The sequence below is a fragment of the Phreatobacter sp. genome (assembly GCF_051860605.1).
Lineage (GTDB): Bacteria > Pseudomonadota > Alphaproteobacteria > Rhizobiales > Phreatobacteraceae > Phreatobacter.
Map to the genome: position 1 here is coordinate 55495 of NZ_JBHYDR010000001.1, position 56696 is coordinate 112190.

49 protein-coding genes and 1 riboswitch (2 of these 50 only partly in view) are annotated in these 56696 nt (G+C 68.6%); of the genes, 18 read left to right on the plus strand and 31 right to left on the minus strand.

Features of this window, described 5'->3' with window-relative positions; genetic code table 11:
* The 6 genes from ACTIFS_RS00265 to ACTIFS_RS00290 form a co-directional block, all read left to right on the plus strand.
* Positions 1-917, plus strand: the 3' portion of a protein-coding gene (locus ACTIFS_RS00265) for an acyl-CoA dehydrogenase family protein (protein WP_439572023.1). The gene continues 220 nt to the left of window position 1, outside the view; the window shows 917 of its 1137 coding nt (coding positions 221-1137); its start codon lies off the left edge, out of view; its stop codon occupies positions 915-917.
* Positions 918-979: 62 nt separating this feature from the next.
* On the plus strand, positions 980-1675 hold the full coding sequence (tsaB, locus tag ACTIFS_RS00270; RefSeq protein ID WP_439572024.1) for a tRNA (adenosine(37)-N6)-threonylcarbamoyltransferase complex dimerization subunit type 1 TsaB: 696 nt from the start codon (positions 980-982) through the stop codon (positions 1673-1675).
* Positions 1672-2175 (plus strand): ribosomal protein S18-alanine N-acetyltransferase, encoded by a 504-nt coding sequence (gene rimI, locus ACTIFS_RS00275; RefSeq protein ID WP_439572025.1) that lies wholly within the window; start codon positions 1672-1674, stop codon positions 2173-2175. Before tsaB ends, rimI begins: the two co-directional genes overlap by 4 nt.
* A 316-nt stretch (positions 2176-2491) precedes the next feature.
* Positions 2492-4915 carry a PAS-domain containing protein gene (locus ACTIFS_RS00280; RefSeq protein WP_439572026.1) on the plus strand — a complete coding sequence of 808 codons (2424 nt, stop codon included), beginning with the start codon at positions 2492-2494 and terminating at the stop codon, positions 4913-4915.
* Positions 4912-6456 carry a tRNA (adenosine(37)-N6)-threonylcarbamoyltransferase complex ATPase subunit type 1 TsaE gene (tsaE, locus tag ACTIFS_RS00285; RefSeq protein WP_439572027.1) on the plus strand — a complete coding sequence of 515 codons (1545 nt, stop codon included), beginning with the start codon at positions 4912-4914 and terminating at the stop codon, positions 6454-6456. Before ACTIFS_RS00280 ends, tsaE begins: the two co-directional genes overlap by 4 nt.
* The gene (locus ACTIFS_RS00290; RefSeq protein ID WP_439572028.1) at positions 6453-7229 is read left to right on the plus strand and encodes a nucleotidyltransferase family protein; all 777 of its coding nucleotides are present in this window, start codon (positions 6453-6455) and stop codon (positions 7227-7229) included. The genes tsaE and ACTIFS_RS00290 overlap by 4 nt, the downstream gene beginning before the upstream one ends.
* Positions 7230-7235: 6 nt before the next feature.
* Here ACTIFS_RS00290 and ACTIFS_RS00295 read toward each other — a convergent pair whose 3' ends face one another.
* Positions 7236-8687, minus strand: coding sequence for an MFS transporter (locus ACTIFS_RS00295; protein ID WP_439572029.1), 1452 nt, complete (start codon positions 8685-8687; stop codon positions 7236-7238).
* A gap of 37 nt (positions 8688-8724) precedes the next feature.
* The gene (locus ACTIFS_RS00300) at positions 8725-10509 is read right to left on the minus strand and encodes a glycoside hydrolase family 15 protein (protein ID WP_439572030.1); all 1785 of its coding nucleotides are present in this window, start codon (positions 10507-10509) and stop codon (positions 8725-8727) included.
* Between the two features lie 441 nt (positions 10510-10950).
* On the opposite strand from ACTIFS_RS00300, the gene ACTIFS_RS00305 reads away from it, so the two are divergent.
* The 3 genes from ACTIFS_RS00305 to ACTIFS_RS00315 are packed head-to-tail and all read left to right on the plus strand — an operon-like array spanning position 10951 to position 14820.
* On the plus strand, positions 10951-12267 hold the full coding sequence (locus ACTIFS_RS00305) for an aspartate aminotransferase family protein (RefSeq protein ID WP_439572031.1): 1317 nt from the start codon (positions 10951-10953) through the stop codon (positions 12265-12267).
* Positions 12268-12297: 30 nt separating this feature from the next.
* Positions 12298-13905 (plus strand): aldehyde dehydrogenase family protein, encoded by a 1608-nt coding sequence (locus tag ACTIFS_RS00310; protein WP_439572032.1) that lies wholly within the window; start codon positions 12298-12300, stop codon positions 13903-13905.
* A gap of 57 nt (positions 13906-13962) precedes the next feature.
* Entirely contained in the window at positions 13963-14820 is an 858-nt protein-coding gene (locus ACTIFS_RS00315) for a universal stress protein (protein ID WP_439572033.1), read from the plus strand.
* A gap of 3 nt (positions 14821-14823) precedes the next feature.
* Here the strand turns inward: ACTIFS_RS00315 and ACTIFS_RS00320 are convergent, their stop codons facing one another.
* From ACTIFS_RS00320 to ACTIFS_RS00375, 12 genes are all read right to left on the minus strand, one after another.
* Positions 14824-15678 carry a universal stress protein gene (locus ACTIFS_RS00320; protein ID WP_439572034.1) on the minus strand — a complete coding sequence of 285 codons (855 nt, stop codon included), beginning with the start codon at positions 15676-15678 and terminating at the stop codon, positions 14824-14826.
* A gap of 116 nt (positions 15679-15794) precedes the next feature.
* Positions 15795-17426, minus strand: coding sequence for an AMP-binding protein (locus tag ACTIFS_RS00325; protein WP_439572035.1), 1632 nt, complete (start codon positions 17424-17426; stop codon positions 15795-15797).
* Positions 17427-17454: 28 nt separating this feature from the next.
* Positions 17455-18246, minus strand: a complete 792-nt coding sequence (locus ACTIFS_RS00330; RefSeq protein WP_439572036.1) for an ABC transporter ATP-binding protein — start codon at positions 18244-18246, stop codon at positions 17455-17457.
* A gap of 77 nt (positions 18247-18323) precedes the next feature.
* Complete coding sequence (locus ACTIFS_RS00335) at positions 18324-19589, minus strand: ABC transporter substrate-binding protein (protein WP_439572037.1); 1266 nt, start codon at positions 19587-19589, stop codon at positions 18324-18326.
* 33 nt (positions 19590-19622) lie between these two features.
* On the minus strand, positions 19623-20696 hold the full coding sequence (locus ACTIFS_RS00340) for a branched-chain amino acid ABC transporter permease (protein ID WP_439572038.1): 1074 nt from the start codon (positions 20694-20696) through the stop codon (positions 19623-19625).
* Between the two features lie 10 nt (positions 20697-20706).
* Positions 20707-21594 carry a branched-chain amino acid ABC transporter permease gene (locus tag ACTIFS_RS00345; RefSeq protein WP_439572039.1) on the minus strand — a complete coding sequence of 296 codons (888 nt, stop codon included), beginning with the start codon at positions 21592-21594 and terminating at the stop codon, positions 20707-20709.
* A complete protein-coding gene (locus ACTIFS_RS00350; RefSeq protein WP_439572040.1) occupies positions 21594-23546 on the minus strand; it encodes an AMP-dependent synthetase/ligase in 1953 nt (650 codons plus the stop codon). Before ACTIFS_RS00350 ends, ACTIFS_RS00345 begins: the two co-directional genes overlap by 1 nt.
* Positions 23543-24379 carry an ABC transporter ATP-binding protein gene (locus ACTIFS_RS00355; RefSeq protein WP_439572041.1) on the minus strand — a complete coding sequence of 279 codons (837 nt, stop codon included), beginning with the start codon at positions 24377-24379 and terminating at the stop codon, positions 23543-23545. Before ACTIFS_RS00355 ends, ACTIFS_RS00350 begins: the two co-directional genes overlap by 4 nt.
* 7 nt (positions 24380-24386) lie before the next feature.
* Complete coding sequence (locus ACTIFS_RS00360) at positions 24387-25994, minus strand: acyl-CoA carboxylase subunit beta (protein ID WP_439572042.1); 1608 nt, start codon at positions 25992-25994, stop codon at positions 24387-24389.
* Position 25995: 1 nt separating this feature from the next.
* Complete coding sequence (locus ACTIFS_RS00365; protein ID WP_439572043.1) at positions 25996-26493, minus strand: acetyl-CoA carboxylase biotin carboxyl carrier protein subunit; 498 nt, start codon at positions 26491-26493, stop codon at positions 25996-25998.
* On the minus strand, positions 26493-27974 hold the full coding sequence (locus ACTIFS_RS00370) for an acetyl-CoA carboxylase biotin carboxylase subunit (RefSeq protein WP_439572044.1): 1482 nt from the start codon (positions 27972-27974) through the stop codon (positions 26493-26495). The genes ACTIFS_RS00365 and ACTIFS_RS00370 overlap by 1 nt, the downstream gene beginning before the upstream one ends.
* Entirely contained in the window at positions 27971-28585 is a 615-nt protein-coding gene (locus ACTIFS_RS00375; RefSeq protein WP_439572045.1) for a TetR/AcrR family transcriptional regulator, read from the minus strand. The genes ACTIFS_RS00370 and ACTIFS_RS00375 overlap by 4 nt, the downstream gene beginning before the upstream one ends.
* A 168-nt stretch (positions 28586-28753) precedes the next feature.
* Between ACTIFS_RS00375 and ACTIFS_RS00380 the strand changes: the two genes are divergently transcribed.
* The gene (locus ACTIFS_RS00380; RefSeq protein WP_439572046.1) at positions 28754-29959 is read left to right on the plus strand and encodes an acyl-CoA dehydrogenase family protein; all 1206 of its coding nucleotides are present in this window, start codon (positions 28754-28756) and stop codon (positions 29957-29959) included.
* A 12-nt stretch (positions 29960-29971) separates the two neighbouring features.
* On the opposite strand, the gene pobA is transcribed toward ACTIFS_RS00380, so the two are convergent.
* Positions 29972-31144, minus strand: a complete 1173-nt coding sequence (gene pobA / locus ACTIFS_RS00385) for a 4-hydroxybenzoate 3-monooxygenase (protein ID WP_439572047.1) — start codon at positions 31142-31144, stop codon at positions 29972-29974.
* Between the two features lie 141 nt (positions 31145-31285).
* On the opposite strand from pobA, the gene ACTIFS_RS00390 reads away from it, so the two are divergent.
* Complete coding sequence (locus tag ACTIFS_RS00390; RefSeq protein WP_439572048.1) at positions 31286-32212, plus strand: helix-turn-helix domain-containing protein; 927 nt, start codon at positions 31286-31288, stop codon at positions 32210-32212.
* An 18-nt stretch (positions 32213-32230) separates the two neighbouring features.
* Here ACTIFS_RS00390 and badI read toward each other — a convergent pair whose 3' ends face one another.
* Positions 32231-33022, minus strand: a complete 792-nt coding sequence (badI, locus tag ACTIFS_RS00395; RefSeq protein ID WP_439572049.1) for a 2-ketocyclohexanecarboxyl-CoA hydrolase — start codon at positions 33020-33022, stop codon at positions 32231-32233.
* Between the two features lie 30 nt (positions 33023-33052).
* Positions 33053-33820, minus strand: a complete 768-nt coding sequence (locus ACTIFS_RS00400) for an SDR family NAD(P)-dependent oxidoreductase (RefSeq protein ID WP_439572050.1) — start codon at positions 33818-33820, stop codon at positions 33053-33055.
* Between the two features lie 90 nt (positions 33821-33910).
* On the opposite strand from ACTIFS_RS00400, the gene ACTIFS_RS00405 reads away from it, so the two are divergent.
* A complete protein-coding gene (locus tag ACTIFS_RS00405; RefSeq protein WP_439572051.1) occupies positions 33911-34429 on the plus strand; it encodes a MarR family winged helix-turn-helix transcriptional regulator in 519 nt (172 codons plus the stop codon).
* Positions 34430-34715: 286 nt separating this feature from the next.
* On the opposite strand, the gene ACTIFS_RS00410 is transcribed toward ACTIFS_RS00405, so the two are convergent.
* The 5 genes from ACTIFS_RS00410 to ACTIFS_RS00430 form a co-directional block, all read right to left on the minus strand.
* Entirely contained in the window at positions 34716-35951 is a 1236-nt protein-coding gene (locus tag ACTIFS_RS00410; RefSeq protein ID WP_439572052.1) for an ABC transporter substrate-binding protein, read from the minus strand.
* A gap of 39 nt (positions 35952-35990) precedes the next feature.
* On the minus strand, positions 35991-37595 hold the full coding sequence (locus tag ACTIFS_RS00415; protein WP_439572053.1) for an AMP-binding protein: 1605 nt from the start codon (positions 37593-37595) through the stop codon (positions 35991-35993).
* A 62-nt stretch (positions 37596-37657) separates the two neighbouring features.
* Positions 37658-38800 carry an acyl-CoA dehydrogenase family protein gene (locus ACTIFS_RS00420; RefSeq protein WP_439572054.1) on the minus strand — a complete coding sequence of 381 codons (1143 nt, stop codon included), beginning with the start codon at positions 38798-38800 and terminating at the stop codon, positions 37658-37660.
* 221 nt (positions 38801-39021) lie between these two features.
* Complete coding sequence (locus ACTIFS_RS00425; RefSeq protein ID WP_439572055.1) at positions 39022-39657, minus strand: Crp/Fnr family transcriptional regulator; 636 nt, start codon at positions 39655-39657, stop codon at positions 39022-39024.
* Between the two features lie 404 nt (positions 39658-40061).
* Positions 40062-40715: a TetR family transcriptional regulator gene (locus tag ACTIFS_RS00430; protein ID WP_439572056.1), complete on the minus strand. Its 654-nt coding sequence runs from the start codon at positions 40713-40715 to the stop codon at positions 40062-40064.
* Between the two features lie 194 nt (positions 40716-40909).
* Here ACTIFS_RS00430 and ACTIFS_RS00435 point away from each other — a divergent pair, with 194 nt between their 5' ends.
* Positions 40910-41686, plus strand: a complete 777-nt coding sequence (locus ACTIFS_RS00435; protein WP_439572057.1) for a cyclase family protein — start codon at positions 40910-40912, stop codon at positions 41684-41686.
* A gap of 59 nt (positions 41687-41745) precedes the next feature.
* Here ACTIFS_RS00435 and ACTIFS_RS00440 read toward each other — a convergent pair whose 3' ends face one another.
* On the minus strand, positions 41746-42735 hold the full coding sequence (locus tag ACTIFS_RS00440) for a fumarylacetoacetate hydrolase family protein (protein WP_439572058.1): 990 nt from the start codon (positions 42733-42735) through the stop codon (positions 41746-41748).
* Positions 42736-42820: 85 nt separating this feature from the next.
* Between ACTIFS_RS00440 and ACTIFS_RS00445 the strand changes: the two genes are divergently transcribed.
* The 5 genes from ACTIFS_RS00445 to ACTIFS_RS00465 are packed head-to-tail and all read left to right on the plus strand — an operon-like array spanning position 42821 to position 46758.
* Positions 42821-43753 carry an ABC transporter substrate-binding protein gene (locus ACTIFS_RS00445; RefSeq protein ID WP_439572059.1) on the plus strand — a complete coding sequence of 311 codons (933 nt, stop codon included), beginning with the start codon at positions 42821-42823 and terminating at the stop codon, positions 43751-43753.
* A gap of 14 nt (positions 43754-43767) precedes the next feature.
* Positions 43768-44436, plus strand: coding sequence for a GntR family transcriptional regulator (locus tag ACTIFS_RS00450; protein WP_439572060.1), 669 nt, complete (start codon positions 43768-43770; stop codon positions 44434-44436).
* Positions 44433-45233, plus strand: a complete 801-nt coding sequence (locus tag ACTIFS_RS00455; protein WP_439572061.1) for an ABC transporter ATP-binding protein — start codon at positions 44433-44435, stop codon at positions 45231-45233. Before ACTIFS_RS00450 ends, ACTIFS_RS00455 begins: the two co-directional genes overlap by 4 nt.
* The gene (locus ACTIFS_RS00460) at positions 45230-45994 is read left to right on the plus strand and encodes an ABC transporter permease (RefSeq protein WP_439572062.1); all 765 of its coding nucleotides are present in this window, start codon (positions 45230-45232) and stop codon (positions 45992-45994) included. Before ACTIFS_RS00455 ends, ACTIFS_RS00460 begins: the two co-directional genes overlap by 4 nt.
* 5 nt (positions 45995-45999) lie before the next feature.
* On the plus strand, positions 46000-46758 hold the full coding sequence (locus tag ACTIFS_RS00465; protein WP_439572063.1) for an ABC transporter permease: 759 nt from the start codon (positions 46000-46002) through the stop codon (positions 46756-46758).
* Between the two features lie 10 nt (positions 46759-46768).
* Here ACTIFS_RS00465 and ACTIFS_RS00470 read toward each other — a convergent pair whose 3' ends face one another.
* The 8 genes from ACTIFS_RS00470 to cobN all read right to left on the minus strand — a co-directional run.
* Positions 46769-48403 carry a putative bifunctional diguanylate cyclase/phosphodiesterase gene (locus tag ACTIFS_RS00470; protein WP_439572064.1) on the minus strand — a complete coding sequence of 545 codons (1635 nt, stop codon included), beginning with the start codon at positions 48401-48403 and terminating at the stop codon, positions 46769-46771.
* A 7-nt stretch (positions 48404-48410) separates the two neighbouring features.
* Positions 48411-50141: an ATP-binding protein gene (locus ACTIFS_RS00475; protein ID WP_439572065.1), complete on the minus strand. Its 1731-nt coding sequence runs from the start codon at positions 50139-50141 to the stop codon at positions 48411-48413.
* A 162-nt stretch (positions 50142-50303) separates the two neighbouring features.
* A complete protein-coding gene (locus ACTIFS_RS00480) occupies positions 50304-51287 on the minus strand; it encodes an LLM class flavin-dependent oxidoreductase (protein WP_439572066.1) in 984 nt (327 codons plus the stop codon).
* Positions 51287-52039, minus strand: coding sequence for an ABC transporter ATP-binding protein (locus ACTIFS_RS00485; RefSeq protein WP_439572067.1), 753 nt, complete (start codon positions 52037-52039; stop codon positions 51287-51289). The genes ACTIFS_RS00480 and ACTIFS_RS00485 overlap by 1 nt, the downstream gene beginning before the upstream one ends.
* Positions 52036-53046, minus strand: a complete 1011-nt coding sequence (locus ACTIFS_RS00490) for a FecCD family ABC transporter permease (protein ID WP_439572068.1) — start codon at positions 53044-53046, stop codon at positions 52036-52038. Before ACTIFS_RS00490 ends, ACTIFS_RS00485 begins: the two co-directional genes overlap by 4 nt.
* Before the next feature lie 10 nt (positions 53047-53056).
* Positions 53057-53995: an ABC transporter substrate-binding protein gene (locus tag ACTIFS_RS00495; protein ID WP_439572069.1), complete on the minus strand. Its 939-nt coding sequence runs from the start codon at positions 53993-53995 to the stop codon at positions 53057-53059.
* Positions 53982-56171, minus strand: coding sequence for a TonB-dependent receptor (locus tag ACTIFS_RS00500; protein ID WP_439572070.1), 2190 nt, complete (start codon positions 56169-56171; stop codon positions 53982-53984). The genes ACTIFS_RS00495 and ACTIFS_RS00500 overlap by 14 nt, the downstream gene beginning before the upstream one ends.
* A 32-nt stretch (positions 56172-56203) precedes the next feature.
* A riboswitch (cobalamin riboswitch) is annotated at positions 56204-56403 on the minus strand.
* Between the two features lie 57 nt (positions 56404-56460).
* Positions 56461-56696, minus strand: partial view of a cobaltochelatase subunit CobN gene (gene cobN, locus ACTIFS_RS00505; protein WP_439572071.1) — the 3' portion only. 3490 nt of this gene lie beyond the right edge of the window; the window shows 236 of its 3726 coding nt (coding positions 3491-3726); its start codon lies off the right edge, out of view — the gene reads right to left on this strand; it ends in the stop codon at positions 56461-56463.

Genomic DNA, 56696 nt, shown 5'->3' on the forward strand with positions numbered 1-56696 from the left:
CGCAGGAGCTTGCCCGCCACGGCGCGGGCGGCATCAATGCCAGCCTCAAGAGCCATGCCATCGGCGCGCCGCCCATCGTCGCGGCGGGCTCGGACGAACTGAAGGCGCGGGTCCTGCCCGGCATTCTGGCCGGCGAGAAGATCTCCGCACTGGCCATCACCGAGCCGGGCGGCGGCTCGGATGTCGCCAGTCTGAGGACCACGGCCCGGCGCGACGGCGACCATTATGTCGTCAAGGGCGAGAAGACCTTCATCACCTCCGGCATGCGCGCGGACTATTACACGGTGGCCGTGCGGACCGGCGGAGAGGGAGCCGGCGGGGTGAGCCTGCTGCTGATCGAGCGCGAGCGCGAGGGCTTTGCCCGCACGCCGCTCAAGAAGATGGGCTGGTGGGCGTCCGACACCGCAACGCTGCATTTCGACAATGTGCGCGTGCCGGTGGCCAATCTGATCGGACCGGAAGGCCATGGCTTCCGGATCATCATGCGCAACTTCAACCACGAGCGGCTGACCATGGCGGCCGGCTGCATCGCGGCGGCGCGCGTGTGCCTCGACGAGGCGACCGCCTATGCCAAGGAGCGCGTCACCTTCGGCAAGCCGCTGACCCAGCATCAGGTCATCCGCCACAAGCTGGTCGACATGGCGCAGAAGGTGGCGGTCAGCCAGGCCTGGCTGGAAATGCTCGCCTGGCGGCTGGAGCAGGGCGAGAACCCGGTCGCCGAGATCTGCATGCTGAAGAACCAGTCGACCCAGACGCTGGCCTTCTGCGCCTCGGAGGGCGTGCAGATCTTCGGCGGGGCCGGCTTCATGCGCGGCGCCAAGGTGGAACGCATCTACCGCGAGGTGAAGGTCAATGCCATCGGCGGCGGCACCGAGGAGATCATGAAGGACCTGGCCAGCCGCCAGCTCGGCTTCTGAGACCGGGCCTGCCATCCAAGGTCGCGCTTCCCGCGCGGCGCGCGGGCGTGTAGCACCAAGGCATGCTCGTGCTCGCCCTCGACACGGCCCTTGCGGCTGCAAGCGTCGCTGTCCTCGATACCGACCGTGACCTGATCCTCGCCGAGGCCAGCGAGCCGATGGAGCGCGGCCATGCCGAGCGCCTGCTGCCGCTGGTCGCGGAGGTCTGCGGCCGCGCGGGCGTCGCACCCTCGGCCTGCCGGCGTTTCGTCGCGGCGACGGGTCCCGGCAGCTTTACCGGCATCCGGGTGGCGGTTTCGGCCGCCCGCGGCCTGGCGCTGGCGACGGGGGGCGAGGCGGTCGGCATCCCGACGCTGGTCGCCCTGGCGACGCCCCACCTGCGGACCCCCGAGGCGGCCGCCGTGCTGGCCGCCATCGATGCGCGCCACGGCCATGTCTATGCGAGCCTGACGGATGCGGACGGCGCGGAACGCATGGCGCCGCGCTACCTGCCGGCCGGCGAGGCCGCGAGGCACGCCGTTGCCGCCGGTCCGTGCCGGCTGGTCGGCTCCGGTGCCGATGCCGTGTTCGGCGCCTGGCCGGAGGCGGTCTCGGCCCCGGTGGTGGTCGACGCGGCACCGTGGCTGTCGATCGCCGTTCTGGCGCGTCTCGGCGCGGCAGCCGATCCGGCCACTTCGCCCTGCCGGCCGCTCTACCTGAAGGCGGTGGATGCCAAGCCCTCCGCCTACCGCCCCATCGGCGCGGGACCGCTCCCATGATCCCCCTGCAAGCGCTCTGGCCATGGTGGTGGACCGCCACCGACCCTGTGGTCGAACCCGCCCGCCTTGCCGACGCGGAGGAGATGGCTGCCATCCACGCCCGCTCGTTCCACCGCGGCTGGGAGGCCACCGACATCGCGGCGATGATCGCCGAACGCGCGGTGATCGCCCATGCCATCCGCCGCAGGCAGGGGGCGGACGCCGCCGGCTTCGTGCTGAGCCGCGTGGCGGCGGACGAGGCGGAGATCCTCACCATCGCCATCGCGCCGACGCTGCGCGGACGCGGCTTCGCGGCGCGGCTGCTTTCGGCCCATGTCCCCGATCTGGTGAGGGCGGGCGTGAAAAGCCTGTTCCTGGAGGTGGAGGCGGGCAACATGCCCGCGGTCAGGCTCTACGAGCGCCAGGACTTCCAGCCCGTCGGCCGGCGCAAGGGCTATTACCGCACGGATTCCGGTACGGCCGATGCGATCATCATGCGGCGCGATCTGCCCGCGATCTGACAACGCCAGCACCCCTTCCCCGCGACCCTGCCCGCGACCCTGCCCGCGACTTCCGATGCCGGCGCAATTTGCCGGACCGTTCCCGTTTTAGACTCTTATTTCGGGAGTCCGCCCAAGGGTAGAGTGGCAGTGATTCGCTGCGTCAGGGGCGGCGCGGCGCTCCCGCTCCGGCGGCGTGGTGCAACCCTCGGATGGTAAGGGACGGGCGATGCCGGACCTCGGGCAGGTCGACGATGCATCAGGTTGCAGCTTGCGGAGGCTCAGGCGGTTCAAGACGCGATCCCTGATCCCGACCGTCGGTAGCCTCGCGCTTCTGATGTCCTCGACCGCCCTGGCGGGTGCTGCCGAGGCCGGCGCCGAGCCGGTCAGCCTGATGGCAGCCATCCGCCCGCATGAATGGGCGATCCTCGGTCTCAATGTCGGCGTCGTCGTCTTCGCCGTGGTGACCTCGATCAGCCTGCTGCGCACCCGCACGCGCACCCTGCGGGCCGAAAAGAAGGCCCGCGACGAGATCAACGGCCTGAAGCTCGCCCTCGACCGCGCCAACGAGTTGCTCACCCTCGACGACCATGTCGTCGTCGTCTGGGGCGGCGAGCGGGACGAGCCGGAGATCACCGGCGATGCCACGCTGATCACCGACCTGCCCGCGCCGAGGCGCGTGCTGGCCTTCGGATCCTGGCTGCCGCCGGTCCCGGCGACGCAGCTGGAGGAAGCCGTCAGCCGGCTGCGCGGCGAGGGAACGCCGTTCCGCTTCGACCTGGTGGCCGCGGACGGACGGCCGATCGAGGCCGAGGGACGGCCGATCGGCGGGCGGGCGGTGCTGCGGCTGCGGGTCGTGACGGGCGTGAGGGAGGAACTCGGCCGGCTGCGCGAGACCCACGCGGCGGTGCTGCGCGACACGGACACCTTCCGCTCGTTCCTGACCTCGCTGCCGATGCCGGTCTGGACCCGCGACCGCGAGGGCCGCCTGACCTGGGCGAACGATGCCTACGCGGCCGCCACCGACAGGTCCGGCGGTGCGGAGGCGGTGGCCGCAGGCTGCGAACTCATCGAACCGGCCGACCGGAGCGAGGCCGCCCGCCGCCGTCAGGCGCGCGAACCCTTCGTGCGGCGCACGGCGGCCATCGCGGCCGGGCATCGCCGGGTGTTCGACGTGATCGAACGGCCGGCCGGCACAGGCTTTGCCGGCATGGCCGTGGACGTGACCGAACTGGACAATGCCCGTTCGGAACTGGCCGTGGAGATGGAGACGCACAAGCGCACGCTCGACCAGCTCCAGACCGCCGTCGCGATCTTCGATGCCAATCGCCGGCTGGTCTTCAACAACGAGGCCTATCGCCAGCTCTGGGACCTCGACCCGGCCTTCCTGCACCAGTCGCCGACCGACGGCGACATTCTCGACCGCCTGCGCGAGCGCGACCAGTTGCCGGCCCAGTCGAACTACCGCGAATGGAAGAAGACCTTCCACACGGTCTACGAGGCCCTGGACACCGAGCCGCGGATTCACGAATGGCCGCTGTCGGGCAAGCGCTTCCTGCGCGTCATCCAGAACCCCGATCCGGCCGGCGGGGTGACCTATGTCTTCGAGGACCTGACCCAGCGGCTGGCGCTGGAAACCCAGGTGAAGGCGCTCGACCGCGTGCAGCGCGAGACGATCGACCACCTGGAGGAAGCCGTCGCCGTGTTCGGGCCGGACGGCCGGCTGTCGCTGTTCAACCGCGCCTTCGGCACGCTCTGGGAGATCGCGCCGGCGCTGCTGGAAAGCCGGCCGCGCATCGACCAGATCGCGGACCTGTGCCTGCCCTATGTGCGCGATGGCAGCGTCTGGTCGGACATCCGCTCGGCGGTGACGGCGCTGGCCTACGAGCGGCGCCAGCACAATTTCCGGATGGAGCGCACCGACGGCTCGGTGCTGGACACGGCCGCGGCGCCGCTGCCGGGCGGGGCGACACTGGTCACGTTCAGGAACGTCACCGACATGGTGATGGTCGAGCGCGCGCTGACCGAGCGCAACGAGGCGCTGGAAGCTGCCGCGCGCATGCGCAACGACTTCGTCCACCACGTCTCCTACCAGCTCAGGACGCCGCTCACGACCATCATCGGCTTCTCGCAGGTGCTCGACGATCCGTCGGTCGGCCCGCTCAACGACCGGCAGCGCGAATATCTCGGCTATATCGCGGCGTCGTCGGCATCGCTCCTGTCGATCATCAACGACGTGCTGGACCTTGCCACCATCGATGCCGGGGTGATGGAGCTCGAACTGTCGGACGTGGACATCAAGGCAACGATCCTGGCGGTGGCCGAGGCGATCGGCGATCGGCTGGCCGAACACCGGATCCGGCTGGAAACCCGGATCGTGCCCGAGATCGGCTCGTTCCGGGCCGACGCCCAGCGCGTGCGCCAGATGCTGTTCAACCTCCTGACCAATGCCATCGGCTTTTCCGAGCCCGGCGGCCTCATCGTTCTGGATGCCACGCGGACCGAGGAAGACATCGTGTTCAGGATCCGCGACCAGGGCGCGGGAATTGCGCCCGAGATGGTCGGCCGCATTTTTGACAGGTTCGAAACGCGAACGACCGGAAGCCGCCATCGCGGCGCCGGATTGGGGCTGTCCATCGTCCAGTCCTTCGTCAACCTTCACAAGGGACGGATCCATGTCGATTCCTCGCCAGGCAAGGGCACGCAGGTGACCGTCGCCCTGCCCGCCAACCTCGACGACCTCTCCAAGGCGGCGGAATGAACGGCGCGCCCCGTCCTTCGGCCGAAGCCGAGCCCGCCGAGCCGTTCCGCCATTCCATCCTGCTCGCCAACGAGCAGGCGACGCGCGACCTGGCCATGGACCTTGCCGTGGGCGTGGCGGCCAACGACATCGTCACGCTGGCCGGCGACCTCGGCGCGGGAAAGTCCACGCTCGCCCGCGCGCTGATCCGGGCCATTGCCGAGGATGACAAGCTGGAGGTGCCGAGCCCGACCTTCGCGCTGATCCAGCCCTATCCGCTCGGGCGCATTCCCGTCGTCCATGCCGATCTCTACCGGATCAGTTCACCCGACGAACTCGCCGAACTCGGCTGGGACGAGGCGGCCGAGAACGCCCTGCTGCTGGTCGAATGGCCGGACCGGCTCGGCGGTGCCCTGTCGGGCGACCGGCTGGAGATCGAGCTGTCGCTGGTCCCGGCCCGGGGGCCTGCCGCCCGCGAGGCGGTTCTGACCGGCCATGGCGCGTGGTCTGCACGGCTTGCCCGCCTGGTTGCGCTGAGGCGCTTTCTCGACAATGCCGGCTGGGGCGGCTCGATCCGCCGCCACCTGCAGGGGGATGCGTCGACGCGCAGCTACGAGCGGCTGCTCGACGGGCAGCGGCGCGCCGTGCTGATGAACGCGCCGCGCAAGCCGGACGGGCCCGTGGTGCGCAACGGCCTGCCCTACAGCCGCATCGCCCATCTCGCCGAGGACATGGTGCCCTTCGTCGCCATGGCGGAGGCCCTGCGCGATATCGGGCTGTCGTCACCCGAGATCGAGGCCATCGACCTCGACCAGGGGTTCCTGATCATCGAGGATCTCGGCCCGGAGGGGGTCGTTGCCGACGGCGCGCCGATCGCCGAACGCTACGCAGCCGCCATCGACGTCCTGGCGCTGATCCACTCACGGCCGCGGCCGGCGACGCTTGCCACCCCGAAAGGCCCCTATGCACTGCCGGTCTATGACCGCGAGGCGCTGTCCATCGAGGTCGAACTGCTGATCGACTGGTACATGCCGCGCAAGGGGCCGCGACTGCCGGCGAGCGAACGGCACGTCTTTCTCCAGCACTGGACGGCCCTGTTCGCGGAAGTCGAGGCGGCGGGGCAGACCTGGGTGCTGCGCGACTTCCATTCGCCGAACCTGATCTGGCTGGCCGGGCGGGAGGGCGTGGAGCGCGTCGGCCTGATCGACTTCCAGGATGCCGTCATGGGGCCGGCCGCCTATGACGTCGTCTCGCTCCTGCAGGATGCCCGCGTCAGCGTGCCGGAAGACCTGGAACTGCAGCTCCTGTCCCGCTACGCCACCGCGCGCCGGGCGGCCGACCCGGCCTTCGACACCGCCGCCTTCGCCCGGCTCTACGCCATCATGGGCGCGCAGCGGGCCACCAAGATCCTCGGCATCTTCGCGCGCCTCGACCAGCGCGACGGCAAGCCGCAATATCTCGCCCATCTGCCGCGCATCCATGGCTATCTGCGGCGCTGCCTGTCCCACCCCGCGCTCGCCCAGGTCCGCCGCTGGGTGGACGATCGCGTGCCGCCGCCATGACGGAGGCCGGCGCGGCAGGGGGCCATGCGGCCGGCATCCATGCTGCCATGGTGCTGGCGGCAGGGCTTGGCACGCGGATGCGGCCGATCACCGACCGCATTCCGAAGCCGCTGGTGACGCTTGCCGGCAAGACCCTGCTCGACCATGTGCTGGATCCGCTCGCGGAGGCGGGCCTCACCCGCGCGGTGGTCAACGTCCACCACCTCGCCGACCAGATCGAGGCGGCGGTCGCCGGCCGCACGGCACCTCAGATCATCATCTCGGACGAGCGCGGCGCGCTGCTCGATTCCGGCGGCGGCGTCGCGCAGGCGCTCCCCCATCTCGGCCAGACCTTCATGATCCGCAACGCGGATTCGCTCTGGATCGACCGGGGCCGCTCCAACCTGCTCCGGCTCATGGACGGTTTCGATCCGGCGCGCATGGATACGCTGCTGCTGCTGGCCGCCCTGCCGGAAGCGAGCACCATGGCCGGCAATGACAGTGTCGGCTTCGACGGGCCGGGCGACTTCTTCATGGACCGGGACGGCCGGCTCACCCGGCGCGGGGCGGCCGCGGCAGCGCCCTATGCCTATGCCGGGGCGGCGATCATGCGAGCAGCCGATTTCGACGGCCGGCAAGCCGGCGAGGTCTTCTCGCTGAACCGGCTGTGGAATGCCTCCCTCGACACGGGCCGGCTGTTCGGCCTGGTGCTGGAGGGCCTGTGGCTGCATGTCGGCACGCCCGGGGCGATCGCGCAGGCCGAGGCGGCCATGGCCGACTGGAACCGCGCCTGAGGGCGCTCAGTCCTGCTGCGACAACGGCCGGGCCACCTCCTCAAGCGGCCGACGCTCGGCCTTCACCGCGAAGAACAGCGCGACCACCGCCGCGATGATCATCAGCGCGGCACCGAACAGGTAGCCGCCGAACAGCGAGGTGCGCGAACCGGTCTCGATGAGCTGGCCGAACAGCCAGGGACCGATCACGCCGCCGATCCCGGTGCCGAAGGCATAGAAGAAGGCGATGGCGAGGGCGCGCAGCTCCAGCGGGAAGGTCTCGCCGACGGTGAGATAGGCGGAACTCGCCGCGGCGGAGGCGAAGAAGAAGATCACCATCCAGCAGAGCGTCTGCGTCTGCGCGGTCAGCAGCCCCTCGGCGAACAGCCAGCCGGTCAGCGCCAGCAGGATGCCCGACATGGCATAGGTGAAGGCGATCATCGGGCGCCGGCCGATCGTGTCGAAGAAGCGGCCGAGCACCACCGGGCCGAGCACATTGCCGAGCGCGAAAGGCAGGATGTACCAGCCGACCTCGTGCACCGGCACGGCGAAGAAGTCGGTCAGCACCAGCGCATAGGTGAAGAAGATGGCGTTGTAGAAGAAGGCCTGGGCCGCCATCAGCACGAAGCCGACGGCCGTGCGCCCGCGATGCCGGCGGAACAGGGCGTTGGCGACCTCGCCAAGCGGAGTGGCATGCCTGACCTTCAGGCGCACCTTGGCGGCCGGCTCGAGCGGCACGGCATGTCCCTGGGCGCGCAGCCGGGCCTCGATGCCGGCGACGATGGCCTCGGCCTCGGCCGCCCGGCCGTGGGTGATCAGCCAGCGCGGGCTCTCGGGGATCCAGGTGCGCATGAGATAGACGACGAGGGCGAGCAGGGCACCGCCGAGGAAGGCCAGACGCCAGCCCATTTCCGGGTCGATGACGCGCGGATCGAGCAGCACGATGGCCCCGAGCGCGCCAAGCGCCGCGCCGATCCAGAAGCTGCCGTTGATCATCAGGTCGATCCAGCCCCGCACGCGCGCCGGGACCATTTCCTGGATCGCCGAGTTGATGGCGGCATATTCACCGCCGATCCCCGCACCGGTGAGGAAGCGGAACAGCATGAAGCTCCAGAGATTCCAGGAAAAGGCCGTGAGGCCCGTCGCGATGATGTAGACGGTCAGCGTGATGAAGAAGAGCCGCTTGCGCCCGAGCCGGTCGGTCAGCCAGCCGAAGAACAGGGCGCCGAGCACCGCGCCGGCGAGATAGGCGCTGCCGATCAGGCCGATATCGACGCTCGAGAAGTTGAGCACGGGGCTTGCCCGCAAGGCCCCCGCCACGGTGCCGGCAAGCGTCACCTCCAGCCCGTCCAGGATCCAGGTGATGCCGAGGGCGGCGACCACCAGCGTGTGGAACCGGCCCCAGGGCAGCCGGTCCAGCCTTGCGGGAATATCGGTTTCGACAATGCCGCCGGGTGCGGTGACCTGCTTGCCAGCCACGTCGTGATGTCCTTCCCTGGCGCCTTGCGCGGCGCCGTCAGTGGTCCCAGTCGTGCGACAACCGGCGGGCGGTCAGGATGATGCCCACCATGGAATAGGTCTGGGGGAAATTGCCCCAGAGCGCCCCGGTTTCCGGGTCGATGTCCTCCGACATCAGCCCGACATGGTTGCGGCGGGCGAGAAGCTGCTCGAACAGTTCGCGCGCCTCCTCCACCCGGCCGATGGCGGCCAGGGCATCGGCCAGCCAGAACGTGCAGATGGTGAAGGACGTGTCGGGCAGGCCGAAATCGTCGGTCTCGTCGTAGCGCAGCAGGAAGCCCTGGCGCGTCAGCCGGCGCTGCAGCGCCTCCACGGTCGAGACGAAGCGCGGATCGTCGGCGGCGACGACGCCCAGTTCGTGCAGCAGCAGCGAACTGGCATCGGCGCCCGCGCCATCGAAGCTGGCGGCGAAATAGCCCTCGGTCGGGTTCCACGCCCGCTCGAGGATCGCCGTGCGGATCCGCTCGGCATGATCGCGCCAGTAGACCTCGCGCAGGCGCAAGCCAAGTCGGCCGGCAATACGCGCCAGCCGGTCGCAGCCGGCAAAGCACATGGCCGCCGAGTGGGTATGGATCGAGGCCCGGCCGCGATATTCCCAGATCCCGGCATCCGGCTCGAAGGCCATGGCTGCGGCGGTCTCGCCGAGGGCCTCCAGTTCATGGAACAGCGCCTGCCCGCCCATTTGCGGCAGGCGGTGATCGGAGAACATCTGGGAGGCGGCGAGGATCAGGCTGCCATTGGCATCGTGCTGGACCTGATCGGCGGCGGCATTGCCGAAGCGCACCGGGCCGTCGCCGTCGAAGCCGGTCAGCGCCTCCGATTCCCATTCGTGCAGGGAATGTTCCGGCACCACGGCATAGACGGGCTTCAGGAGCGGACCCTTCTCGGTGGCCACCACCGATCGCATGTAGTCGAGGAACCGCTCCATGGTCAGCGTGGCGCCGAGCTTGTTCAGCGCGTGGACGGTGAAATAGGCATCGCGCAGCCAGCAGAAGCGGTAGTCCCAGTTGCGGCCGGTTCCGGGGGCCTCGGGAACGGAGGTGGTGAGCGCGGCGACGACGGCGCCGGTTTCCTCGTAGGAACAGAGCTTCAGCGTGATGGCGGCGCGGATCACCGCCTCCTGCCATTCATAGGGCACGGAGAGATAGCGCACCCAGTCGAGCCAGTAGTCGCGGGTGGAGGTGAGGAACCGCGTCCAGGTCTCCTCGATGCTGTTCGGGAAGGTCTCGTCCGCGTGGAGCACCAGCGTCACCGGCCGGGTGAGAACGAAGCGCGCCTCCTCGGTCAGGTAGGAGATCGGCATGTCGGTGGTGACGCGGATCGCCTGGGTCTCGCCGACATAGCGGATGTGGTTGGAGCCGGGAACGCGCAGCGGCTCCTGCCGGCCATAGGACATGGACGGTCGCATGCGCACCCGCACCAGCGGATTGCCGGCGATCGGCTCCAGGCGCCGCATCAGCATGGGCGGGCGATAGATGCGCCCGAACTGCTTGAAGCGGGGCGCAAAGTCGGTGATGCGCAGGGCCGAGCCGTCGGCTGCGGTCAGCACGGTGACCAGAACGGCGGTGTTGCGCTCGTAGGACTGGGCGGTCGAGGCAAGCCCCTCCAGTTCGACCGACATGTAGCCGCGCTCCGGCGCCGGTCCGCCGACCAGCGCCGAAAAGATCGGGTCGCCGTCGATTCGCGGCCAGCACAGCCACTGGTAGCGGGCCTCGCGGTCGATGAGCCCGGCAATGGCGCTGTTGCCGATCACCGCCATTTCGGGGGGCGCGCGACGGCTCATGCTGCAGTTCCCGACAGGGGGCTGCAGGAGGGGCATCCAGGACCTGAAAAGCGCAACGTCACCATGGTCATCCTGTGGCAGAGGGGGAACCTGACCATACAGGCCGGGGCAGCCGACTGAACCCCCGGCTCCGGCATGCCGGTCAGAAACGCTCCGGACTGCGACATAGTTTCACGCCGTCCGGGCCGAACGTGCCCGTCTTGACGCCGATCAAGGCGACAGAGAGGCGGGCGCTGCCTCATGCGCATGTGGGCAGGCTTGCCCGGACGGCCCGATCCCGGCAGGAGCACCACGATGACCGGATGCACAAGGCCCGCAAATCGCGCCGATCCCGACGGCCCGGACATCGGCAGGTCGGCCTGCCGTTTGCGCGTCTCGACAGCACGCGGCCCGGCGGCCCATCCTTGTCGCCCCTGCTGACTTCGACCCGGCGCCCCCGACATGACCCATCCCGATCCCGATTCGCGCTCCCACGCCCTTCACCAGCGGGCAAAGCGCAGCCTGCCCGGTGGCAACACCCGCACCACCGTCTATTCCAAGCCCTGGCCGATCTATGCGGCGCGCGGCGAGGGTTGCCGGGTGATCGATGCGGATGGGGTGGCGCGCATCGACTGCATCAACAATTTCACCGCGCTGATCCACGGCCACGCCCATCCGGTGGTCACGGAGGCCGCCTGCCGGCAGGCGGCGCTCGGCACCGCCTTCGGCCTGCCGACCGAGTCGGAGATCGACCTTGCCGAACTGATCGTCGACCGCCTGCCCGCCGCCGACCAGGTGCGCTTCACCAATTCCGGCACGGAGGCGGTGATGATGGCACTGAAGGCCGCACGCGCCTTCACGGGACGGCCGAAGATCGCCAAATGCGAAGGCGCCTATCATGGCTCCTACGACTATGCGGAGGTCAGCCTCGATCCCGGCCCGCGGGACTGGGGCGGCAATGCGCCGGTGTCGGTGGCCTATGCGAAGGGCACGCCGCAGGCCGTGCTGTCGGACGTGCTGGCCATTCCCTTCAACGACATCGACGCCGCGGTCAGCCTGATCCGCGAGCATGGGGCGGACCTTGCCTGCGTGATCGTCGATCCGATGCCCAACCGGGCCGGGCTTGCCCCGGCCGACAGGGCCTATCTGCTGGCGCTGCGCGAGGTCACCCGGGAGGTCGGGGCGCTCCTCATCTTCGACGAGGTGATCACCTTCCGGCTCGGCTACAACGGCGCGCAGGGTCTGTGGGACATCGCGCCCGACCTCACCACGCTCGGCAAGATCATCGGTGGCGGCTTCCCTGTGGGGGCGGTGGCGGGCCGCGCCGAGATCATGGCCGTGTTCGACCCCACCGCCGGCAAGCCGGCCCTGCCGCATGGCGGCACATTCTCGGCCAACCCGGTCACCATGCGGGCCGGGCACGTCGCGATGGACCTGCTCGACGCGCAGGCCTTTGCCCGGCTCGACGCGATCGGCGAGCGGGTGCGCGATGGAATCGCCGCCTCCTTCGCCCGCCACGGCCTCGCCGGAGGGCCGGTGGGGCTTGGCTCGCTCCTGAAGGTGCATTTCGCCGACCGGCCGGTGCGTGACTATCGCTCCGCCTACCAGACGCCGGAGGAGACGGCGCGGCTTGCCGCCTTCCACCTCGGGCTGATCAACCGCGGCGTGCTGACGGCAGGCTATGGCCTGATGGCGCTGTCAACGCCCATGACCGATGATGATGTCGCGACCATCATCGCCGCCTGCGACGGGGCCTTGGCCGCCCTGGCCGCCGCGTGAGCCGCGCCGAACGGACCCGAGGACCGATCCATGTCGGATGAACGCCCCGTCGCTGGCCCGGCCAGCCTGCCCCGCGTGACCTATTCCAACATCGGGGAGGACTTTTCCGGCGTCCATGCCCATCTCGACGCGGTCATCGCGGAGGTGAAGGACGGGCTGCTCGGACAGGACCGGCCGAACCTCGTTGCCGGCCGCGACAGCCGCGACGGCAGCGCCTATGTCGCCGCCTCCCCCATCGACCGCGGCCTCCCGCTCGGCACCTTCTTCGCCGCCTCGCCCGAAGCCGTCGATGCGGCCGTCCGTGCCGCGCGCAAGGCGCAGCCGGCCTGGGCGCGGATGGGCTGGGAGGCGCGCGTGGCCATCGCCCGCAAGGCCGCCGACCATGTCGAGGCCCGCAAGTTCGAGATCGCCATCGCCTGTCTGATCGAGGTGGGCAAGTCGCGCATGGAAGCCCTCGGCGAGGTGGAGGAGACCATCGACCTGATCCGCTTCTATGCCACCGAGATGGAGGCGAACCGGGGTTGGGACCGGCCGCTTGAGCGCGCCAATCCGCGCGAGGAAACCCGCGACCGTCTCCGCCCCTTCGGCGTGTTCGGCGTCATCGCGCCATTCAACTTTCCCGTCGCGCTGTCGGCCGGCATGGCCGTCTCGGCCCTCCTTGCGGGCAATACCGTCGTGTTCAAGCCGAGCCCCATGGCCGGTCTCACCGGACGCCTGCTCGCGGGCTGCCTCATCGAAGCGGGCGTGCCGGAGGGCGTGTTCAGCCTCCTCTGCGGGGGCGCGGAGACGGGGGCGGCCATCGTCGCTCATCCGGGCATCGACGGCATCGCGTTCACCGGCTCGCATCAGGTGGGCATGGCGATCCTGCGCGGTTTCGGCGCCGGCGGTGTCCATGCCCGGCCGGTTCTCGCCGAGATGGGCGGCAAGAATCCGACCTATGTCACCGCCTCGGCCGATCTCGAAACGGCGGCGGCCGGCATGGTGCGCTCGGCCTTCGGGCTGCAGGGGCAGAAATGCTCGGCCGGATCGGTGGTCTTCGTGCACGAGGCGGTGCGCGCGCCCTTCCTGGAGCGGCTGGAGGCGGCGGCCGGAGCCTTGGTGATCGGCGACCCCTGCGAGAGACATGTCTTCATAGGCCCGCTCATCAGCGAGGCGGCGAGGCAGCGGTTTGAACAGTCTGTTGCGGGTGCACGCGCGGCGGGCGCGCGCGTTGCCGGCGGGGCACTGCTCTCCGGCGGATTGTTCGACCGCGGCGCCTATTGCCAGCCCACCATCGCGATCGGCCTTCCCGATGACCACGCGTTGCACCGCGAGGAGCTGTTCCTTCCCTTCCTCACCGTGCGTTCATTCACGGAACTTGATGATGCGATCAGCCGCGGCAATGCCGTACGCTATGGCCTGACGGCCGGCATCTACACGGCCGACGCGGCAGATCTCGACCTGTTCCTCGACACCGCCGAGGCCGGCGTTCTCTACGCCAACCGGGCGAGCGGCGCGACCACCGGCGCCTGGCCGGGGACGCAGACCTTCTGCGGCTGGAAGGGCTCGGGCACCGGCTCCAAGGGCGGGCTCGGCACCTGGTACCTGCCGCAATTCATGCGCGAGCAGAGCCACACGATCATGCGCGAGCGCCCCTGAGGCGCCCGGCCGCGGCGCCCCTCACCCGAGCATCCAGGCACCCGAACGGAGCCGATCATGAAGATCTTCGTTGCTTCCGACCTCACCTTCCGCTCCGAACGGGCCCTGTCGCGGGCGCTGGAACTCGGTCGCCAGTTCGGCGGCGAGGTGACGGTCGCCCATGTCGTCGATGCGGACCTGGCCGACGAGGTGCGCGACCATGCGCTGAGCTGGGCCGAGACGGCACTGAAGCGCGAATGCCAGCGGCTGGTCGGACCGGGCCTGCCGAAGCTCGTCGTCCAGGCGGTGGCCGGAAAGCCGCGCCGGGACATCATCCGCCTCGCCCATGAAGCGCGCGCCGACCTCATGGTGCTCGGCATTCACGACCAGACCCGGGACGGTGCCTATCGTTTCGCCGACACGACGGCCGGCCACCTGCTGAAGGAAAGCTACCTGCCCGTGCTGCTGGTCCGCGAGGCGGTCGAGAAGCCCTATCGCTCGGTGGTGATCGGCGTGGACTTCTCGGTCTGCTCGAAACGCGCGATCCGCCGGGCGGTGGCGCTGGCGCCCGACGCGCGGATCACGCTCGTCCACGCCTTTCAGGTTCCGTTCCGCGGCCGGTTCGGCAGCGAGGAGTTCGTTTCGGAGGTCCGCTACAACGAGCGGCTGGAATTCGATGCCGCGCTCGCCGAGGAGATGGACTGGCTGGTGCAACGGGTCATCGCCACCGGCCCCCAGCCGGGAGCGGTCGAGAAGGTGCTGAGGGAAGGCGCTCCCGGCGAGGTGCTGCGAGCCGAATGCGCGCGCATTGGCGCCGATCTCGTCGCGGTCGGCACCCATGGTACGACGGGCCTGACGCGCGCGATCTGGGGCAGTGTCGCAGAGGACATCCTCAACGTGCCGCCCTGCGACGTGCTGGCCGTCCCGGGCCTGTAGCGGTCACCCCGACGGCACGACCAGCACGTCCATGTCGGCATCGCGGAGCAGATCCCCGGCGACGCTGCCCAGCATGAAGCGCGACCAGCGGCCGGAGGCCCCGCGGGATCCAGCCACCACGAGATCGGCGCGGTGCTGGCGCGCCGCCGTCAGGATGGCGGCTGCGACACTGGTCTCGGGTCGCAGGAGCACCGGAACGGCCGGACCGGTGGCGAGCGCGGTCATCACCTCGCCAAGCCGCTCGCCGGCCGCGGTTTCGGATGCCGCTTCGGCGGCGGCGAGATCGGCGCGTGTTGAAGCCGAGCGCAGGATCGGTCCGGGTCCGGGCTCCTCCATCACATGCGCGAAGGCGACGCTGGCCGATGCCAGCAGGCCAAGGCTTGCGGCGCGCCGGCCCGCCTGCAAGGAGGCGTCGGAGAAGTCGGTCGCCACCAGCACCCGGTCATAGGACCCGGCCGGCACGGCATTGGCCATGATGACCGGCGTCTCGCTGTTCCGGATGGTACGCTCGACCGTGGTGCCGACAAAGACGTCGCGCAGCGTCTGGCGGCGGTGGGGGCCCATGACCACCAGGCTCGCCTGCAGCCTCGCGGCCGCCTCGCCGATGGCGACGAAGGGATCGCCGACGAGGATCGCCGAGGTGCAGCTGACGCCATCGACGGTGAAGACCGTGGTGGCGAGCTCGGTGAGAAGGGCTTCCGCCTCGCGCTCCTCCGCCGCACGGATGCGGGGCGGCTGGTCGTCATCCACCGCGTGGGCGAGCACGAGCCGGGCGCCGGTCTGGCGCGCGATCAGCGTCGCGCGGCGCAGGGCCCGGTCGGACCGGGTGGAGAAATCCGTGGCGACCAGAATGGGCATGCAACCCCGCAGGCTTCGACGCTGGCAGTGTGCCACGGCCACGCCCTGCCATGCCACCTGCCCGTCTGCAGCAGGTCGCCGCAGGCGGCCATCGACGAGCGGCGGCAACCCTCAAGTCAGCGGCCGGGATTGCGCTTCTTCCGAGACCTCAGATCGATCACGCCCGGCAGGCTGCGCGGATCGGTGCCGGCCGGATAGATGACGTGCTTCTGGATCTTCTGCGTGCCGGTGGTCGGAAGGCTTTCCACGAAGTGCAGCCAGCCCGGCGCCTTGAAATAGGCAAGCGCTACATTGCAGGTCTCGAACAGCAGGTCGGCGGTCGCCTGGCCGGCCAGTCCCGGATCATGAAGCACGACAGCGGCCCAGACCTCCTCCTCGCGCACCTCGTCGGGCACGGCCAGCACGGCAACCGCCTTGACCAGGTCGTGCGCCTGCAGGACCGCCTCGATCTCGGCAGCGGCGATGTTCTCGCCCGAGCGGCGGATGATGTTCTTCTTGCGGTCGACGAAATGCAGCATGCCGTCCGGGCTCTGCCGCACCGTGTCGCCGGTATGGAACCAGCCGCCGCGCCAGGCCTCGGCCGTCGCGGCCTCGTCCTTCAGATAGCCGGAGAAGAAGTGCTTGCGCGGTGTCGCGGCGGAATGGCGGATGACCATCTCGCCGGCCTCGCCCCGTGGCACGTCGCGGTCCTCGCCATCGACCACGCGCACGTCGATGCCGGGCACCGGCCGGCCGAAGGCGCGGGTGCCGACGCTGCGGGGCGGCTCGTTGTCGATGAGGATGCGGACCATTTCGGTCATGCCCCAGACCTCGATGAGCGGGAAGCCGAAGCGCTCCTCGAAAGCGGCGTGAAGCTGCGGCTCGGCACCGGCGCCGATGGCAAAGCGCACGGTGGGGGCGCCCTCGTCGTCCCGCCGCGGCTGGCCGAGCAGCATGGGCACGATCACCCCGAGATAGTGGACGATGGAGGCGCGCGTCTCGCGCACTTCCGGCCACCAGCGGCCGGGATGGAAGCGGTCGGCCTGGATCTGGCAGCTGCCGCTGAGCAGAGCCGCATAGAACGACACGATGGAAGAATTGACGTGATAGACCGGCAGCGGGTTGTAGATGCGCTCGCCCTCCGGCCGGAAGGCGGCCAGGTGACCGCAGCGCGCATACCAGGCGCCCGAGGCAAGCTCGTAGCCGTGGGAGAGGATGCAGCCCTTGGGCCGGCCGGTCGTGCCGGACGTGTAGAGGATGCTGGCCTCTGTCTCGGCCGTGACGGCACCGCTGCGGGCAGGCGTTGCAGGGGCGACCAGCGCGCCGAGGTCCTCGAAGGCGACGATCGGGGCCTTATGGCCGCTCTGCGCCATGCCGGCTTCCATCTGCTCGCGCCGCTCCGGGGCGACGAGGGCCTGGTCGACACCGGCATGTTCGAGGAGATAGGCGATTTCGCCGGCCCGGTAGTCCGGATTGACCGGCACGCAGGTGGCACCGATCCGGTTCAGCGCCAGCTTGACCAGGAAATGCTCCGGCCGGTTGTCGAGCAGCATGGCAAGCCGGTGGCCATGGCCGAAGCCGGCGGCGCGAAAGGCTTCCGCCATGTCCGCGACCTGCCGATGGGCGGCGGCGAAGCCGATCTCCCAGCCGTCCTGGTGATAGGGCTTGTGTCGGCCCGAGGGCGCGGCCAGGAAGGCGCGATCCGGATAGGTCAGGGCGGCAAGGTCGAAGGCTTCGCCGATCGTGGTCTCGTCGCTGATGGAAATCATCGGGTCATGCCTGCAAGGAAAGCCGGGGTCAGGCGAGCCAGCGCTTGCGCCGCCGGTAGTGCTTGACCGCGTGGTAGTCTACCCGCGAATGGCCGCCAAGATAGGCCTCGGCGATGTCGGGATTGGCGCTGAGGACGGCCGCCGGGCCGCTCATCAGGATGCGGCCGTTCTCGATGAGATAGCCGGTCTCGGCAATGTCCAGCGCGGCGATGGCGTTCTGCTCGACCAGCAGCACGGCCACGCCGCTCTCGGCGTTGATGCGCCGGATGATGTCGAAGATCTCGTCGACCAGGAACGGCGCAAGGCCAAGGCTCGGCTCGTCGAGCATGAGCAGCTTCGGCTCGGTCATCAGCGCGCGGGCGATTGCCAGCATCTGCTGCTCGCCGCCGGACAGATAGCCGGCCTTGGCCTTGGCGCGCTGGGCGAGGCGCGGAAACGTCTCGAACATGCGGTCGATGAGCGCCGAAACATGGCCGCGATCGGTGTGCATGGAGGCCGCGGCCAGCAGGTTCTCCTGCGGGGTGAGATGGCCGAAGACGCGGCGCCCCTCGAGCACATGGACGATGCCGCGGCGCACACGGTCGGGCGGGTCGAGGGCGAGGATATCCTCGCCGGCAAAGGTGACGTCGCCGCGCGAGACCTCGCCGCGCTCGGGCTTGAGCAGGCCGCTGACCGATTTCAGGACCGTGCTCTTGCCGGCGCCGTTGGCCCCCAGCAGGGCGACGAGGCCGCGTTCGGGCACGTCGATGGACACGCCCTTGACCGCGAGAAACACGCGGTCATAGGCGACCTCCACATTGTTGAGGGTCAGGAGGGTCATGGACGGCTCCGTCGGGAAGGCGCGGGCGGGGCGCTTGCACCCCGCCCGCCGGTGGAATGGTCAGACAGTCAGAGCGCTCACTTGCCGGTGCGGCGGAACTCCTCCGAATATTTGCGCACCTCGCCCCAGACGACGTCCTGGTTGGCGGTGAACCAGTCGGTCGCCGGCACGAATTTCGCACCGTCCCAGCGCGAGACGCGGCCACGGCCGCCGCCCTGGTGGTCTTCCTTGGTGACGGTGGTCGGCGGCAGCATGCCGTCGGCGGTGAAGTTGCTGATCGAGCGCAGGCCCTCGTTGAGCCAGGCGCCGGTGATCGGGCCGTTGGGCGCCTTCTGGAAGGCCATGCGGCAGCCCTCGACCATGAGGGAGGCCATCTGGACACCGTAATTGTAGTAGCTGGTGCCGACCTTGCCCTCGGCGCCCGCGCCCTTGCCCTTGGCCACCACCTCCGTGAGGATGTCCTGGATCGGCTTGGGGTCGCGGCCGCTGGCGCAGGGCTCCACCTTCATCACGCCCTTGGCCGCATCCTTGCCCACGACCTCCATGTCCGATTCGGAGAGCCAGACGCTGGACGAGACCCGGTCCATGCGCAGGCCGTTGCGGATCGCCTCGGTCAGCGCCACGGTCTGGCCGACCGCCGCACCCCAGAAGATCACGAAGTCCGGCCGGGCGCGGCGCACCTGCGGCCAGATGGCGGCCTGGTCGTTGCCGGGCGGGGTGTAGGGGAAGGTCTGCAGTTCGAAGCCCTGGCGCTGGGCCAGAACCTGCAGGATCGGCAGCGGCTCCTTGCCGAAGGGGGTGTCGATGTGGACGAACACCACCTTCTTGCCGCGCAGGTTGCCCCCTTCCATCGTGCGGAAATGCTCGATGATGAGGCCCGCCTGGGTCCAGTAGTTGATCGACAGCGGCAGGACATAGGGGAAGGCCGTGCCGTCGGCCGCGTCGCTACGGCCGGAGAAGGCCGTGATCAGGTTGATCTTGTCCTCCAGCGCGCGCGGCACCAGGGCCCGGGCGACCGGGGTCGACAGCGGATCGACAAGGATGGCGCCCTCGCGCTTCGCCCGCTCATAGGCCTCGATGGCGCGCGGCATGTCGTTGGCGTGGTCGGTGATGTCGGCGACGATGCGGTGGCCGTTGATGCCGCCGCGCTCGTTGATCAGGGTGAAATAGTCCCGCTGTCCCTGGGAATATTCCGAGGTCACGAAGGTGTAGATGCGGGTGAAGTCCTGCGGCATGGAGAAGCGGATCACCCGCTCCTGACCGAGGACGCCGGTTGGCAGGAGCGCGGGGGCAGCGACGGCTGCCGCCGTACCCGACAGGAGAATGCGACGGTTGATGGCCATGGTCTGTTTCCTCCGCCCTTTGTTGGGAAGCCGTCACCGCTGGGCGTGGCGGAACGGCCAGACGAGCAGGTAGTTGCGGATGTTCGCGTAGATCTTGGCGAGCCCGAGCGGCTCGTAGAGCAGGAAGCCGATGACCATCGCGCCATAGGCGATCAGCGGGATATGGGCGCGCAGGTCGATGGGGATCGCGAGGCCGAAGGAGCCGGCGATCGCACCCGTCAGGTTGTTCAGCACGATGGGCGCGAACAGGATCAGCGCGGCGCCGAAGAAGGGGCCGAGCATCGAGCCGAGCCCGCCGACGATGACCATGGCGAGCAGCTGGATCGACAGTTCGATGTGGAACTGGTCGGGCGAGATGGCGCGCAGGTAGCACACCGCCAGGACCGAGCCGACGACCCCGCCGATGAAGGACGAGACCCAGAAGGCCAGCAGCTTGTACTTGAACACCGAGACGCCGAGGATCTGGGCCGCATAGTCCTTCTCGCGCACGGCGGCGAGCGCCCTGCCGAACGAGGTGCGACCGACATTGAGCATGAACAGGGTGATCACGAAGCACACACCCAGCGCGAAATAGTAGGTCTCGATCTCGCCGCGCAGGCCGATGCCGAGAAACGTCACCGGCGGCACCTGGAGGGTTGCAAGCGAGCCGCCGGAAATGGCCGGCACCTGGGCGATGACGAAGTCCACGATGTACTGCATGGCGAGCGTCGCCATGGCGAGGTAGATGCCCTTCACGCGCAGGGCCGCCGCGCCGAAGATGATGCCGACGGAAGCGGACAGCAGCCCGCCGGCGATCATCGCGAATTCCAGCGGCACGCCGGCGCGGACCAGATGGACCGAGCCATAGGCGCCGATGGCCATGACCGCGCCGTAGCCGAGATGGATCTGGCCGGCGCCGCCCATCAGGAAGTTCAGCCCGAGCGCCGCCGACGACCAGATCAGCCAGGGCAGGAGGTAGCCGGCGACATAGAACCGGTCGAGCAGCAGGGGCGCCGTGAGCAGCACCGCCAGCACGGCCAGGATGAGGAACCTGTCGAAGCGCAGCGGGAACAGCTGCCTTTCGTCCTGGTAGCGGGTGTGGCGGATGCCGGCGCGGCGGTAGAACATGGCGATCTCCTCACACGCGCTCGATATGCTCGCGGCCGAACAGGCCGTGAGGCTTGAGCAGCAGCGTCATGAGGATGATCACCGAGGCGACGATGTCGCGCGTCCCGGCACCGACCATCGGATCGATGATGCCGGTGGCAAGGCTCTCGGCGACCCCGACGATGAGGCCGGCGAGCAGCACACCGGGAATGGAATCCAGCCCGCCGAGGATGGCGATGGCCAGCGCCTTGATGAGCAGAAGCGACAGCGACCAGTCGACGCCCTGCGTGGCGCCCCACAGGATGCCGGCCGAGGTGGCGGTGGCCGCTCCCAGGCCCCAGGCAATGGCGATGGCCCGCTCGACCCGGATGCCCACCGACCACGAGGCGGTCTGGTCGTCGGCCACGGCCCGCATCTCGATGCCGTAGCGCGAGTTGAAGAACACCAGCGAGACGACGATCAGGCCGAGTGCGATCAGTCCCCCGATCAGGGTGGCGCGGTTGATGAGCATCTCGCCGATGAAGATCGGGGCCTGCGGGATGCCGATGTCGAGACGCTTGACCGCGGCGCCGAACACCCCCGGCATGAGGCCGCGCAGCATGATCTCGATGCCGAGCGTCAGCATGATGGTCATGATCACCGGCTGGCCGATCATCCGGCGCAGCGCCACGCGCTCGACCGCAAGGCCAAGGCCGAACAGGACGACGATGGCCACGATGATGGCGAGCCACATGGGGGCGCCGAGCCCGGCCGTGATGGCCCAGGTGACATAGGCCCCGGTCATGGCGAGCGCGCCCTGTGCCAGATTGACCAGTCCGGAGGTCTTGTAGATCAGCACGATGCCGAGCGAGACGAGGCCGTACATCAGCCCGACGAAGACGCCCGAGATGGCAAGTTCGGCGATGAGAACGTAGTCCATCAGGCGGCCACCTCGCTGATCTTCAGGGTCCGGCGGATGATGCCGTGCTCGCCACTCTCGTAGGTTATGGCGGCGTCGTAGACGGTCTCGCGCACACCGCTGTAGAGAGCCTCGATCAGCGGCCCATAGGTCGTCTCGATGATGTTGCGGCGCAGCTTGCGCGTCCGGGTGATCTCGCCGTCGTCGGCGTCGAAATCCTTGTGCAGATTGACGAAACGACGGATGCGCAGCCCGGCCGGCTGGGTCTCGTTGACATGGGCGATGACGCTGGCGACCAGACCCTCCACTTCGGGCTTCTGCGACAGGTCGGCATAGGAGGTGTAGGAGATACTCCGCTCCTCCGCCCAGTGGCCGACCGCCTCGAAGTCGATGCATACGATGGCGGTGAGCAGGTCGCGGCCGGCGCCGATGACGGCGACATTGCGGATATAGGGCGAGAACTTCAGCCGGTTCTCGATGTAGTTCGGGATGTAGCGTTCGCCGGAGGCCGTGCGCACCACCTCGCTGACGCGGCCGAGCACGACCAGATCACCGTCGTCCTCGAACCGGCCGGCATCGCCGGTATGCAGCCAGCCGTCGACGATCGCCTTCGCGGAAGATTCCGGATCGTCGAAATAGCCTTCCACGACGGACGGCGAGCGGACCAGGATCTCGCCGGTGTCGTCGATCCGCATCTCGACGCCTTCCATCGGCCGCCCGACCGTGTGCAGCTTCACGCGCCCTTCCGCCTGTGCGGCGGTCAGCGCCGATGTCTCGGTCTGGCCGTAGAACTGCTTCAGCCGGATCCCGAGGGCACGGAAGAACAGGAAAGTGTCCTCGCCCAGGGCCTCGCCGCCGGTGAAGGCGCGTTCGGCGCGCGACAGGCCGAGATAGTCGCGCAGCGGGGCATAGACGAGCTTTTCGCCGATGGCATGGACGACACTTTCGGACAGCGTCGGCGCAAGCCCGGCAAGGTGCTTGCGTTCCAGCTCGACCGCGCGCGGCATGAAGAAATCGAACAGCCGGCGCTTCATCGGCGTGGAGTTCTTCATGCCGACCTGGATCCGGGTCAGCATCTGGTCCCAGGCGCGCGGCGCGGCGAGATAGAAGGTCGGCGACACCTCGCGCAGGTCGTGCATCGCCGTTTCCTGCCGCTCGGGGATGTTGATGGTCGCGGTCAGCATCAGGCCCGCGCCGAGGGTGAAGACGTAGTCGCCGACCCAGGCGGTGGGGAGATAGGCAAACAGTTCCTCGTGCTTGCGGAAATAGTCGCTGGCGGCTGCGTTGAGCACGCCGCGGGTGATGTTGCGGTGGAGCAGCGGGATGCCCTTGGGCAGGCCGGTCGTTCCCGAGGAATGAAGCAGCACGGTGATGTCGTCGGGCCCGGCCCGGTCGACGAGTTCGACCATCAGGCCGGGCTCGCGCGCCAGCCGCTCGCGGCCCTCGGCGACCAGCGTGTCCATGGCCACCAGTCCCGGTTCGGGATAGCCGCCGAGGCCGCGCGGATCGTCGAAGACGATGGTCACAGGCCGGCCGATGCGGCCACGCAGTTCGAGGAGCTTGTCGACCTGCTCCTGATCCTCGGCCACCGCCACCGTCGGTCCGCCGTGGCGGGTGGCGGCGATCAGTTCCTCGATGGGAATGTCCGGGAAGGCGGGCGAGGGAAAGGCCCGCAGCATGTTGGCGGCCAGCATCGCGAAGTAGAGGCGCGGCCGGTTGTCGCCGATCACCGTCATGGCCTGGCCGGCGACCAGGCCGCGGGTCTGGAGCGCGGCGGCGATGGCCGCGACCTCCTCCAGCACCTGCACCCATGTCTGCTCCTGCCAGACGCCATACTTGCGCTCGCGGAAGGCGACGCGGTTGCCGGACTCCGCCGCATTACGCGCAAGCGCGGCGACGAGGGTTGCCGGCGCGCCGTCGGCCATGGTCGGCCAGGCGGTCGGAACGGTGGCAAGGGGGGCGTGGACCGTCATGATGCCGCCTCGCGCTGGTAGCGTTTGGCCGCCCGCTCGCCGAGATAGGCAGAGATGACCTTCGGATGGCCGATGGCCTCCTGCGGCCGGCCCTGCGAGATGATCTCGCCATAGCTCAGAACGACGACCCGGTCGCAGATGGCGGTGACCACGTCCATGTGGTGTTCGATGATGAGCACCGTGACGCCGCGCTCCTCGCGGGCATCGAGGATGAAGCGCGCGATATATTCCTTCTCTTCCTGGTTCATGCCGGCCATCGGCTCGTCGAGGATGAGGAGGCGCGGCTCGGCGACCAGCGCACGGGCAAGCTCCACCCGCTTCTGCAGGCCGAGCGGAATGACGTCCACGGGCTCGTCGCGGATGTCCTGGAGCTGCATGAACTCGATGACCTCCTCGACCATGCGCCGGTTGGCCAGTTCCTCCTTCTGCGCCCACCACCAGTAGAACAGCGCGCCGAGCGCCGAGGGGCGCATGTGGACGTGCCGGCCGATCAGGATGTTGTCGAGCACGCTCATGCCCTTGAACAGGGCGAGATTCTGGAAGGTTCGGGCAACGCCCCGCTCGGCAATGCGGTGCGGCGCGAGGCCGGTGATCGGCTCGCCGAACAGCGTCACTGTCCCGGACTCGGGCGGGTAGAAGCCGGTGACGACATTGACCAGCGTGGTCTTGCCGGAGCCGTTGGGTCCGACCAGACCGAAGATCTCGCCCTCATGGATGTCGAGGGTCGCGTCCTTCAGGGCCTTCAACCCGCCGAACGAGCGGTTGAGACCGGCACAGGACAGGACCACCGGTCGATCGGCATGAGGGCTGCGGATGGCGGATGGCTCAGTCATGTCCCCCTCACATCCTGAACACGCCGTAGTGGGGATCGCCGCCCGGCGCATTGAGCGTGGCCGAGAGCGCGATCGCCAGCGCGTTGCGGGTATCGACCGGGTCGAGAATGCCGTCGTCCCAGATTTCCGAGGTCGAATACATGGCGCTGGACTGGCGGCGGTATTCCGCGAGGATCGGCTCGCGGATGGCGGCGATGCCTGCGGCGTCCAGCTGCTCGCCGTGACGGGCCAGCTGGCGCACCTTGATGTCGGCCAGCACGTTGGAGGCCTGTTCGGCGCCCATGACCGAGATCTGGCTCTGCGGCCACATGAACAGGAAGCGCGGATCGAAGGCCCGGCCCGACATGCCGTAATTGCCGGCACCGAACGAGCCGTTGACGATGACGGTGATCTTCGGGACCTCCAGTCCCGCCACCGCCATGATCATCTTCGCGCCATCCTTGGTGATGCCGCGGTGCTCGTATTCGCGGCCGACCATGTAGCCGGTGATGTTCTGCAGGAACAGGATCGGCACGCGCTTCTGGTCGCAGAGCTGCATGAAATGCGCGCCCTTGAGAGTCGAGTCGTTGAACAGCACGCCATTGTTGGCGAGGATTCCGACCGGACAGCCCCACAGATTGGCGAAGCCGCAGACCAGCGTCGTTCCGTAAGCCGGCTGATATTCGTGGAAGCGAGAGCCATCGACCAGGCGGGCGATGACCTCGCGCATGTCGAACTGAACCTTGATGTCGCGCGGAATGATCCCGTAGAGCTCCGCCGGGTCGTAGGCCGGCGGCTCCGGATCGGCCCAGGCGAGCGGTGCCTTGGCGCGCTTCGGGAAGGTGCCGACGATCTCGCGGGCAATCGCGATGGCGTGGCGCTCGTTGTCGGCCGGATAGTCGGCGGTGCCCGAGATGCGGGTGTGGACGTCGGCGCCGCCGAGTTCCTCCACCGTGACCTCCTCGCCGGTCGCCGCCTTCACCAGCGGCGGGCCGCCAAGGAAGATGGCGCCGGTGCCGCGCACGATGACATTGTATTCGGAGAGCGCCGGCACATAGGCCCCGCCGGCCGTGCAATGGCCGAGCACGATCGCCACTTGCGGCACGCCCATCTTCGACAGGATCGCCTGGTTGCGGAAGATGCGGCCGGCGAGATAGCGGTCGCCGAACAGCTCGGCCTGCAGCGGCAGGAATCCGCCGGCGCTGTCGCACAGATGCACCACCGGCAGCCGGTTCTCGATGGCGATGTCGAGCGTACGGACGATCTTCTTGACCGAGAGTGGATACCAGGCTCCACCCTTCACGCTGGCATCGTCGGCATGGATGATGACCTCGCGGCCGGCGACGATGCCGATGCCGGAGACGATGCCCGCACCCGGCACGTCGTCCTCATAGGCCTGGTTGGCGGCCAGAGTGGACAGTTCGAGGAAGGGGGTCCCCGGGTCGAGCAGGGCCTCGATCCGGTCGCGCACGAACAGCTTGTTCTGGCGGGCGAGGCGGTCGAGGTCGCGCTGCGGGCGCGTCCTTCTCGCGGCCTCCTGGATCGCCTTCAGATCGGATGCGAGCTCGCGATTGTGCGCAGCATTGGCTGCGAACTCGGCGGATCGGGTGTCGATCGAGGAGAGAATCCGGCGCATGTCAGGCCGCCTCCGCCGCAAGCGTGACGAGGACGGCGTCGCGATCGAAACTCTGGCCGGGCGCGACATGCAGATCGGCGACCACCCCGTCCTGCCAGGCCCGGATGGTGGTCTCCAGCTTCATGCTTTCGATCACGATCAGCGCATCGCCGGTGGCGACGGGCTGGCCGATGGCGACGTCGATGCGCACCACCGTGCCGGGCATGGGCGCGCGCGCGACATCGGCCCCGGCGCCCGCGCCGGTGTCGACAAAGCGGCGGACGGGATCGCGATGGTGCAGCGCGAAGGTGCCGCCGGCGACATGGACGTGGATCGTCTCGCCGTCGATGACGACCAGCGCCGGTTCGTGCCGGCCATCGATGGTCAGGCCCGCACCGGGCCCGTCCGTTTGCAGCGCCACGCGGGCCGTTCCGGCGTCGCCATGGAGACGGTAGGCGCCGGCCTCGCGGCTCAGCCAGACCTCGGTCTCGGTTCCGGCAATGGCGAAGGCGTGCCGCATCAGTTCCTCCACCCGCCCATGGCGGCATGCAGGGCCGGGACGGCATCGGCCTCGTCGCGCACCGCACGGGTGGCGAGCGCGGCGATGGCGGCAAGCTTCAGGCGCAGGTCCGGGGCGATGTCGGGGTCTGCCGCGAGCGCCGGATTGGCGTCGAGCCAGCCGGTATGGACCTCGCCGCGCGCGAAGGCGGGATCGGCGACGAGGCGGTCGAGGAAGGCGATGTTGGTTTCGCAGCCGAGCAGGGCGAAGTCGGCGAGCGCTGCGCGCGCCCGCGCGATGGCCGCGGTGCGATCCGGCGCATGAACGATGAGCTTGGCCAGCATGGGGTCGAAGGCCGTGGTCACCCGCTGGCCCTCGGCGATGCCGGCATCGACGCGGATGCCCTCGCCCCCGGGCAGGCGCAGGGCCAGAACCGGGCCGGTGGTCGGGGTGAAGCCGCGCGCGGCCGATTCCGCATAGATACGCAGTTCGATGGCGTGGCCCCGGCTGCGGATGTCGCCCTGGCCGAAGGCAAGGCGCTCGCCGGCCGCCACGCGCAGCTGCGTCTCCACGAGATCGATGCCGGTGACCGCCTCGGTGACGGGATGCTCGACCTGCAGACGGGTGTTCATCTCGAGGAAGTAGAAGTCCCCGCGCCCGTAGATGAACTCGACCGTGCCGGCATTGCGGTAGCCGGCGGCGCGGGCGATGCCGGCGGCGGTCTCGCAGATGCGCTCGCGTTCCGCGGCGTCGAGGGCCGGCGAAGGCGTCTCCTCGACGATCTTCTGGAACCGGCGCTGGACGGAGCATTCGCGCTCGCCGAGATGGACGACCGTGCCATGGGCATCGCCCATGACCTGCACCTCGATATGGCGGGGCTGCTCGACGAAGCGCTCCACATAGAGCCGTCCGTCGCCGAAATAGCGCTCGCCCTCCGAGCGCGCCTGGGCGATCTCCTGGTCCAGCAGCGCCATGTCGCGGACGATCCGCATGCCCTTGCCGCCGCCGCCGGCCGATGGCTTGACCAGGAGCGGTCCGCCGAGGGCACGGGCCCGTTCCACAAAGGTTTGCGGGTCGTCGTCCTCGATGGCGGAGGGGGCGACGGGAAAGCCGCGCGCGGCGACGAAGGCGCGGGCGCGCACCTTGTCGCCCATCAGGTCGATGGCCTCGGCCGTCGGCCCGACAAAGGCGATGCCGGCGCCCGAGACCGCCCGCGCGAAACCGGCATTCTCGGACAGGAAGCCGTAGCCGGGGTGAATGGCTCCCGCACCGGTCCGCAGGGCCGCCTCGATGATCTGCCCGACGTCGAGATAGGCGGCCACGCCGGTGCGCCCCTCGATGGGCACCACCATATCGGCGGCGGCATTGGCGGGAGCTCCCCGATCCGCCTCATGGGCGACGAGCACCGTCCTAAGCCCCATCCGCTTCGCCGTGCGGATGATCCTCAGCGCGATCTCGCCGCGATTGGCGATCAGGAGGGTGTCGAAGGGAAGCGTGCTCACCGGCCGGCCTCCCCCGGCCGCGCCATCAGGCCGTAGCGCAGCAGTTCGACAAGGCCCCTGGCGGTCGCGTCGACGTCGAGCGGGCGCCCGTTGACCGCAGCCCAGGTGCGGTGCTCGATCGCGCCGAAGATGACGTCGCGGACCAGCCGCATCTCGATATCGTCGCGCACCTCGCCGGCGGCGATGCCGCTCTCGATGATGCGGACGAGGATGGAGGTGTAGCGCCGGTTGAGCTGCTGGACCGCCGAGCCCTGATAGTCGGCCGCCGTCCGCACCTCGGAGATGAACAGGCGGCAGGCATCGGCGTCCACCACGAAGGCTTCGATATGCCGGTGGATGATGTCGTGCAGCCGCTGTTCGAACGGAGCGTCGCGCGCGGCGATCTCCTCCAGGTCGAGCATGGTGCGTTCGTAGAAGGCGGTGAGAACCGCATTGAGCAGGTCACGCTTGCTCGCGAAGTAGCGATAGACGAGGCCGTCCGACACACCGGCAGACCGGGCGATATCGGCGATGGACGTGCCCTCGAACCCGCCCTTGGCAAAGGCTGAACGCGCGGCGTCGAGGATCGAATCCCGACGGTCCTGCATCCGCTTGGCGCTGATCACGGGCATGCGCGTCCATGCCGCGCGGCAAGGGCCGCGCGCCTCCCTGTCGACTGCGTTCCTCGTCGGCTGCGCCTCTGTCAAAAGGCCCGGGCGCTTGCCAAGACGACAATAGTGAATATCATTCAATTAAGCCTGTCAATCGCCCGAAGCGGCGGCACGTCCCGGGAGGACACCATGTCGACAAGCGCCACCGGAGGGCGGAACAGCCCCCAGTCCGGCTTCGATCTGACGCCGGAACACCAGCAGATTCTGGATTCAGCCTCGGACTTCGCGCGCGAGCAGCTTCTGCCGCTGCAGCCGCGCATGGACGATGAGGAATGGTGGCCGCCGCAGGCCATGCCGGCACTGGCGGGCATGGGCTTTCTCGGCGTCACCGTGCCGGAGGACCTCGGCGGGGCCGGCTCGGACTTCTTCACCTCCGGCCTGATCACGCAGGGCCTTGCCCGCTACAATCCGTCGGTCGCACTGTCCTATGTGGCGCACGAGAACCTCTGCCTCAACAATATTGCGCGCAACGGCAGCGACGCGGTGAAGCAGCGCTTCGTGCCGGGGCTGTGCGACGGCTCGCGGATCGGCGCACTGGCTCTGACCGAGCCCGGCGCCGGCTCCGACGCGCTGGGCTCCATGGCGACGACCGCCACGCGCGACGGCGACCACTACGTGCTGAACGGCCGCAAGCTCTACATCACCAACGGCCCGGTGGCGGATGTCGTCCTCGTCTATGCCAAGACCGACAGATCGAGAGGTGCCAAGGGCATCTCGGCGTTCGTGGTCGAGAAGGGCACGCCCGGATTTGCGGTCGCCCAGAAGCTCGACAAGATGGGGTTTCGCGGCTCGACCACGGCGGAGCTGACCTTCGACGATTGCCGCGTGCCGGCAGCCAACATGGTGGGCGAGGAGAACCGCGGCGTCGCGGTCGTCATGAGCGGGCTCGACCTGGAACGTGCCATCGTCGCGATGATCAATGTCGGCATGGCCGAGCGGGCGCTCGAGCTGGCCATCGACTATGCGAGGACCCGCACGCAGTTCGGCCGGGCGATCGGCGAGTTCCAGCTTGTCCAGGGCAAGCTCGCCGAGATGTATGTGACCGTCGAGGCCATGAAGGCGCTCTGCTACCGCACGCTTGCCCAGTCCAACGATCTTGGCGAGGGCGATGGCGGACGCGGGGAGATCCACAAGGTGACCGCCGCGGCCATCATGTTCGCGGCCGAGGGCTGCACGCGCGTGATCTCCGATGCCGTGCAGATTTTCGGCGGCGCCGGCTACATGCGCGAAACGGAAGTGAACCGCCTCTACCGGGCCTCCAAGCTTCTGGAGATTGGCGCCGGCACGACCGAAATCCGCAAGCTGATCATTGCCGGCGAACTGCTGCGCGGATAGCGGCGCCGGCGCCTACATGGGCAGGCCGACATAGTTCTCCGCCATGGCCGCGCGGGCCGTGCGCGAAGAGCGCAGATAGGCGAACTCGGCCGCCTGCATGCGCTGCTCGAAGGGCGAGTGGCTGTCGAAGCGGTGCATCAGCATGGTCATCGACCAGGAGAAGCGCTCGGCCTTCCAGATGCGGTCGAGCGCGTGAGCCGAATAATGGTCGATGCCGGCGCTGGAACGCTCGGCGAAGAACTCGGCGAGCGCGACCGACAGGTAGTGGACGTCGCTGGCGGCGAGATTCAGTCCCTTGGCGCCAGTCGGGGGCACGATATGGGCGGCATCGCCGGCGAGGAACAGCCGGCCGAAGCGCAGCGGTTCCGCGACGAAGCTGCGCAGCGGCGCGATCGACTTCTCGATCGAGGGGCCGGTGACGATCGTCCGTGCCACCTCCGGCCCGACCCGGAGCTTCAATTCCTCCCAGAACCGGTCGTCGGACCAGTTGGCGACATCCTCCGTCAGCTCGCACTGGACATAGTAGCGGCTGCGGGTGTGCGAGCGCATGGAGCAGAGGGCAAAGCCTCGCTGGTGGGCGACATAGATGAGCTCGTGGGCGCAGGGAGGGACATCGGCCAGCAGTCCGAGCCAGCCGAACGGATAGGTGCGCTCGAAGGTCTGGAGGCCACGGTCCTCGACGGTGCGCCGGCTGATGCCGTGATAGCCGTCGCAGCCGGCGACGGCGTCGCAGTCGATGCGCTGGCTGCGGCCATCCTTTGTGAAGGTCACGCAGGGATGGCCGGTGTCGGTGTCGTGGATGGCGACATCCGCCGCCTCATAGATCGCGGGCGCCCCGGACGCATCGCGATGCTCCATCAGGTCGCGCGTCACCTCGGTCTGGCCATAGACGGTGACCTGCTTGCCGCCGGTCAGATCCTTCATGTCGATGCGCAGCATCTCGCCGTCGAAGCAGAGGCAGAAGCCTTCGTGCGGCAGGCCCTCGCGGCGCAGCCGGGCATCGGCACCGACATGGGACAGGAGATCCACCGTGCCCTGTTCCAGCACGCCCGCCCGGATGCGGGAGAGCACGTAGTCGCGCGATTTCGCTTCCAGGATGATGGTGTCGACGCCTGCCTTGTGCAGCAGGGCGCCGAGCAGCAGGCCGGCCGGGCCTGAACCGATGATGACGACCTGATGGCGCATTGTGACATCCTCCGGGCTGACAGCGCGGGGCTGATGGGCCTCTTGTCGTTTTCGGGACGGAGCGCCCAGACGCTAGCCCGCGCGGGTGCCGGCAGGTATGGTCATCGTCGGGAAAAACTTGGACAAAACCGGTTGCCGCCCATGACCATGTCCCGCCCCCGCGCGCCGAAGTCCGTCTACCGGATCCCGGTCTTCGGCCTCTATGGCCTGGCTGCCGACAGCGGCACGGCTGGCTATGCGCATATCGAAAGCATCAGCTCGCGCGCGCCTGCCAATGACTGGCACATCTCGACTCACCGGCATGCGGACCTTGCCCAGTGCATTCTGGTGCTGTCCGGCGGCGGTGTTCTGGACATCGAGGGCCGCGCCATCGCCATGGACCCGCCGTGGATCGTCTGGCTGCCGGTCGGCGTCGTCCACGGCTTCCGGTTCATTCCCGGCACCGAGGGCCTCGTCCTGACCGTCTCGGACGACGTGGTGGATGCCGCCATCCAGGGCAGCGTCGACCGCGACCGGCTGTCCTTCCTCGCCGCCGAGCCGCGCTATGCGCCGCTGTCGGCCGCAGCCGATATCGGCATCGACGTGCGCCATCTCATGACCGCCGTGGCGCGCGAACAGGACCTGCCGCGCACCGCAGGCGACACCGTGGTGGTCGCGACGATCTCCCTGCTGCTCGTCGCCATGCTGCGGCTGAAGACGCTCGACACGCTCGACCGGCATCTCGGCACCGTGCAGGCCTCCGAGTTCCGGCGGTTCCGCGAATATGTCGAGCGGAGCTTTCGCACCCAGCCGACGATGAAGGAGACGGCGAAGGCGCTCGGCATCACCACCGACCGGCTGCACGCCATCACCACCAAGGCGGTGGGCAAGGGCCCGCTCGCCATCCAGCACGAGCGCATCGTCCTGGAGTGCAAGCGGGAGCTCATCTACACCCGCAAGCGCATCTCGGAGATCGCCTTCGATTGCGGCTTTCAGGACATGGCCTATTTCAGCCGCTTCTTCGCCCGCCACGCCGGCTGTGCACCGCGCGTGTTCCGGCAGATGCATGCCGAAGCCGGCGAAGACTGAGCGGCCGCCCGAAACCGCCTATTTGCGGAAGTTCGGCTTGCGCTTCTCGCGGAAGGCGCGGCCGCCCTCCTTCGATTCCTCGGTGTCGTAGTAGAGCGACAGCGCCTGCATGCCGAGGGAGCCGATGCCGCGGATGCTTTCGGTATCGGCATTGAAGGACCGCTTGGCGATGGCGATGGCCGTCGGGCTCTTCTCCATCAGTTCGGCGCACCAGCGGTCCACCTCGGCATCGAGCTGGTCGTGCGGCACGACGCAGTTGACGAGGCCCATGCGCTCGGCCTCGGCGGCCGTGTAGCGGCGGCACAGGTACCAGATCTCGCGCGCCTTCTTCTCGCCGACGACGCGGGCGAGATAGGCCGTGCCGAAGCCCGGATCGACGGAGCCGACCTTCGGACCGACCTGGCCGAACTGGGCACGCTCGGACGCGATGGTGAGGTCGCAGATCGTCGCCAGCACGTTGCCGCCGCCGATGGCATAGCCCTGGACGCGGCAGATCACCGGCTTCGGCACGTCGCGGATCAGCGTCTGCAGTTCCTCAATCGGCAGGCCGATCGTGCCGCGCCCGTCATACTGGCCATCATGGGCGCCCTGGTCACCGCCGGTGCAGAAGGCCTTGTCGCCGGCGCCGCCCAGGACGATGACGCCGATGGCGCGGTTCCAGCCGGCGCGCTGAAACGCATCGATCAGTTCTTCCACCGTCCGGCTGCGGAAGGCGTTGTAGCGGTCCGGCCGGTTGATGGTGATGAAGGCGACGCCGTCGGCGCGCTCCTCGTAGCGGATGTCCTCGTAGGTCGCTGGATTCGGGCTCATGGCGTTGTCCTCGTTCTGGTATCTGCAGGGTCAACCGGCCATCGACAGGCCGCCGGAGACGCTGATGACCTGCCCGGTCACATAGGCGGCATCGTCGCTGGCGAAGAAGCAGATGGCGCCCGGCAGGTCGTCCGGGGCGCCGATGCGGCCGAGCGGGATGGAGCGCCGGAACGCTTCCATCAGCTTGTCCGGATTGGCGGCGCCGCGCCAGAACTCCTCGAACAGGTTGGTGTCGGTGGGGCCGGGGCACACGACGTTGAAGGTGATGGCGTCCCGCGCATGTTCGCGCGCCAGCGTCTTGGTCAGGCCGAGCAGCCCCGCCTTGCAGGCCGCATAGACCGCCTCGCCGGTCGAGCCGACACGGGCGGCGTCGGAGGCGATGTTGACGACCCGGCCATATTTGCGCTCGACCATGCCCGGCAGGACCGCATGATGCATGTGGAGCACGCCGACGAGGTTGACGGCGATGAGCTTCTCCCACTCTGCTGGCGTGGTTTTCAGGAAGGGCTTGAAGATGTCAAAGCCGGCATTGTTGACGAGGATGGCGGCAGGCCCCAGCGCCGCCTCCGCGGCGGCGACCGCCGCATCGACCCCCGGCCGGTCGGTGATGTCGCACAGGAAGGCCGCGGCCCGGCCGCCCTCCGCCCTGATCGCGTCAGCCACGTTCCGCGCCCCGGCCTCGTCGCGGTCAAAGACAGCCACCGCCGCCCCGCGCGCCGCCAGCTGTCGACAGGTGGCGGACCCGATGCCCCCCGCCCCGCCCGTCACGATCGCCATCCTGCCGTCGAACTGTGCCATGTCTGAAGGTTCCGGTTGCGCCGATGCAGGATCGACCATAGCCTGCCTGATAGAAATAGCAATGCATTGCTATATTTTTGAGGATCCGTCGTGAGACCGAAGCCAGAGCCCCGGACCGCCGCCGATCCCGGCCGGTTCGACGTCGCCAACCGCCTGTTCTTCCGCCTCTACCAGGGCTCAAATCTCATGCACAAGAACGGCACCCGGGCGGTGTCGGGCTTCGGCAGCACGACGCAGCAATGGGCCGTGCTGGGTGCGCTCGCCAGGCCACGGGTCCGCAAGGACGGCATGAACGTCAAGGAGCTGATCGGGTTTCTGATGGTCAGCCGGCAGAACCTTGCGGCGGTGCTCGACCGGCTGGAAGGACGCGGCTGGATCGAGAAGGTCAAGGATGCCGCCGACGGCCGGTCGCGCCGCAGCCGCCTGACGCCGAAGGGTATCGTGGTCTGGGACAGCATGCTGGTCGCCATCGGCGACTTCTACGAGGCGGCCCTGAAGGACTTCACCGCCGACGAGCAGCTGATGCTGTATCGACTGCTCGACCGGCTGAAGGACGGGCTGAGCGCGCTGACCGCCGGCGAGGACGAGGGCGCCCAGCCGGACGACTGAGGGCGGGTCAGGGGAGCGGGCCGCATATTTTTTCCTTCTATCGGAAATTAGTCCTTGACCATCGTCACGCTCCCTGATAGGAAAGTGGCTATGTTGAGAACTTGCGCCTGGACCCCGCCGCCCGTCCGGGGCCGGTCCTGCCGCCAGCCGTCCACCACCGCTGCGCCCGCCTTTTTCCGATCCTCGGTCCAGCCGGAATCTGCCGCGGCCATCCTCCGGGTAGCGCCACGGCAACCTGTCATGGCCGGACGACCCGGCCATGACGATGTCGGGCGCCTCTTACGCCTTACGCCCTGACGAGAGCGCAGCCTCCCTCGGCGAGCGGGCGGAAGGCCTGCTCGGCCGGCAGCGTCGAGACCAGCTTGTAAACGTCGCCGGCACCCTTGCTCTCCTGCGGCGTCTTCACGGAGAACAGATAGGCCGGATGGATCTTGCGCCCGTCGACGCGGATCGATCCCGCGCCGAAGCAGTCGTCGTCGGTCGGCATGGCCTTCATCTGCTGGACCACGGCGCGGCCGGACGCCTTGGCCTTCTCCGGCCCCAGCGCCTTCACCGCCTTCAGGTAGTGCAGGACGCCGGCATAGTCGCCGGCCTGGCTCATGTTCGGGATGGCGCCTGCGCCAAGCTTCGGGCGGACCCGGTTCGTGAAGGCGCGGGTCCGGTCATTGAGGTCCCAGTAGAAGGTCTCGGTCAGCGCCAGCCCCTTCGCCACCGGCAGGCCCATGGCCTGAATGTCGGTGATGAAGCAGATCATCGAGGCCAGGCGCTGCTTGCCATCCTGCCCGATGCCGAATTCCTGCGCCTGCTTCAGGCAGGCGATCAGCTCGGCACCGGCATTGGCGAAGGCGATGACATTGGCGCCGCTCGACTGGGCGCGCAGCAGGAAGGACGAGAAATCGGTGGTCGTGCCGAAGGGATAGCGCACGGCGCCGATGACCTGCCCGCCGGCGGCCTCGACGAACTTCGTGCCGTCAGCCTGCGCGGCATGGCCGAAGGCATAGTCGGCGGTGACGAAGAACCATTTGTCGCCGCCGTTCCGGACCAGCGATGTGGAGGTCGAATGAGCAAGGCACCACGAATCCCAGCTCCAGTGAACCATGTTGGCGCTGCAGCTCCTGCCTGTCAGGTCCGACGAGCCGGCCACCGTCACCAGCGAGACCTTGTCCTTCTCCTCGATCACGCTGCGGGCGCCCAGCGCGATGGAGGTGTTGCCGACATTGGTGATGATGTCGACGCCGGCCTGGTCGAACCACTGGCGGATGATGGTCAGGCCGACATCGGCCTTGTTCTGGTGGTCGGCGACCAGCACCTCCACCTTGATGTCCGGATTGGCGCCGGTGAACTCCTCGACCGCCTGCCGCGTGCAGGCGACCGAGGTCGGGCCGGACAGGTCGCGGTAGATGCCCGACATGTCGGTGATGATGCCGATGCGGATGGTGCGGTCGGCCTGGGCGCGCGCCCGGCGGGTGCCGAGTGCGGTGGCGGCGATGCCGCTGGCAACGAAGGTCCTGCGATCCAGCATGTTCCATTCCTCCTTGGGGGTGTCTGTCGGCGCGCCGGTTCACCGGCCGCGCGTGGTCTCGCGAAGCCTGAACTTCTGGATTTTCCCGCTGGGGGTGCGTGGCAGGTCCGCCACGATCTCGAGCCGTTCGGGGATGTATTGCCGCGCCATCTTCTGGTCGGCGAGGTAGGCGACCATCGCCTCGAAGGTGAGGCTCTGGCCCTCGCGCAACACGACGAAGGCGCAGGCGCGTTCGCCCAGCCGCTCGTCCGGATAGCCGACGATGGCGACTGCCGCGACGGCGGGATGGCGGAACAGGAGGCCCTCGACCTCGACGACCGGAATGTTCTCGCCGCCGCGGATGATGATGTCCTTCGAGCGGCCGGCGATGCGGATGTAGCCGGCCTCGTCCATGCGGGCGAGGTCGCCGGTGTCGAACCAGCCGTCGGGGTCTTTGGGGTCGAGCTCCGGGCGCCTGAGATAGCCCGCGAAGTTGGAACAGCCGCGCACCTGCAGGCTGCCCTCGGCGCCGGCGGCAACAGGACGGCCATCCGCATCGAGAACCCGCACCTCCATGCCCGGCAGGGCAAGACCGTCGGTGCTGGTGGTCTTCTCCTCCGGATCGTCGGGGCGCGTCGTGGTGACGGCGCCGTTCTCGGACATGCCCCAGGCCGAGATGATGGCGGCGCCCAGCGTCGTGCGCGCCCGGGTGACCAGCGCGCGCGGGATCGGAGCGCCCGCCGAGACGAAGATCCTCAGCGTCGGCGTTGCCTGGCCCGAGGCGGCGACGAATTCCGTGAGGTCGTTCAGGAAGGGCGTCGCGCCCATGGTGAAGGTCGCGCCCTCGCCGATGATCTGGCGCGCCATCTCGCCGGCGACGAACACGTCCTGGAGGACAGCGGTTGCGCCCAGCATGACCGGCAGGACGAGCCCGTACATGAAGCCGAGCTGGTGGGCCATGGGCGAGGGCATGTGGATGACCGCGTCGCCATCGAGGCCCAGCCTCTGCGCGAAGGGACCGAGATTGGAGAGCATGGTGTTGGACGTGTGCATCACGCCCTTGGGCTCACCGGTCGTGCCGGAGGTGTAGAGCAGCTGGATGACTGCGTCGGGCGAGAGAGGCGCGGCCGGGGCGGCCGGCGCGCCTTCGAGCAGCCGGTCGAGGGCCGCCTCGCCGGTACCGCCGGCGACGAAGACATGGGCGAGCTTCGGCAGCCGGTCGCGGACGGCCGCCGCCATGGCCGGATAGTCGAAGCCGCGGAAGGAGGCCGGCACGACAAGGACCTTCGATTCGGCAAGGCCCAGCATGAAGGCCAGTTCCCGCTCGCGGAAAATGACCATGAGCGGGTTCGACACCGCGCCGAGCTTCAGGCAGGCGAGGTGGAGGACAGTGAATTCCCACCAGTTGGGCAGCTGGAAGGAGACGACATCGCCGGGCCCGACGCCGCGAGCGGCAAGGCTGCCGGCGACCGCCGACGCCATCGCGTCGAGCTCGCGATAGCTGATGCGCCGGGTCTCGCCGGCCTCGCTGCGGTTGGCCACGACGGCGATCCTGTCAGGCGTCGCGGCAACCGCCCGCGCCAGATGGTCGAGCAGGGTGGCGTCAGGCCAAAAGGAGCCTGCCGCGGCCCGCCGGGCGGCGAGCGCGTTGTCTGTCACGAGCATGGTCGTGTCCTCCGATGGTCCGGGGCTCTTGCCGGCCCCTTCCGGTGCGGCGTCTTCGGCCGTCAGGGTCTTGCAGCCCGCAGCTTCTCCCGCGAGACGATGAGCTTCATGATCTGGGCCGTGCCGTCGCCGATCTCGAGCCCCATCACGTCGCGCAGACGCTGCTGGTGGGGAAGGTCGAGCGACCAGCCGTAATGGCCGTGGGTGAGCAGGCACTGGTGGATGACCTCGACCGCGGTCTTCGGCGCCAGCCACTTGCACATGGCGGCTTCCGACGTGTGCGGCAGACCGGCATCGCGCAGCGCCAGCGTGTGCAGGCAGAGCTGGCGGATGGCGGCGAGATGCCCCTCGCCCTCGGCAAGCGGAAAGGTGATGCCCTGGTTTTTCGCCAGCGGCGCGCCGAAGGCCTCGCGCTGCTGCACATAGGACCAGCTCTCGTCGAGGGAGGCCTGCGCCGCGCCAAGCACCTGCAGGCCGATCAGGGCGCGGCTGAAATCGAAGCCCTGCATCACCTGGACGAAGCCGGACCCCTCGTCGGCAAGACGGTTGGCGGCGGGAATGCGGACATCGTCGAAGAACACGGAGGAGCGGCCGATGGCCTTCGAGCCGAGGTCGGTGAAGCGCGCGATCGAGACGCCGGGCGTGTCCATCGGAACGAGGAAGGCGCTGACACCGCGTGCGCCGTCCGCCGCGGCGCCGGTGCGCGCGAACAGGACGATGGCATCGGACTGGTCGGCCATGCTGATGGACGACTTTTCGCCCTTCAGGATGTAGTGGCTGCCGTCGCGGCGGGCGGAGAGACCAAGGTTGGCGGCATCCGAGCCGCCGCGCGGTTCGGTGAGGCCGATGGCGACGACCGAGCGGCCGGTGACGATGCGTCCGACCCATTCGGCGGCAAGATCGGGCGCCGCGTGGCGGGCCAGAATGGCCCCGTTCAGCGAGCCGAGGATCTGCACATAGGCAACGTTCATGTCGCCGTAGCCGATCTCCTCTGTGATGACGCCGCTGGTGACCGACGGCATGCCAAGGCCGCCGAGAGTTTCCGGCAGTTCGGGAGCGATCAGGCCGAGCGCGCCCATTTCCAGAATGAGGGCGGGGTCGACGCGCGCCTCCGCCTCGCGCCGCTGGTAGCCGGCCAGAAGCTTCGCCCGGGCGAAGCGCCGCGCGGTGTCCCTGATCTGGATCTGGTCGTCGTTCAGAATCATCGCCGGTCCACGTCGGCGAGGGTCGTCAGGACCCTCGGGACAGGCCGCACGATACGGGGTCGGAGATAAATGTCAATGCATTGCTATATCTCGCCGCGGGACCGGACATGCCGGTTGAACCGCCGGTCATTCCTGGAGCGGACGGGACGCCGGCGGGGTGGGCGCAAGGACCGCCTGCGCGGCGCCGGACCACCTTGCCGGCGGGCCGGGGCCGGCGATCGTCAGGCGCGATCGCAGAGCGGCTGGTAGCGGAAGCGGCTGCGGATATGGGCGTAGCAGGGGCAGGCAGCCGCCTCCATGCGGGGCCGGTTGACCAGTTCCATATGGCCGCGGCTGTAGCGGATGATGCCGCCGGCCAGCAGGTCGTGGCACACCCCGCTGACGGTCGCGCGCCGCAGGCCGAGCAGTTCGGCAAGGCTTTCCTGCTTCAGCTCGATCGACGGGTTGCCGGCCTTGTCGAAGGCCTCCAGCAGCCAGCGGACGATGCGGCGATCGGCCGTGTGCAGGGCATAGCAGACGAGGAGTTCATGCAGCTGCTCGATGCGGGCCCGGCTGTAGCGCAGCAGCATCAGCCGCATGCAGGTGAACCGCTCCATCGCCTCGTCGAAGATGGTGGCCGGAAGCCAGACTGTCTGGCCGGCGATCGAGGCGATGCAGCGTCCGTGCATCGTATGGCGTTCCAGCATGGTCGCGACGCCGACAAAGCCCTCTGGCCCGACATTGCCCTTCTCGATCGTCCGCCCGTCGGTGCGCAGGGCGAGGAAGGACAGGACGCCTGACAGCGGGAACACGGTGTGGGTCACCGGCACATCGTGGTCATAGATGACATCGCCGGCGGCGACTGCACGCATGGTCATATGAGGTGCCACGAAGTGAAGGGCCTCGGGTCGCAAGAGCCGGAGCAGTGCATTCCGGGTCAGCATGGGCACCGGATCCGGCGCGCCCTGGGTGTTCGCGTTCATGCGCGGCACCTCATTTCTGTCTGTCTGTCCGTCTGTCTGTCCGCGGGCTTTGAACTCTGCGCGATGCGCATCGGACAACCAACGGGACAATCAGCTTTGCAGAATTATTCCCGAAATGCACGCCCTACGCGCAAGTCGCCCACATGTGCTCGATAGCGTACATGGAATAATATTCACGGTTCGGCCTCAGTATTTGACACCGCAATATTTTTCCCACTCATCTCTCTCTTTTTTGGAACAGGCGTTCTCTGAACGGGCAGCAGTGGGGCGCCGATGGCGACCAAATGCCGCCGTGGCGCTCAGGCGGCGAGGCCGCCCTTGAGAAAGCGCTGCAGGGCTGCCCGGAAGTCGCTGCGCCGCGTCGTGTCGGCCCGCCCGGCGGACAGGCGCGCGATACGGTTGTCCTTGCTGGTGTCGGTGATGGTCAGCACGACCGAACTCACCATGAACATGTAGCGCCAGTAGAGGTCCGCCGGATCGACGCGCGGGCAGGCCAGCGACAGCGCCGCGATGAAGCGCTTCGCCATGGGGTCGAAATGCCGGCGCATGATGCGGCGGGTCATGGCCGTCGGCGACAGGCGGTGCTGCAGGATGAAGCGCGCGAGCAGCACGCCCTGGTCCTCGTTGCCATCGGCGAGATAGGGCTCCACGAAGATCTCGAGGATGCGGTCGAGCGAGGGGCGCCGGCCGCGCGGCAGTCCGGTCAGATAGGCCTCGAGCTCGGCCACGCGGCGCGCGTTGACCCGCGCGGACAGGCGCTCGAACAGCGCCTCGGCAAGGCCGTCCTTCGAGCCGAAATGGTAGTTGACGGCGGCCAGGTTGACACCGGCCCGCGCGGTCAGCTCGCGCAGCGACACCTTGTCCTGCCCCTTTTCGGCGAACAGCGCCTCGGCCGCCGCAAGCACCCGTGCGGTGGTGTCGCTGTCGCCGGCCGGCATCGGTCTGGAGCCCATGGATGTGGGCCTACAGGCACGCCCCGGCGGCGTCAATTGGCGGCGAGCCGCTGCAGCTTCACGACCGGCCGGGTGCAGTGACCTGATTCACTCGTCTGTTTCAAACGGACGTTTGCCTCCGGCGGCACGGGACTGTATTCCGGAAGGCGAACGACATTCCGGGCTCGTCCCATGCCCGCTCAACGGAGGCCAGAATGACCCGCCGCATCATCGACATCTCGATCCCCCTGCAGAACGATGTGCCGGCCGATCCGCCCGGCGGCCATCCGACCATCGAATATATCGACCACCAGGCCGGCATGTCGCGGATGCTGTCGCACTTTCCGGGCCTGAAACCGGAGGACCTTCCGGATGGTCAGGCCTGGGCGGTCGAGCGCGTCACGCTGTCCACGCATAACGGCACGCATCTGGACGCACCCTGGCACTACCATCCGACCATGAACCGGGGTGAGCGCTCCTGGACCATCGACGAGATCCCGCTCGAATGGTGCTTCCAGCCGGGCGTGAAGCTGGACTTCCGCCACCTTCCCGACGGCTACGTGGTGAGCGCGGCCGAGGTGGAGGCCGAGTTGAAGCGGATCGGCCATACGCTGCAGCCGCTCAACATCGTCGTGGTCAACACCAGCGCCGGCGTGAAATACGGACAGGCGGACTATGTCGCCTCCGGCTGCGGCATGGGCTACGAGGCGACCATGTATCTGACCGAGCGCGGCGTGCGCGTTACCGGCACCGACGGCTGGAGCTGGGATGCGCCCTTCGTCCACACGGCGAAGAAATATGCCGAGACCAAGGATGCCAGCCTGATCTGGGAAGGACACAAGGCCGGCCGGCACATCGGCTATTCGCATATCGAGAAGCTGCACAATCTGGAGCAGCTGCCGGCGACTGGGTTCATGGTCGCCTGCTTCCCGGTTAAGATCGAGCGCGCCTCCGCCGGCTGGACGCGGGCGGTGGCGATCATCGATTCGTGAGCCGGCTCGCAGAACGGCGGCGGCACATGCCGCCGCCTGTCTGCCCGGCCGCCGACCGGTCAGGCCTTCTGGACCTTCACGCTGTTGGCGAGCACGCCGATCTTCTCGATCTCGAGTTCGATCCGGTCGCCGTCATTCAGCATCCGGCCGTTCTCCAGCCCGCAGCCGTTGCCCACCGTGCCGGAGCCGATGAACTCGCCCGGCATGATGGTCTCGTCCTGCGACATGTGGGCGATGATCTCCTCGAACGAGAACAGCATGCCCTTGCTGATGTTGTCGCAGACGGTCTCGCCGTTGATCCGCGCCTGCATCCGCAGGGAGTAGGGATCGACGATCTCGTCATAGGTGACGATCCACGGACCGATGACGTTGGAGCCGTTGAAGCTCTTGCCCTTGGCCGGGCCGAGGCGGCCGGCCATCTCGATGCGCTGGGCGTCGCGCGCCGAGAAGTCGTTGAAGATGGTGAAGCCGAAGATGTGATCCTTCGCCCTGGCGGCCGGAATATCCGAGCCCTTGCCGCAGGTGATGCAGGCCAGCTCCAGCTCGTAGTCCATCACCTTGCTGTAGCGCGGCCACATGACCGTCGAGCCCGGCGCACCCACCGTGAAGCGGTTGGTGATGTAGTAGACCGGCACCTGCCGGTAGACCTCGGCCAGTTCGCCCAGCGGTTCGGCCTCGAGCCGCGCCAGTTCCTCCATGTCGCCGCGCATGCGGGCGGCCATCTTCGCGCCGCCGCGGGGGCTCTGCAGGATGTGCTGGGGGAAGGACATGCCGTCGCGCATCTGCCGCGGCAGCGGCAGCGGCGCCTGCAGCTGGACATCCGCCAGTGCAACGGAAAGATCCGCCTCGCCGGCTCGCCGCGAGACGAGGTCGCGCGCCGCATCGAGCGCCCGCTCGCCGCCGTCGATCAGGTCCAGCATGGAGGCGAAGGCCTCCGCCGGCGCACCCGCCCTTCCGGCGGCTGCCGCCAGATCGAAAAGCCGGGTATCATCGGCGTGCACGACGGCGACCTTTTCGGTGCCCTCGTGGACCATGGTGGCGAGTTTCATGACTTGCTTCCTCCGGGAAAATATATAAAGATGAAATATCGATAAATGTCCGAAGTCAAGAATGGAACCGACAGGGAGGTTATTCATGAGACGGCTATCTGTTTTTGCCGCTGCGGCTGTCGCATTGTCGTTTGCGATCGCCCCGGCCAGCGCCCAGCACCGCATCCAGATCGGCTGCACGGCGACCAGCGACTGCGCCTCGGCCATGGTCGCCATCGACGAGGGCATCTTCCGGCGCCACGGCGTCGAGGCGGAGATGGTCCGCATCGGCATCAATTCGAACATTCCGGCTGCGCTGCTGTCGAACTCGATCCAGATCGGCGGCCCGACCGCCAGCGTGTTCCTCCAGGCCGCCGATGGCGGACTGCCGATCGTCGCGGTCGCCGGAGCCTCGGTCATGTCGCCCGAGACCAGCGCCAATCCGGCGATCTTCGTGCGCAACGGCCTGACCCTGACCAAGCCGGCCGATTTCGTCGGCAAGAAGGTCGGTGCGCCGGGACTCGGCGCCTATCTGCATGTGCTGTTCGTCAAATGGCTGATGGACAACGGCGTCGATCCGGGCCGCGTCAATTTCGTCGAGGTCTCGTTCCCGACCATGACCGATGTGATGCGCTCGCAGGCGGTCGATGCCGTGGTGTCCAGCGAGCCCGTCGTATCGCGCATGGTGGCGGCCGGCGTCGGATCGGTCGGCGCCCGCTACGTGTCCGAGCTCAACCGCACCGACCCGGTCATCTTCTATGCGGCCTCGCGCGCCTGGGCGACGCAGAACCCGCAGGCCGTCGCGGCCTTCCGCGCCGCCATCACCGAGGCTGCCCGGATCGTCAACACCGACGACGACAAGGCCAACCGCGCCATCGCCAAGTTCACCGGCCAGCAGCTCGCGCTGGTGCAGTCGGTGCGCCGGTCCCGGTCCGAGCCCGCCCTGAAGGCGAGCGACCTGCTCTGGTGGATCGAGGTCATGAAGCAGCAGCGTCTGCTCCAGGGCACGCCGAACGTCGAGCAGCTCGTTCTGCCCTGACCGGGCGATCCCCGATGGCGCCGTCGCAGGACACGCTGACCGACAAGGCCATCGCGGCTCTCCAGCGGGACATCCTCGCCGGAGAGCTGCCGCCGGGCGGCCGGCTCGGCGTCGTCGGACTGGTCAAGCGCTACGGCATCGGGGCGACCCCCATCCGGGAGGCCCTGTCGCGGCTGGCTTCCCGCGACCTCATCATCGCCATCGGGCAGCGCGGCTTCCGGGTCGCGCCGCTCGACCGCGACGACCTCGCCGACATCACCCGCATCCGCGTCGTTCTCGAGACGGAGGCCCTGCGGCGGTCAATCGAGGAAGGCGGCGATGCCTGGGAGGCGGCGATCCTGTCCAGCCTGCACCAGCTGAGGCGCTACGTCGCCCGCCACGGCTCGGCCTTCGGCGAGGGCACCGAGGAGTTCGACCGGCTGCACAAGACGTTTCATTCCGACCTGATCGGCTCGGGCGGCTCGGCCCGGCTGGGCCAGGCCATCGTGGGTCTCTACGACCAGGCCTACCGCTACCGGCGGATCATGATGAAGCAGTTCACCGACCCCGACCATTTCATCGCCGCGCATGAGCGCCTCGCGGAAAAGGTTCTCGAACGGCAGTTCGAGCCGGCCTGCGCCGAGCTTGTCAGGCACATCCATTCCACCCTGAAATATGTCTATCCCGACACGGGGCCTTCATGACCTATTCTGACGCCCGGGCGTCCACGGCGCAGTCGCTCTACCAGTTCCAGACCGTCGGGCTGTCGCTCGGTGGAAAGCTCATTCTCGACGACATTTCGCTGAATGTCCGCAAGGGCGAGATCCTGTGCATCGTCGGTGCCTCGGGCTGCGGCAAGACGACCCTGCTGCGGCTTGCGGGTGGCCTCTACCAGCCGTCGAGCGGCACGGTGCTGTTCGGCAACGAGCCGATGACCATGCCGCGGCAGGACGTGGCGATCATCTTCCAGGACTATGGCCGGGCCCTGCTGCCCTGGCGCACCGCAACCGGCAATGTCTCGCTGGCGCTGGAGGCGGCGAGGGTGCCGATGGCCGAGCGCAAGGCGCGGATCGATGCCTGCCTCAACAAGGTCGGGCTCACCGGCCATGCCGACAAGTATCCCACCGAGATGTCGGGTGGCATGCAGCAGCGCCTGCAGATCGCCCGCTGCCTGGCGCAGGAGCCGCAGGCCCTGCTGATGGACGAGCCGTTCGGCGCGCTCGACGCCATGACCCGCCAGTCGCTGCAGGACGAGGTGCTGGCGCTGCATGCCGAATCCGGGGCGACCATCGTGTTCGTGACCCACGACCTGGAAGAGGCGCTCTATCTCGGCGACCGTGTCATCGGGCTTCTGGCCCATCCCGGCCGCATCGGCATCGAGGTGGAGGTCGACCTGCCGCGACCGCGCAACCAGCTGACCACCCGCGAGGAGCCGACCTTCCTGCGCCTCAGGCGCGTGCTGTTCGACTTCATCGAGAAGTCCGAGGGGCTGCACGCATGACCAGCGACCGGATCAAGGGGATGATCCTGCCGGTGGCGGCCGTGCTCGGCCTGGAACTCTGGCTGCGGCTGCTCCCGATCGCCAGCGATGCGCTGGCGCCTCCCTCCGAGGCCGTCCTGGCGCTCGCCCAGGGACTCATCGACGGTTCCGTTCTGCGGGCAACGATCGACACGCTGCTCGGGGCGTCGATCGGCCTGGTCATCGGTGCATCCATCGGCCTGCTGATCGGCATCCTCACCGGCCTGCTGCCCTGGCTCGACCGGCTGCTGGAGGTCACCATCGAATCGGTCCGTCCGATCCCCTCGGTCGCGCTGCTGCCGATCGCCCTCATGGTGTTCGGCTTCGGCTATGCGATGGAGTTCTCGATCGTCGCCAAGACCTGCCTGTTCACCACCCTGATCTTCACGCGGTCGGCGGTGAAGGGGGTGGAGCCGCGCCTGCTGGAAGTGGCGCGGGCCTTGAGGCTGTCGCCCGTCGCGCGCGTGACCAAGATCGTGCTGCCTGCCGCGCTGCCGCAGATCTTCGTGGCCTTTCGCCTCGCCGCCGGTGCTGCCCTGATCGTGGCGGTGACGGTGGAGATCACCATCAATCCCCAGGGTCTCGGCTATGCCATGATGACCGCGCAGCAGGCGCTGCGGCCCGACGTCATGCTCGGCTATCTCCTGTGGATCGGCGTCGTCGGCTTTGCCTGGAATGCGGCGCTTCTCTACGCCCAGCGGCATCTGTTCGGCCGCGCTGGCATGTCCGAGGGCGTCCGATGAACCGGATGGAGACCGTCGCCTGGAGACTGGCGAGCTTCGCCTTCGCCGCCGGCATCGTCGTGGTCTGGCAGCTTGTCGCCAATGCCCAGCTCATCTCGCCCATCTTCCTGCCGGGTCCCGACCGGGCCTGGGCGGCGATGATGACCGGCTTTGCCGAGCGCGGCCTCGGCGACAAGGTGATCGGCACGCTGCGGCACATGACCTTCGGCTGGCTGGCCGCCTGTTTCGCCGCCATCGTGCTCGGCTCGCTGATCGGCTCGTCGCGCCGCGCCCGCATCTATATCGCGCCGTCGCTGGAGCTCCTGCGGCCCCTGCCCGTCTCGGCGATCATCCCGGTGGCCATCGCGCTCTACGGCCTGAGCGAGAGCATGGCGATCTTCGTCATCGCCTTCGGCACCCTCTGGCCGATGCTGCTGGCCACCATCCAGGGCTTTGCCGGGGTCGAACCCCGGCTGCTCGAGGTGGCGCGGGCACTCAACCTGTCGCGGCTGGAGACGATCCGGAAGATCGCCCTGCCCTCGGCCCTGCCCGATATCCTCGCCGGCATGCGCGTCAGCCTGACGGTTGCGCTGATCCTGTCGGTGGTCTGTGAGATCGTCGCCGGCCTCGATGGCCTCGGCCAGTGGCTGCTGGTCGGCGCACGCATGTTCCGTTCCGCCGACCTGTTCGCCGGCGTCATCCTGCTCGGTGTCATCGGCTATCTGGCTGCCGCGGCCATCGGCGTGGTCGAGCGGCGGCTCCTGGCCTGGCGCCCCTCGCCCTGAGCCGGTCGGCTCAGGCCCTCAATGCATTGCCGGCGCGGGCCTGACGGTCCGGCCGCAGCGCCGGCGGAGCGCGCAAGGCTTCGCCGACGGCGGCGGGGCGCACGTCCTCCAGCAGCATCGGCCGTGCGAAATAATAGCCCTGCGCCAGCTGGATGCGCGTCGCCGCCTGCAGGTAGGCCAGTTCCTCGTAGGTCTCGACGCCTTCGACCACGACGCTCATTCCGAGCGAGGCGCCGAGCGATTCGATCGCCTTCAGCACGCTCTGATTGCGGGGCCGGATATGGATGTCGGTGATGAACGAGCGGTCGACCTTCAGCTCATCGGCGGTCAGGTCGGCAAGGGTTGCGAGCGAGGAATAGCCCACGCCAAAATCGTCGATCGACAACCTGGTTCCGACCTCGCGGATCATGGGCAGGATATGCGTGCGGAACTCTGCCTTCGCGAGCAGGGCTTCCTCGGTCAGCTCGATCATGAACCGCGTCGGATGGCCGGTGGCGTCCAGGCGCGCCAGCAGCGACTGCATGAACGGCACGTTGGTCGCCTGCTTTGCCGCGACGTTGAGGCTCATCGAGATGTCGGCGCCGAAGCTGGCCTCCAGTTCCGGAAGGGCCGCCACGACCTCCTCGACGATCAGGTGCGTGAGCTGGTCCATCAGTCCGAGCTCTGCTGCCAGCTCGATCATGCCGCCGGGCGCCTGAATAATCCCGTCCTCGTCGCGCCAGCGCATGAGCGCCTCGACGCCAGTCACCCGGCCGGTGCGGAACTCCACCTTGGGCTGGTAGGCGCAGCGCACGCGACGGTCGCGGATTGCCAGCCGCAGCCGCTGTTCCAGCCGGCTGGTCTCGACGGCGACATGCTCGATGGAGGCGTCGAAGAACTGGATCTGGCCCTTGCGGCCCTTCTTGCCGCGATACATGGCCCGGTCGGCATTGCTGACCAGTTCGTAATAGGTCGTGCCGTCCGAGGGGTAGCGGCTGACGCCGAGCGAGGCCGACGAGAAGATCTCATAGCCCTCGACATAGTGCGGCGCCTGCAGGTGGCTTGCCAGGTCGGTCAGGCGCGCGGACAGTTCGGCTGCGTCGTCGACGGGGGTCAGAAGCAGCAGGAACTCGTCGCCGCTCAGTCTCGCCAGCAGGTCGGTCGGCCGCAGGGACGCCGAGACCCGCGCCGCAAAGCCGATCAGCAGCTGGTCGCCGACCGCATGGCCGTAGAAGTCATTGATGTTCTTGAAGCCGTCGAGATCGATGAAGGCCAGGGCGAAGCTGCTGGCCCCGCTGCCGATCAGCTGGTCGATCGCCTTTTCGATCAGGCTCCGGTTCGGCAGACGCGTGAGCTCGTCGAAATAGGCGCGTTCGAAAAGCTCGTCCTCCAGCCGCTGCTGTTCCGACTGGTCGAGCGTCAGCGCGAGCGAGTAGGCGCTGCCGCCGGCCTCGACGCCGAAAGTCATGGTCCGCAGGCTCTGTTCGGAGCCGGGCTCGCCGCCTTCGCCAGCACGCAGGCCGCGGCCGTTGGCAAAGACCCTGCGGCCGTCGCCGGCCTCGATCACAAGGCCGAAGGGGGCGGCATTCAGGATCGCGGCAAGCGGGGCAGACGCGGCCTCATCCGCTGCCTGCTGCTGCGTGCCTGTGGATGTCCAGGCGGTCATGGCGATGTCAGCGCTTCAGGATTGAGGCTCTCGCCTGCTGGAGGAGCGGTGTCGGCGCGCCAGGGCCATGGTCGGAGGCTGGAGCGCGCAGGATCGAGGGTCGCTCGGCATCCGGGACGAGAGCGGGCGCTTCCTCCTCGACCAGAGACTGGCCCGATGTCGCGCGGCGCCAGCGGTCGATGACCGTCCGCACCAGTTCGTCGCCGCCGAGGCTGCCCGTCTCCGGGCGCCCGACCGTCATCTCGCTGGACGGCACGCGCGCCGCAGGCAGCGTCTCGAAATGGAGCCGCGTGGACAGGGGCATCGCCTCGCCCAGGCCGATGACATCGCCAGTGCCGAGACCCGGTACGAGATCGAGAAGATGGGCGGCAATGTCGGATGTTGCCGATCGCAGCAGGGCCTGGTCGGCCTCATTGGTCATGCGCATGGCAAACAGCGTGCTGCACTGGGAGATGATGGTCGGGTCAAGCTCGGCCGGGCGCTGGGACACAAGGCCCAGGTGGACGCCATATTTGCGACCCTCCTTGGCGATGCGCGACAGCGAGCGGCGCGCCGGCGCGAAACCGACGGACGGATCGGCCGAAGCGTAGCGGTGCGCCTCCTCGCAGACGATCAGCAGCGGCAGCGCGCCATCGCTCCACAGGCCGAATTCGAAGGCGAGGCGCAGCGTCACGCAGACCACCGCGTCCACGGCCTCGCCCGGCAGGGTCGCAAGCCTGAGCACCGTGACCTGCCGGCCGTCGCCATCGAGACGGAACAGCCGGCTGAGCACCGATGCCATCGTGTCGCCGCCGACATTGGCGTTCTCGAACATGAAGCCGTAGCGCGGGTCGTTCTTGATCGCCTCGATGCGCGCGAGCAGCCGGTGATGGGTCATCCGGCTGGCGCGGTTCTCCAGCTTGCCCATGCGCTCGTCGATGAGCGCCATGAGGTCCTGAATGAGATAGGGGGTGGGCGTATCGGCAGTGAACCCCCCGGACCGCACCGTCCGGCGGGCGAGGGCCGGCCGCTCGCCGCTGACCTTGTAGGACTGGTAGTGGCTCTTCGCCAGCGGGATCAGTTCGGCCAGGATATCGACCTCGTCGGGGACCGCCGGGCGTCCGCCATAGATGACGTCGGTCATCTCCTCGAAATTGAACATCCAGAACGGCAGGCGAAGATCGCCGGCCCCTGTCACCAGGGCGCGCTCGCCGAAGCTGCGGCCATATTCGTTGTGACTGTCGAGAACGAGGACACGCAGGCCGGCATCCGCCGCCATCATGGCGTTGAGAATGACGGCGACACCGCTCGACTTGCCGACACCGGTGGAACCGACCACCGCGAAATGCTTGCTCAGCAGGCTGTCGTAATCGACCAGCGCCGGCACGTCGCGGTTCTGGGCGATGTGGCCGATCCGGATCGTGCGGGATGCGCTCGAGCCATAGACCACCCGGAGGCCATCGCTGGACAGGGCCTCGGCGGCATCGCCGATGGCTGGAAAGACCGTGACGCCGCGGCGGAATTGCGCGCTGCCATCGGCCGTGCGGACGATCTCGCCGGTCAGGTCGACATGGGCCTTGGCGCGGTAGCCGTGAGGGCCGGAATCGGACTCGACGGCGGTGACAACGCCGACAATGGTCGAGTCGACCGCCTTCATCGACAGGAAGCTGCCAACGGTCGGGCGGGCATGGCTGAGCGGCGTCGGCGCCGGAAACCCCACCTGCGCCCGCGAGCCGCGGACGGAGATCACATGCCCCATTGTGGCACCTGAGGGAAGAGACGTCATACCGAAGACCTGCCGTTCTCGTGTGGTGGCGAGAGACTGGCAGGAGGGGATTGACCGGACCTTACCTTAGGTCGGTAAGCAGCCAGCCTGGTTAACAGGCCATTGCGGCTTCGGCCTGTCCGGCGGGTATGGCCTTCAGACCGTGCCAAGCACTTCGGTCGCGAACAGGCGCATGCCCTCAAGGGCCACGGCGGTTGGCAACACGCCGTTGCCGTTGAAAACGCAGCGCAACTGGCCGATTCCGGTCTCGCGCTCAAGGGTCTGGATCTGCCGGCGGCAATCGGCCGGGTCGCCCCAGACGAAGCGTTCGGCCAGCAAGGTCGCGCGATCCACGGGAGCCGGATCGGGGCGACCCTGCGCGCGCGCGAAGTGCCGGCGGCGGTTCTCCAGCCCTGCAAGAAGCGTGTCGAGGCGGGCCTCGGCGCGCTGGCGCGTGGCATCGATCACGACGTAGCGGGACAGGGAGGAGCGGGACAGGGCGAGCGGCCTCGACTTCGCGGCTGCGAGGTCGCGATAGAGCGCGAGCTGGCGGCCCTCCGGCGGCTCCAGGCTGAGCAGCAGGGGCAGGTCGTGATCGATCCCGAAGGCGAGGGTCTCCGCACTGGAAGCGGCCAGATAGAAAGGCGGGTGCGGCCGCTGGACCGTGACCGGGCCGACGACGGCCGGGCCAAAGCGCCAGGGGCCCGTCTGCGAACTGGCGACAGCAGATGTCAGCGCATCGCGGATGATCCGGAACGCGGATTCGAACCGCTCACGGACCTCTTCCGGCGCGATTTCCAGCGTGACGAAGGTCTCGGGCGATGTGCCCCGGCCGATGCCGACATCGAGCCGCCCCCCGCTCTGGACATCGAGCTGGGCGATCCGCTCTGCAAGGATCAGCGGGTGCTGAAGCGGCAGGATGACGATCGACGAGCCGACGCGCAGCCGCTCCGTGCGCGCGAAGATGGCGGCGGCCAGGAGATCGACCGACGGATAGGGGATCGGCGGATCGTAGAAATGGAACTCGTTGAACCAGACGCCGGCAAAGCCGAGACGGTCGGCCTCCTCGAAGATCGCGAGGAAGGCAGGATGATCCATGAGGGTCGCCTCGCGCGTCCAGCCGGCCAGGTCGATGCGCATCAGCCGCGCCCCATGACCGGCCGCGCCATCAGCGCACCGCCGGCCTCGACCGGCTCAAAGGGAACGCCGAAGACCTGATCCAGCACGCCGGAGCGGACGATCGCGCCGCTGGCGCCATCGGCGCGGATGCGGCCGGCCTCCATGACGACGATCCGGTCGAACCAGGCGGTGGCCAGTTCGACATCGTGCATGACGACGACCACCAGGCGGTCGCGTCCGCGGTCGCTGAACCCGCGCACCAGATCGATCCGGTGGCGGATGTCGAGGCTGGCGCCGGGCTCGTCGGCGATCAGCGCCGGCGGATCGGTGACCTCGACGGCCGCGAGCAGGGCGCGCGCGCGTTCGCCCCCCGACAGGGTCGACCAGGGGCGATCGGCGAGCGCCTCGACCTCCCGCCGCGCGAGGGCCTGCGCGACCGCAGCCGCCGACGTGCCGGGACGACGGGCGGCGCCCATCTCCATCAGCATGCGCGGCGTGATGTTCCAGTGCGGCACGAAGCTCTGCGGCACATAGCCGACCAGCGCCGTGCGACGCGCGGCGGTCATGCCGGCCGGCGCCTCGCCGTCGATCGTGACCTGCCCGCCATGGTCGCCGATCTGGCCGGCGAGGATGCGCGCAAGGCTGGACTTTCCGGCCCCGTTCGGCCCGATGATGGCGACCGAACCGGTGGGGCCGAGGGCAAGCGTGACGCCGTCGACGATGCGCCGGCCGCCGCGGACAAGGGCCAGGTCGCGGGCCTCGATGACGCTCACGGCCTCAGCCTCCGGGCCAGGAGGAGGAGGAAGAACGGCCCGCCGGCGACGGCCGTGATGAGGCCGAGCGGCACCTCGGCGGGTGGCAGGACCGAGCGCGCCAGCGCGTCGGCCAGCACGACGGCAATGGCGCCGGTGAGCGCTGACGCCAGGATCAGCGGGCGGTGGCGCGGCCCCACGAGCCAGCGTCCGACATGAGGCGCGGCGAGGCCGACAAAGGCGACCAGCCCGCCATAGGCCACCGCGACCGCCACGACGGCCGAACCGGCCAGGATGGCAAGGGCGACGAAGCGCGACACGTCCAGCCCGAAGCCGCGTGCCATCTCCTCGCCGAGACCGAGGAGATCGAGGCCGCGCGCGGTCATGAGCGCGAGCGCGATGCAGGCCGTGGTGAGGCCGGCCAGCAGGGCGAGACTGGCGGGGCCGGGCGTCTGGATGCCGCCGAGAACCCAGCTGAGCACCACCTGCAGGGAGATCGTCTCGTCGGACAGGGCCAGCATCAGGAAGGAGCGCAGGGCGCCGAGAATAGCGGCCACCGCGATGCCGGCCAGGAGCAGTCCGGCGGCATCGACCGCGCCTGCCACCCGCCCGACGGCCAGCACGAGGACCGTCGCGCCCCAGGCACCAAGAAAGGCGAGGATGGGAAGGGTGAGGTTCTGCGGAAATCCAAGCGGGACGAGCAGCGCCACGGTGGCCCCGACCGCCGCGCCGCCAGCCGAGCCAAGCAGATAGGGCTCGGCCAGCGGATTGCGGAACAGACCCTGGAACAGGCAGCCGCCGACGCCGAGCAGGGCGCCGACGGCGGCCGCGGCCACGACGCGCGGCAGGCGCCAGTCGAGGATCAGCCGGCTGTCGATGGAGGCATCGCCCGCGAAGGCCCGGACCAGCGCGGCAGGCGAGGCCCATTCATGGCCGGCCGAGATGCCCACGAGCATGGCGGCGGCCAGTGCCATGCCAAGGCCGGCAGTGGTTCGCGCGCTCAGGCCGTTCGAGGACGATGCGGTCATTGAAGCGGGGTCACGATCTGGACGCTCCGGGACGAGGAGCGCCGGTGCGCAGCGCGGCGGCCAGTCTCTCGATGCCATCGACGACACGGGGGCCGGGGATCAGGAACTCGGCACGGTTGACGGCCAGGATCCGGCCCTCGCGCCGCGCCCTCAGTCCGACCCATTCGGGACGGTCGAAGGTCTCCTCGAGTCCGGCGGCCGTGCCGGCGAACAGGACGACATCGGGATCGGCGCGGAAGATCGCCTCGGGAGCGACCTGCGCCAGCATGCCCGGCCGGTCGAAGGCCAGCGCAAGACCGGCAGCGACCATGGCATCGGCCGTGTAGCTGCCGGGCCGGGCCACCAGGAACAGCCCGTTGGAGACGCGGCCGGTGACCATGACCGCCCGCGGGCGGGCGGGGCCTGCGGTCCCCGTGGCTGCAACGGCCTCCAGCCGCGCCCCGAGCGATGCCGCCACCCGGTCGCCATGGCTTGCGACGCCTCCAGCGCGGGCCACCAGCCGCAGATTGTCCAGAACCCCGGCCACGGTCGGATGGGTCAGCACGATGATCGGGATTCCCAGCCGTTCCATTGGATCGACGAGCAGGTGTACGGCCTGCCGGGCCGGGGTGACGATCACGAGGTCCGGTCGAAGCCGCGCGACCCGCTCCACCGAGAAGCCGAGGCGCCCGCCGACCTGCGGCAGGCCGGCCACCTCGGGGGGAAAGCGGGTATAGGCCTCGATGCCGACGATCCGGCCGGCAAGCCCGGCGGCGGCCACGAGTTCCGTGTTGGAGGCAAAGATCGGAATGATCCGCTGCGGCGGCTGGATGATCTCCACCCGCCGCCCGAGCGCATCCGTCACGACCACCGGCGCGGCCTTTGCCGGCCTCGCCGCGAGGGCGGCAAGGCCTGTTCCAAAGGCTGCAAGCATGGCCCGGCGGCTTGCCATCAGATCAGAACTGCGCATTCAGGCCCATGACCACTTCCCGCCCCGGCATGGAACTGCCCATATTGCCGATCCCCATGTGGTTGGAGACCGCAGCGTTGCCGATGAAGGGCTGCCGGTCCAGTGCGATGAAGATCGCATGCTGGTTGACGTTGAAGATGTTGTTGACGGCGACATAGGCGGTCAGGCCCTTGCGCAGCTCGCCCTCCAGCCGGGCGTTCCAGACCCAGAAGGCCGGCTTGCGGTGAATGAAGGCGGAATTCGGCTCGCCGGCCGGGATCAGCAGCGGCTCCTCGGTCTCGTACCACATCGGCCCGCGCAGGATGCCGGTGACCGAGAAGCTCCAGGGAATGGCGACGCCTGTCCGCTGGCCGAAGCGCGTGCCGATGGAGGCCTGATACTGGTACATGCGCTGGGCCTGGCGGCTGTTGGCCGTGGGGAGGGCCCCGCCATCCTCCATGTGGAAATTGTAGGCGCCGTTGACGAATGCCGACCAGTGCCAGCCGCGATCGGGCTGTCCGGTCAGGCGCAGCAGGTTGAAGGCCGCCTGCAGCTCGACGCCGCGGACCGTGACGTCCCCGGCATTGTTCATATAGTCCGAGGTGGTCGTCGAGCCGGGGCGCCGCTGGGTGTTGATGCGGTCGCGGATGACGTTCTGGAACAGCGCGACGTCGATGTTGAAACCGTCGCCGGCAAAGGTGCCGCCGATCTCGATCTGTCGGCTGGTCTCGGGCCTGAGGTTCGGGTTGCCGAAGATCTGGGTGCCGACCAGCACCGTGTAATCGCCGGCAAGTTCCGTGGCGGTCGGGGCGCGGAAGCCGGTGGACAGACCGCTGCGCAGGCTGAACCTGTCGGTGACGCGCCATGTGCCACCGACCGTGTAGGTGGTGGCGGTATAGGGTCGCGCGCCGGTCGCCTGGTTGGCCAGGTTCGGCGTCAGGTCGAAGCTGGTCGAGCCGCGGGTGTGGCGGATGCCGGCGCGCAGCACGACCCGGTCGTCGAACAGTCGCTGGCTGTTCTCGGCGTAGAAGGCCATCAGTTGGTCGGTCTGGTTGGAATCCTGCGGCGCGACCTGGGAGATCGCCGGGCCTGAGATCACGCCCTCGCGGTAGCGGACCGACCTCAGCCAGCTGCGCTCCAGATTGACGCCGATCAGCAGTTCATTGCCGGGGAAGAGGTTGAAGATCGGCTCGAACTTGGTGCCGACGATATCGAGATGGCGGCGGTTGAGATCGAGGCGCGTCTGCGCGGCCGAATTGGGCGCCGCCCAGCGGAACACGTCGCGGTCGGCGATCAGATAGGAATGCAGCGTCCAGCGGCCGAAATCGGAGGCCGTGCGGCCCGAATAGACCAGGTCGAACGAGGCGTTGGTGCGCTCGTCGCGATTGATCGTGTTCCACGACGAGCCGCGAAAACCGGCATTGTAGATGCCGTCGGAGCGCACCGTCAGATCGACCCGGTTGAGGTCGTTGAACCGGTGGCCGAAGGCCCCCGTCACGCCAAGCCGCTGCCATTGCGTATTGGCCATCAGACCGCCCCCGGCCCCGGAGCGGTAGCTGTCGCGCCGCCCGCCCGACAGGCCGATATAATAGTCGCTGGCGCCGGTCTGGCCGGTCGTGTGCGCCCGCCCCTGAAGCAGCCCCCAGGAGCCGCCCTGAACCTCGGCCGACGAACCGGTGGTGTTGCGGCCATTGCGCAGGATGATGTTGATGACGCCGCCCATGGCGCCCGACCCGTAGATGACCGAGGCCGGCCCGCGGATCACCTCGATGCGCTCGACATCGGCGGGCGAGAGCTTGGACAGGTTGGCGGTGCCGGCACGCCGGCCGTTGACCAGAACCAGCACCTGGCTGCGGAAGTCCTTGCCCTGCCCGTCCGAGGCGCCGCCGCGGATGTTGATCGAGGTCTGGCCGGGCGTCCATTCGGAGAAGAAGCCGACGGCGTTCTCGGCGAGCAGGTCGGTCACCGACTGGGCCGAGGACCGGGTGATGCGCTCGCCGTCGATCACCTGGACGGTTCCGGTGATGCGGCTGCGCGGCTCCGGACGGCCGGTCGAGGTCACGACGATCTCGTCGAGCCAGGTGGCCTGGGGCTGTGCTAGCGGCGGTTGCTGGGACCGGGCTGCCGGCGGAGCGGCCACGACAAGAACGGCGACGAGACCAGGAATGGTCCCGCGCCCGAAGGCGAAGACAGACATCATATGGCTCCTTCCGGCCCACCGCCGGACTGGGTTGCGTTCGGTCTTCGGCCGGTCTCCTGGCTCGCGGGTCAATGCGCTCATTCGCCCTTCCCGGCCCGCAGGCCAGTGGATCGCGAGGAGCGCTCGCCGCTTACAGTTGCGGGGGCAGCCGCGGAATTGTGCCGGATGGCACGCACCGCATTCCCGTTTCACTCCCCCGAGGGGGAGCACCGTAGACATGAGAAGGGGAGCAGGAATCGGAACCGTCCACAAGCCCCAAAAGCGGATACGAGAATACGTTATACTGTTACATGCTTTGATGGAAAGTCCGAGCCGTCGACGGGCGCTGCCGGAGCGCGGCGATCAGGTCGATGGCGGCATTCGACCTGGGCTGCCACAGCCCGCGCCGCACGGCCTCGGCGAAACGGTCCGCCATTTCCCGCAGCGCATCCGGATTGGCATCGGAGAGGAAGGCACGAACCGCCGGATCTGAGATATAGCCGGCAAACAGCATGTCGAAATGATGGGACCGGACCGCATGGG

Excerpts from the sequence above, each read along its gene's own strand:
- ACTIFS_RS00305 (WP_439572031.1), top strand. The coding sequence starts at position 10,951 with ATGACCCATCCCGATCCCGATTCGCGCTCCCACGCCCTTCACCAGCGG.
- ACTIFS_RS00435 (WP_439572057.1), top strand. The coding sequence starts at position 40,910 with ATGACCCGCCGCATCATCGACATCTCGATCCCCCTGCAGAACGATGTG.
- ACTIFS_RS00495 (WP_439572069.1), bottom strand. The coding sequence starts at position 53,995 with ATGCGCAGTTCTGATCTGATGGCAAGCCGCCGGGCCATGCTTGCAGCC.
- ACTIFS_RS00320 (WP_439572034.1), bottom strand. The coding sequence starts at position 15,678 with ATGCCCATTCTGGTCGCCACGGATTTCTCCACCCGGTCCGACCGGGCC.
- ACTIFS_RS00315 (WP_439572033.1), top strand. The coding sequence starts at position 13,963 with ATGAAGATCTTCGTTGCTTCCGACCTCACCTTCCGCTCCGAACGGGCC.
- ACTIFS_RS00310 (WP_439572032.1), top strand. The coding sequence starts at position 12,298 with ATGTCGGATGAACGCCCCGTCGCTGGCCCGGCCAGCCTGCCCCGCGTG.
- ACTIFS_RS00365 (WP_439572043.1), bottom strand. The coding sequence starts at position 26,493 with ATGCGGCACGCCTTCGCCATTGCCGGAACCGAGACCGAGGTCTGGCTG.
- ACTIFS_RS00350 (WP_439572040.1), bottom strand. The coding sequence starts at position 23,546 with ATGACGGTCCACGCCCCCCTTGCCACCGTTCCGACCGCCTGGCCGACC.
- ACTIFS_RS00460 (WP_439572062.1), top strand. The coding sequence starts at position 45,230 with ATGACCAGCGACCGGATCAAGGGGATGATCCTGCCGGTGGCGGCCGTG.
- ACTIFS_RS00355 (WP_439572041.1), bottom strand. The coding sequence starts at position 24,379 with ATGACTGAGCCATCCGCCATCCGCAGCCCTCATGCCGATCGACCGGTG.
- ACTIFS_RS00470 (WP_439572064.1), bottom strand. The coding sequence starts at position 48,403 with ATGACCGCCTGGACATCCACAGGCACGCAGCAGCAGGCAGCGGATGAG.
- ACTIFS_RS00420 (WP_439572054.1), bottom strand. The coding sequence starts at position 38,800 with ATGATTCTGAACGACGACCAGATCCAGATCAGGGACACCGCGCGGCGC.
- ACTIFS_RS00440 (WP_439572058.1), bottom strand. The coding sequence starts at position 42,735 with ATGAAACTCGCCACCATGGTCCACGAGGGCACCGAAAAGGTCGCCGTC.
- ACTIFS_RS00480 (WP_439572066.1), bottom strand. The coding sequence starts at position 51,287 with ATGCGCATCGACCTGGCCGGCTGGACGCGCGAGGCGACCCTCATGGAT.
- tsaE (WP_439572027.1), top strand. The coding sequence starts at position 4,912 with ATGAACGGCGCGCCCCGTCCTTCGGCCGAAGCCGAGCCCGCCGAGCCG.
- ACTIFS_RS00455 (WP_439572061.1), top strand. The coding sequence starts at position 44,433 with ATGACCTATTCTGACGCCCGGGCGTCCACGGCGCAGTCGCTCTACCAG.
- ACTIFS_RS00290 (WP_439572028.1), top strand. The coding sequence starts at position 6,453 with ATGACGGAGGCCGGCGCGGCAGGGGGCCATGCGGCCGGCATCCATGCT.
- ACTIFS_RS00390 (WP_439572048.1), top strand. The coding sequence starts at position 31,286 with ATGACCATGTCCCGCCCCCGCGCGCCGAAGTCCGTCTACCGGATCCCG.
- pobA (WP_439572047.1), bottom strand. The coding sequence starts at position 31,144 with ATGCGCCATCAGGTCGTCATCATCGGTTCAGGCCCGGCCGGCCTGCTG.
- ACTIFS_RS00450 (WP_439572060.1), top strand. The coding sequence starts at position 43,768 with ATGGCGCCGTCGCAGGACACGCTGACCGACAAGGCCATCGCGGCTCTC.
- tsaB (WP_439572024.1), top strand. The coding sequence starts at position 980 with ATGCTCGTGCTCGCCCTCGACACGGCCCTTGCGGCTGCAAGCGTCGCT.
- ACTIFS_RS00400 (WP_439572050.1), bottom strand. The coding sequence starts at position 33,820 with ATGGCACAGTTCGACGGCAGGATGGCGATCGTGACGGGCGGGGCGGGG.
- ACTIFS_RS00475 (WP_439572065.1), bottom strand. The coding sequence starts at position 50,141 with ATGGGGCATGTGATCTCCGTCCGCGGCTCGCGGGCGCAGGTGGGGTTT.
- ACTIFS_RS00330 (WP_439572036.1), bottom strand. The coding sequence starts at position 18,246 with ATGACCCTCCTGACCCTCAACAATGTGGAGGTCGCCTATGACCGCGTG.
- ACTIFS_RS00445 (WP_439572059.1), top strand. The coding sequence starts at position 42,821 with ATGAGACGGCTATCTGTTTTTGCCGCTGCGGCTGTCGCATTGTCGTTT.
- ACTIFS_RS00465 (WP_439572063.1), top strand. The coding sequence starts at position 46,000 with ATGGAGACCGTCGCCTGGAGACTGGCGAGCTTCGCCTTCGCCGCCGGC.
- ACTIFS_RS00300 (WP_439572030.1), bottom strand. The coding sequence starts at position 10,509 with ATGAGCCGTCGCGCGCCCCCCGAAATGGCGGTGATCGGCAACAGCGCC.
- ACTIFS_RS00425 (WP_439572055.1), bottom strand. The coding sequence starts at position 39,657 with ATGACCATGCGTGCAGTCGCCGCCGGCGATGTCATCTATGACCACGAT.
- ACTIFS_RS00340 (WP_439572038.1), bottom strand. The coding sequence starts at position 20,696 with ATGTTCTACCGCCGCGCCGGCATCCGCCACACCCGCTACCAGGACGAA.
- badI (WP_439572049.1), bottom strand. The coding sequence starts at position 33,022 with ATGAGCCCGAATCCAGCGACCTACGAGGACATCCGCTACGAGGAGCGC.
- rimI (WP_439572025.1), top strand. The coding sequence starts at position 1,672 with ATGATCCCCCTGCAAGCGCTCTGGCCATGGTGGTGGACCGCCACCGAC.
- ACTIFS_RS00280 (WP_439572026.1), top strand. The coding sequence starts at position 2,492 with ATGTCCTCGACCGCCCTGGCGGGTGCTGCCGAGGCCGGCGCCGAGCCG.
- ACTIFS_RS00430 (WP_439572056.1), bottom strand. The coding sequence starts at position 40,715 with ATGGGCTCCAGACCGATGCCGGCCGGCGACAGCGACACCACCGCACGG.
- ACTIFS_RS00490 (WP_439572068.1), bottom strand. The coding sequence starts at position 53,046 with ATGACCGCATCGTCCTCGAACGGCCTGAGCGCGCGAACCACTGCCGGC.
- ACTIFS_RS00415 (WP_439572053.1), bottom strand. The coding sequence starts at position 37,595 with ATGCTCGTGACAGACAACGCGCTCGCCGCCCGGCGGGCCGCGGCAGGC.
- ACTIFS_RS00380 (WP_439572046.1), top strand. The coding sequence starts at position 28,754 with ATGTCGACAAGCGCCACCGGAGGGCGGAACAGCCCCCAGTCCGGCTTC.
- ACTIFS_RS00375 (WP_439572045.1), bottom strand. The coding sequence starts at position 28,585 with ATGCCCGTGATCAGCGCCAAGCGGATGCAGGACCGTCGGGATTCGATC.
- ACTIFS_RS00360 (WP_439572042.1), bottom strand. The coding sequence starts at position 25,994 with ATGCGCCGGATTCTCTCCTCGATCGACACCCGATCCGCCGAGTTCGCA.
- ACTIFS_RS00410 (WP_439572052.1), bottom strand. The coding sequence starts at position 35,951 with ATGCTGGATCGCAGGACCTTCGTTGCCAGCGGCATCGCCGCCACCGCA.
- ACTIFS_RS00500 (WP_439572070.1), bottom strand. The coding sequence starts at position 56,171 with ATGTCTGTCTTCGCCTTCGGGCGCGGGACCATTCCTGGTCTCGTCGCC.
- ACTIFS_RS00345 (WP_439572039.1), bottom strand. The coding sequence starts at position 21,594 with ATGGACTACGTTCTCATCGCCGAACTTGCCATCTCGGGCGTCTTCGTC.
- ACTIFS_RS00325 (WP_439572035.1), bottom strand. The coding sequence starts at position 17,426 with ATGATTTCCATCAGCGACGAGACCACGATCGGCGAAGCCTTCGACCTT.
- ACTIFS_RS00335 (WP_439572037.1), bottom strand. The coding sequence starts at position 19,589 with ATGGCCATCAACCGTCGCATTCTCCTGTCGGGTACGGCGGCAGCCGTC.